Source organism: Microbacterium neimengense (genome assembly GCF_054782995.1).
In genome coordinates, this window is sequence record NZ_BAAGRK010000003.1 from 1,170,453 (window position 1) to 1,226,490 (window position 56,038).

At 69.5% G+C, this 56,038-nt stretch carries 53 protein-coding genes (2 of these 53 only partly in view); 26 read left to right on the forward strand and 27 right to left on the reverse strand.

What is annotated here, in order from left to right; all coding sequences use genetic code 11:
• Positions 1–405 carry the beginning of an MATE family efflux transporter gene (locus tag ACYVJS_RS08460; protein ID WP_460739510.1) on the reverse strand. It extends 912 nt beyond the left edge of the window, so only the first 405 of its 1,317 coding nucleotides appear in the window; it begins with the start codon at positions 403–405; the stop codon falls past the left edge of the window.
• Positions 406–614: 209 nt separating this feature from the next.
• Here ACYVJS_RS08460 and ACYVJS_RS08465 point away from each other — a divergent pair, with 209 nt between their 5' ends.
• Positions 615–2,579 carry a M13 family metallopeptidase gene (locus tag ACYVJS_RS08465; RefSeq protein ID WP_460739511.1) on the forward strand — a complete coding sequence of 655 codons (1,965 nt, stop codon included), beginning with the start codon at positions 615–617 and terminating at the stop codon, positions 2,577–2,579.
• Between the two features lie 71 nt (positions 2,580–2,650).
• Positions 2,651–3,571 carry a serine hydrolase gene (locus tag ACYVJS_RS08470; RefSeq protein ID WP_243226463.1) on the forward strand — a complete coding sequence of 307 codons (921 nt, stop codon included), beginning with the start codon at positions 2,651–2,653 and terminating at the stop codon, positions 3,569–3,571.
• Here the strand turns inward: ACYVJS_RS08470 and ACYVJS_RS08475 are convergent.
• Positions 3,552–4,652, reverse strand: a complete 1,101-nt coding sequence (locus ACYVJS_RS08475) for a leucine-rich repeat protein (RefSeq protein WP_460739512.1) — start codon at positions 4,650–4,652, stop codon at positions 3,552–3,554. The two genes, ACYVJS_RS08470 and ACYVJS_RS08475, sit on opposite strands and share 20 nt — an antisense overlap.
• Positions 4,653–4,781: 129 nt before the next feature.
• Between ACYVJS_RS08475 and ACYVJS_RS08480 the strand changes: the two genes are divergently transcribed.
• The 3 genes from ACYVJS_RS08480 (at position 4,782) to ACYVJS_RS08490 (ending at position 9,806) form a co-directional block, all read left to right on the forward strand.
• A complete protein-coding gene (locus ACYVJS_RS08480; protein WP_460739513.1) occupies positions 4,782–5,657 on the forward strand; it encodes a PaaX family transcriptional regulator in 876 nt (291 codons plus the stop codon).
• Positions 5,658–5,770: 113 nt separating this feature from the next.
• On the forward strand, positions 5,771–8,572 hold the full coding sequence (locus tag ACYVJS_RS08485) for a DUF6351 family protein (protein WP_460739514.1): 2,802 nt from the start codon (positions 5,771–5,773) through the stop codon (positions 8,570–8,572).
• Between the two features lie 121 nt (positions 8,573–8,693).
• Positions 8,694–9,806 carry a 5-methyltetrahydropteroyltriglutamate--homocysteine S-methyltransferase gene (locus ACYVJS_RS08490; protein ID WP_460739515.1) on the forward strand — a complete coding sequence of 371 codons (1,113 nt, stop codon included), beginning with the start codon at positions 8,694–8,696 and terminating at the stop codon, positions 9,804–9,806.
• A gap of 6 nt (positions 9,807–9,812) precedes the next feature.
• Here the strand turns inward: ACYVJS_RS08490 and ACYVJS_RS08495 are convergent, their stop codons facing one another.
• Genes ACYVJS_RS08495 through ACYVJS_RS08510 form a run of 4 tightly spaced genes read right to left on the reverse strand, consistent with a single transcriptional unit; the run spans position 9,813 to position 13,368 of the window.
• Positions 9,813–10,829, reverse strand: a complete 1,017-nt coding sequence (locus tag ACYVJS_RS08495; protein ID WP_460739516.1) for a VOC family protein — start codon at positions 10,827–10,829, stop codon at positions 9,813–9,815.
• Positions 10,830–10,848: 19 nt separating this feature from the next.
• Positions 10,849–11,922, reverse strand: a complete 1,074-nt coding sequence (locus ACYVJS_RS08500; RefSeq protein WP_460739517.1) for a PrpF domain-containing protein — start codon at positions 11,920–11,922, stop codon at positions 10,849–10,851.
• On the reverse strand, positions 11,909–12,616 hold the full coding sequence (locus ACYVJS_RS08505; protein ID WP_460739518.1) for a 4-carboxy-4-hydroxy-2-oxoadipate aldolase/oxaloacetate decarboxylase: 708 nt from the start codon (positions 12,614–12,616) through the stop codon (positions 11,909–11,911). Before ACYVJS_RS08505 ends, ACYVJS_RS08500 begins: the two co-directional genes overlap by 14 nt.
• Positions 12,613–13,368, reverse strand: coding sequence for a PIG-L deacetylase family protein (locus ACYVJS_RS08510; RefSeq protein ID WP_460739519.1), 756 nt, complete (start codon positions 13,366–13,368; stop codon positions 12,613–12,615). The genes ACYVJS_RS08505 and ACYVJS_RS08510 overlap by 4 nt, the downstream gene beginning before the upstream one ends.
• Positions 13,369–13,578: 210 nt before the next feature.
• Between ACYVJS_RS08510 and ligM (ACYVJS_RS08515) the strand changes: the two genes are divergently transcribed.
• Entirely contained in the window at positions 13,579–14,982 is a 1,404-nt protein-coding gene (ligM, locus tag ACYVJS_RS08515; protein WP_460739520.1) for a vanillate/3-O-methylgallate O-demethylase, read from the forward strand.
• A 110-nt stretch (positions 14,983–15,092) separates the two neighbouring features.
• On the opposite strand, the gene ACYVJS_RS08520 is transcribed toward ligM (ACYVJS_RS08515), so the two are convergent.
• On the reverse strand, positions 15,093–16,019 hold the full coding sequence (locus tag ACYVJS_RS08520; RefSeq protein WP_460739521.1) for a LysR family transcriptional regulator: 927 nt from the start codon (positions 16,017–16,019) through the stop codon (positions 15,093–15,095).
• 130 nt (positions 16,020–16,149) lie between these two features.
• Between ACYVJS_RS08520 and ACYVJS_RS08525 the strand changes: the two genes are divergently transcribed.
• Positions 16,150–17,508, forward strand: a complete 1,359-nt coding sequence (locus ACYVJS_RS08525; RefSeq protein ID WP_460739522.1) for an aminomethyl transferase family protein — start codon at positions 16,150–16,152, stop codon at positions 17,506–17,508.
• A 244-nt stretch (positions 17,509–17,752) separates the two neighbouring features.
• Here ACYVJS_RS08525 and ACYVJS_RS08530 read toward each other — a convergent pair whose 3' ends face one another.
• The 4 genes from ACYVJS_RS08530 to ACYVJS_RS08545 form a co-directional block, all read right to left on the reverse strand.
• A complete protein-coding gene (locus ACYVJS_RS08530; RefSeq protein ID WP_460739523.1) occupies positions 17,753–18,334 on the reverse strand; it encodes a hypothetical protein in 582 nt (193 codons plus the stop codon).
• A gap of 318 nt (positions 18,335–18,652) precedes the next feature.
• Positions 18,653–18,964, reverse strand: coding sequence for a metal-sensitive transcriptional regulator (locus ACYVJS_RS08535; RefSeq protein ID WP_460739524.1), 312 nt, complete (start codon positions 18,962–18,964; stop codon positions 18,653–18,655).
• Between the two features lie 23 nt (positions 18,965–18,987).
• Positions 18,988–20,619: an FAD-dependent oxidoreductase gene (locus ACYVJS_RS08540; protein WP_460739525.1), complete on the reverse strand. Its 1,632-nt coding sequence runs from the start codon at positions 20,617–20,619 to the stop codon at positions 18,988–18,990.
• Positions 20,620–20,874: 255 nt separating this feature from the next.
• The gene (locus tag ACYVJS_RS08545; RefSeq protein WP_460739526.1) at positions 20,875–21,318 is read right to left on the reverse strand and encodes a MarR family winged helix-turn-helix transcriptional regulator; all 444 of its coding nucleotides are present in this window, start codon (positions 21,316–21,318) and stop codon (positions 20,875–20,877) included.
• Between the two features lie 134 nt (positions 21,319–21,452).
• Here ACYVJS_RS08545 and ACYVJS_RS08550 point away from each other — a divergent pair, with 134 nt between their 5' ends.
• Positions 21,453–21,956: a hypothetical protein gene (locus ACYVJS_RS08550; protein WP_460739527.1), complete on the forward strand. Its 504-nt coding sequence runs from the start codon at positions 21,453–21,455 to the stop codon at positions 21,954–21,956.
• Between the two features lie 13 nt (positions 21,957–21,969).
• On the opposite strand, the gene ACYVJS_RS08555 is transcribed toward ACYVJS_RS08550, so the two are convergent.
• On the reverse strand, positions 21,970–22,602 hold the full coding sequence (locus ACYVJS_RS08555) for a Type 1 glutamine amidotransferase-like domain-containing protein (RefSeq protein ID WP_460739528.1): 633 nt from the start codon (positions 22,600–22,602) through the stop codon (positions 21,970–21,972).
• 120 nt (positions 22,603–22,722) lie between these two features.
• Between ACYVJS_RS08555 and ACYVJS_RS08560 the strand changes: the two genes are divergently transcribed.
• From ACYVJS_RS08560 to ACYVJS_RS08575, 4 genes are all read left to right on the forward strand, one after another.
• A complete protein-coding gene (locus ACYVJS_RS08560; protein ID WP_460739529.1) occupies positions 22,723–23,187 on the forward strand; it encodes a MaoC family dehydratase in 465 nt (154 codons plus the stop codon).
• Between the two features lie 74 nt (positions 23,188–23,261).
• On the forward strand, positions 23,262–24,893 hold the full coding sequence (locus tag ACYVJS_RS08565; RefSeq protein WP_460739530.1) for an AMP-binding protein: 1,632 nt from the start codon (positions 23,262–23,264) through the stop codon (positions 24,891–24,893).
• A 172-nt stretch (positions 24,894–25,065) separates the two neighbouring features.
• A complete protein-coding gene (locus ACYVJS_RS08570) occupies positions 25,066–25,590 on the forward strand; it encodes a VOC family protein (RefSeq protein ID WP_460739531.1) in 525 nt (174 codons plus the stop codon).
• Positions 25,583–26,377 carry a MerR family transcriptional regulator gene (locus ACYVJS_RS08575; protein WP_460739532.1) on the forward strand — a complete coding sequence of 265 codons (795 nt, stop codon included), beginning with the start codon at positions 25,583–25,585 and terminating at the stop codon, positions 26,375–26,377. The genes ACYVJS_RS08570 and ACYVJS_RS08575 overlap by 8 nt, the downstream gene beginning before the upstream one ends.
• Before the next feature lie 138 nt (positions 26,378–26,515).
• Here ACYVJS_RS08575 and ACYVJS_RS08580 read toward each other — a convergent pair whose 3' ends face one another.
• From ACYVJS_RS08580 to ACYVJS_RS08595, 4 genes are all read right to left on the reverse strand, one after another.
• On the reverse strand, positions 26,516–27,112 hold the full coding sequence (locus tag ACYVJS_RS08580) for a YdcF family protein (RefSeq protein ID WP_460739533.1): 597 nt from the start codon (positions 27,110–27,112) through the stop codon (positions 26,516–26,518).
• Between the two features lie 119 nt (positions 27,113–27,231).
• The gene (locus tag ACYVJS_RS08585) at positions 27,232–28,005 is read right to left on the reverse strand and encodes an NAD(P)-dependent oxidoreductase (RefSeq protein WP_460739534.1); all 774 of its coding nucleotides are present in this window, start codon (positions 28,003–28,005) and stop codon (positions 27,232–27,234) included.
• Positions 28,002–28,883 carry an IclR family transcriptional regulator gene (locus ACYVJS_RS08590; protein WP_460739535.1) on the reverse strand — a complete coding sequence of 294 codons (882 nt, stop codon included), beginning with the start codon at positions 28,881–28,883 and terminating at the stop codon, positions 28,002–28,004. The genes ACYVJS_RS08585 and ACYVJS_RS08590 overlap by 4 nt, the downstream gene beginning before the upstream one ends.
• Positions 28,884–29,010: 127 nt before the next feature.
• Positions 29,011–30,375 (reverse strand): aminomethyl transferase family protein, encoded by a 1,365-nt coding sequence (locus tag ACYVJS_RS08595; protein WP_460739536.1) that lies wholly within the window; start codon positions 30,373–30,375, stop codon positions 29,011–29,013.
• 234 nt (positions 30,376–30,609) lie between these two features.
• On the opposite strand from ACYVJS_RS08595, the gene ACYVJS_RS08600 reads away from it, so the two are divergent.
• The 5 genes from ACYVJS_RS08600 to ACYVJS_RS08620 are packed head-to-tail and all read left to right on the forward strand — an operon-like array spanning position 30,610 to position 35,278.
• Positions 30,610–31,392: an ABC transporter ATP-binding protein gene (locus ACYVJS_RS08600; RefSeq protein WP_460739537.1), complete on the forward strand. Its 783-nt coding sequence runs from the start codon at positions 30,610–30,612 to the stop codon at positions 31,390–31,392.
• Positions 31,379–32,089, forward strand: a complete 711-nt coding sequence (locus ACYVJS_RS08605; protein ID WP_460739538.1) for an ABC transporter ATP-binding protein — start codon at positions 31,379–31,381, stop codon at positions 32,087–32,089. The genes ACYVJS_RS08600 and ACYVJS_RS08605 overlap by 14 nt, the downstream gene beginning before the upstream one ends.
• A gap of 2 nt (positions 32,090–32,091) precedes the next feature.
• Positions 32,092–32,973: a branched-chain amino acid ABC transporter permease gene (locus tag ACYVJS_RS08610; protein ID WP_460739539.1), complete on the forward strand. Its 882-nt coding sequence runs from the start codon at positions 32,092–32,094 to the stop codon at positions 32,971–32,973.
• Positions 32,973–34,025: a branched-chain amino acid ABC transporter permease gene (locus ACYVJS_RS08615; RefSeq protein ID WP_460739540.1), complete on the forward strand. Its 1,053-nt coding sequence runs from the start codon at positions 32,973–32,975 to the stop codon at positions 34,023–34,025. Before ACYVJS_RS08610 ends, ACYVJS_RS08615 begins: the two co-directional genes overlap by 1 nt.
• The gene (locus ACYVJS_RS08620; protein ID WP_460739541.1) at positions 34,022–35,278 is read left to right on the forward strand and encodes an ABC transporter substrate-binding protein; all 1,257 of its coding nucleotides are present in this window, start codon (positions 34,022–34,024) and stop codon (positions 35,276–35,278) included. Before ACYVJS_RS08615 ends, ACYVJS_RS08620 begins: the two co-directional genes overlap by 4 nt.
• 129 nt (positions 35,279–35,407) lie before the next feature.
• Here the strand turns inward: ACYVJS_RS08620 and ACYVJS_RS08625 are convergent, their stop codons facing one another.
• From ACYVJS_RS08625 to ACYVJS_RS08660, 8 genes are all read right to left on the reverse strand, one after another.
• Positions 35,408–36,067 carry a GntR family transcriptional regulator gene (locus ACYVJS_RS08625; protein WP_460739542.1) on the reverse strand — a complete coding sequence of 220 codons (660 nt, stop codon included), beginning with the start codon at positions 36,065–36,067 and terminating at the stop codon, positions 35,408–35,410.
• A 68-nt stretch (positions 36,068–36,135) separates the two neighbouring features.
• Entirely contained in the window at positions 36,136–36,717 is a 582-nt protein-coding gene (gene folE / locus ACYVJS_RS08630; protein WP_137418712.1) for a GTP cyclohydrolase I, read from the reverse strand.
• Complete coding sequence (locus ACYVJS_RS08635; protein WP_460739543.1) at positions 36,714–37,310, reverse strand: PadR family transcriptional regulator; 597 nt, start codon at positions 37,308–37,310, stop codon at positions 36,714–36,716. Before ACYVJS_RS08635 ends, folE begins: the two co-directional genes overlap by 4 nt.
• Positions 37,311–37,402: 92 nt before the next feature.
• Positions 37,403–38,806, reverse strand: coding sequence for a vanillate/3-O-methylgallate O-demethylase (ligM, locus tag ACYVJS_RS08640; RefSeq protein WP_460739544.1), 1,404 nt, complete (start codon positions 38,804–38,806; stop codon positions 37,403–37,405).
• 48 nt (positions 38,807–38,854) lie between these two features.
• Complete coding sequence (purU, locus tag ACYVJS_RS08645) at positions 38,855–39,730, reverse strand: formyltetrahydrofolate deformylase (RefSeq protein ID WP_137418715.1); 876 nt, start codon at positions 39,728–39,730, stop codon at positions 38,855–38,857.
• Between the two features lie 12 nt (positions 39,731–39,742).
• The gene (locus tag ACYVJS_RS08650; RefSeq protein ID WP_460739879.1) at positions 39,743–40,549 is read right to left on the reverse strand and encodes a methylenetetrahydrofolate reductase; all 807 of its coding nucleotides are present in this window, start codon (positions 40,547–40,549) and stop codon (positions 39,743–39,745) included.
• Between the two features lie 250 nt (positions 40,550–40,799).
• On the reverse strand, positions 40,800–41,321 hold the full coding sequence (locus ACYVJS_RS08655; RefSeq protein ID WP_460739545.1) for a MarR family winged helix-turn-helix transcriptional regulator: 522 nt from the start codon (positions 41,319–41,321) through the stop codon (positions 40,800–40,802).
• Positions 41,322–41,437: 116 nt separating this feature from the next.
• On the reverse strand, positions 41,438–42,940 hold the full coding sequence (locus ACYVJS_RS08660) for an aldehyde dehydrogenase family protein (protein WP_460739546.1): 1,503 nt from the start codon (positions 42,938–42,940) through the stop codon (positions 41,438–41,440).
• 214 nt (positions 42,941–43,154) lie between these two features.
• Here ACYVJS_RS08660 and ACYVJS_RS08665 point away from each other — a divergent pair, with 214 nt between their 5' ends.
• The 9 genes from ACYVJS_RS08665 to ACYVJS_RS08705 all read left to right on the forward strand — a co-directional run bounded on the left by ACYVJS_RS08665 (position 43,155) and on the right by ACYVJS_RS08705 (position 52,982).
• Positions 43,155–44,030: a transketolase gene (locus tag ACYVJS_RS08665; RefSeq protein ID WP_460739547.1), complete on the forward strand. Its 876-nt coding sequence runs from the start codon at positions 43,155–43,157 to the stop codon at positions 44,028–44,030.
• Positions 44,030–44,995, forward strand: coding sequence for a transketolase family protein (locus ACYVJS_RS08670; RefSeq protein ID WP_460739548.1), 966 nt, complete (start codon positions 44,030–44,032; stop codon positions 44,993–44,995). Before ACYVJS_RS08665 ends, ACYVJS_RS08670 begins: the two co-directional genes overlap by 1 nt.
• Before the next feature lie 8 nt (positions 44,996–45,003).
• Positions 45,004–46,074 (forward strand): zinc-dependent alcohol dehydrogenase, encoded by a 1,071-nt coding sequence (locus tag ACYVJS_RS08675; protein WP_460739549.1) that lies wholly within the window; start codon positions 45,004–45,006, stop codon positions 46,072–46,074.
• On the forward strand, positions 46,071–47,600 hold the full coding sequence (locus ACYVJS_RS08680; protein ID WP_460739550.1) for a sugar ABC transporter ATP-binding protein: 1,530 nt from the start codon (positions 46,071–46,073) through the stop codon (positions 47,598–47,600). The genes ACYVJS_RS08675 and ACYVJS_RS08680 overlap by 4 nt, the downstream gene beginning before the upstream one ends.
• 1 nt (position 47,601) lies before the next feature.
• Positions 47,602–48,594 carry an ABC transporter permease gene (locus tag ACYVJS_RS08685; RefSeq protein ID WP_460739551.1) on the forward strand — a complete coding sequence of 331 codons (993 nt, stop codon included), beginning with the start codon at positions 47,602–47,604 and terminating at the stop codon, positions 48,592–48,594.
• 79 nt (positions 48,595–48,673) lie between these two features.
• Positions 48,674–49,654 (forward strand): sugar ABC transporter substrate-binding protein, encoded by a 981-nt coding sequence (locus ACYVJS_RS08690; RefSeq protein WP_460739552.1) that lies wholly within the window; start codon positions 48,674–48,676, stop codon positions 49,652–49,654.
• Positions 49,655–49,715: 61 nt separating this feature from the next.
• On the forward strand, positions 49,716–50,498 hold the full coding sequence (locus tag ACYVJS_RS08695) for an SDR family NAD(P)-dependent oxidoreductase (RefSeq protein WP_460739553.1): 783 nt from the start codon (positions 49,716–49,718) through the stop codon (positions 50,496–50,498).
• Between the two features lie 8 nt (positions 50,499–50,506).
• Entirely contained in the window at positions 50,507–51,403 is an 897-nt protein-coding gene (locus tag ACYVJS_RS08700) for a sugar phosphate isomerase/epimerase family protein (RefSeq protein ID WP_460739554.1), read from the forward strand.
• 91 nt (positions 51,404–51,494) lie between these two features.
• Positions 51,495–52,982 (forward strand): aldehyde dehydrogenase family protein, encoded by a 1,488-nt coding sequence (locus tag ACYVJS_RS08705; protein WP_460739555.1) that lies wholly within the window; start codon positions 51,495–51,497, stop codon positions 52,980–52,982.
• Positions 52,983–53,042: 60 nt separating this feature from the next.
• Here ACYVJS_RS08705 and ACYVJS_RS08710 read toward each other — a convergent pair whose 3' ends face one another.
• The 3 genes from ACYVJS_RS08710 to ACYVJS_RS08720 form a co-directional block, all read right to left on the reverse strand.
• On the reverse strand, positions 53,043–53,390 hold the full coding sequence (locus ACYVJS_RS08710; RefSeq protein WP_460739556.1) for a VOC family protein: 348 nt from the start codon (positions 53,388–53,390) through the stop codon (positions 53,043–53,045).
• Between the two features lie 206 nt (positions 53,391–53,596).
• Positions 53,597–54,694: an NAD(P)-dependent alcohol dehydrogenase gene (locus ACYVJS_RS08715; RefSeq protein WP_460739557.1), complete on the reverse strand. Its 1,098-nt coding sequence runs from the start codon at positions 54,692–54,694 to the stop codon at positions 53,597–53,599.
• A protein-coding gene (locus tag ACYVJS_RS08720; RefSeq protein ID WP_460739558.1) for an aldehyde dehydrogenase family protein crosses the window boundary here: on the reverse strand, positions 54,691–56,038 show its 3' portion. 152 nt of this gene lie beyond the right edge of the window; 1,348 of the gene's 1,500 nt are visible here — the last part of the coding sequence; its start codon lies off the right edge, out of view; its stop codon occupies positions 54,691–54,693. Before ACYVJS_RS08720 ends, ACYVJS_RS08715 begins: the two co-directional genes overlap by 4 nt.

Here is a 56,038-nt window from a genome sequence, read left to right on the forward strand (position 1 = left end):
GCCCCACATCGAGATGCCGAGATACGCCTCCGCCTCCGCCGCGACGTCCGCCGCGGGCGCGAACAGACCCACGAGCGTGGGGGTCGTGAGGTACCCGACCACGGCGAGGATGAAGCCCAGGCCGAGGGCCAGCCACATCCCGTCGATGCCGGCGGTCACCGCCGAGCCGTGCTGACCCGCGCCGAAGCGACGCGCCACCGCGGGCGTCGTCGAGTAGGCGAGGAACACCATCAGCCCGACGATCGTCTGCAGCACGGCGGATGCGATGCCGAGACCTGCGAGCGGCACGACGCCGAGGTGACCGATCATCGCGGCGTCGATGATGAGGAACAGCGGCTCCGCGATGAGCGCGCCGAGCGCAGGCGCCGCGAGGTTCAGGATCTGCCGATTGAGTGTCGCCGCCACCCCTCGACCCTATTGACCCTCACCGACGCCCCGCATCCGCTCTCCCCTCCACGCCCTCCGGCCGCGAGACTGCATCCCCATCACGAGATCACGGGTAAATGCAGTGATCTCGTGCTCGAGATGCAGTCTCGCGGAGTTTGCCGGAGGGAAGCGGCGGCACGTCGCAGCGGCTGGAGCCCCCACTCAGCCCGGCGGCATATCCTGTGCGCATGACCGACTCCCCCCGTTCCGGTCTCGCGCTCGACGAGCTGAGCAACGAGATCCGCCCGCAGGACGACCTGTTCCGCTACGTCAACGGCGAATGGATCGCCCGGACCGAGATTCCCGAGGACAAGGCGCGCTGGGGCTCCTTCCACCTCCTCGCCGAGCAGGCAGAGAAGGACGTCCGCGCCATCATCCTCGAGTCGCAGGATGCCGAGCCGGGCACCGAGTCGCGCAAGATCGGCGACCTGTACGCGAGCTTCATGGACACCGAGCGCATTGCCGAGCGCGGCACCGAGCCGCTCGCCGATCAGCTGGCGCGGGTGGATGCGGTGAGCGACATCACTTCCCTCCTCCGGCTCGTGGGTGAGCTGGAGCGCGACGGCATCGGCGGCATCGTCGAGCTCTACGTCGAGCCCGATCCCGGCAATCCGCAGCGCTACCTGCCCTTCTTCATCCAGGGCGGCCTGTCGATGCCGGACGAGAGCTACTACCGCCTCGACTCGTTCGAGGAGACCCGCCAGGCGCTGCGCCACCACATCGAGCGCATCCTGACGCTGGCCGAGGTGGCGGATGCGGCGGACGCCGCCGAGCGCGTGGTGGCGCTGGAGACGGAGCTGGCCTCGCACCACTGGGACAACGTCCGCAGCCGCGACGCCGTGGCCACCTACAACCTCAAGACGTGGGATGAGGTCGTGGCGATGGCGGGCGTGGACCTCGCGCCCTGGCTCGACGGAGTCGCCCCGCACCATCCGGACGCGTTCGCCGAGATCGTCGTGTCGCAGCCGAGCTTCGTCGAAGCGCTGGGCACGGTGCTCACCGAACAGCGTCTCGAGGACTGGAAGGCGTGGCTGCGCTTCAGGATCGTGCACGCCGCCGCGGCGTTCCTGCCCGACTCGTTCGTGGAAGAGAACTTCTCGTTCTACGGCACGCAGCTCACCGGTGTTCCTGCCAACCGCGAGCGCTGGAAGCGCGCTGTCAGCCTGGTCGAGGCGGCGCTGGGCGAGGCGGTCGGCAAGGTCTACGTCGAGCGGCACTTCCCGCCGACCGCCAAGGCCGCCATGGATGAACTCGTCGCGAACCTCATCGAGGCATACCGCCAGTCGATCTCGCAGCTGGAGTGGATGAGCCCCGAGACGCGCGAGCGGGCGCTCGCGAAGCTCGACGCCTTCACGCCGAAGATCGGCTACCCCGTGAAGTGGAAGGACTACTCGGGTCTTGAGCTGGACGCGGCCGATCTTGTCGGCAACGTCCGTCGCGCGCACGTGCACGAGCACGACCGTCAGCTCGGCAAGGTGGGGCAGCCCATCGACCGCGACGAGTGGTACATGACGCCGCAGACGGTCAACGCGTACTACAACCCCCTGATGAACGAGATCGTCTTCCCCGCCGCGATCCTGCAGTACCCGTTCTTCGACGAGACCCGGGATGCGGCCGCGAACTACGGCGGCATCGGCGCGGTCATCGGGCACGAGATCGGGCACGGGTTCGACGACCAGGGCAGCCGCTTCGACGGCGACGGGTCGCTGCGCGACTGGTGGACGGATGCGGACCGCGAGGCCTTCGAGCAGCGCACCAAGAATCTCATCGCCCAGTACGACGCCCTCGTGCCGCAGGGGCTGCCGGAGGAGAACCACGTCAACGGGGCCCTCACGATCGGCGAGAACATCGGCGACCTCGGCGGGCTCGGCATCGCGATCCGCGCGTATCGGCTGTCGCTGGGGGATGCGGAGGATCCGGTCATCGACGGGATGACCGGCATCCAGCGCCTCCTGCTCAGCTGGGCGCAGATCTGGCAGCAGAAGAGCCGTGACGCGGAGGCGATCCGTCTGCTGACGATCGATCCGCACTCGCCGAACGAGTTCCGCTGCAACCAGATCGTGCGCAACATCGATGCGTTCTACGAGGCGTTCGACGTGACCGAGGGTGACGCGCTGTGGCTGGACGCCGACCAGCGCGTCACCATCTGGTAACTGAGCCGTGACCCGTCGGGCGTAGTCTCGTCCGCATCCCCGAGCCCGAACCGGTAGGAAGGACCTGCGCCGTGCCCAGCTCTCCCGAGGCCTCTCGAGGAACGGAATCGGCGCCGCCCTCGCGGCGGGGGGCGAAGCGACTTCCGCGCCGCGCCGCCGCGGGTCGGCGATCGTTCACTTCCACCCTGAAAGCCCTCGACGCGCTCGCGGCGTCGGGGGCGCAGGTGTCGGTGCGGATCGATGACCTCGACCTCGGTTCGGCGGTGCTCGCCGGCGACGACTTCCGCAGCCTGCCGATCGCGGGGCTCGGGGTCGTGCCCCTCCTCGTGGAGACGGCCGCGCAGTTCGAGGCGGGCACCCTGGATCCGCTGGAGATCATCGACCGCGCCGGCATCGAACCCGTCGCGGTATCGGGTGTCTGGCAGCACCTGAAGGCGCCCGCGCTGCCGCTCATCGATGTGGCGCTCCTCGCCGCGTCGTCGGGCGACGCCCTCGCGGCCAACGCGCTCATGTCACGGGTGGGGCTTCCGGCGGTGCGCGCTCGCGTCGAGCAGCTCGGGCTCACCCGCTCCGCTCTGATGGACAGCTTCCGCGATACGCGCGGCCCCGACGACGCGCCGCACGTGGCGCTCGGTGCGGCCCGCGAATACGCCCACCTCTTCGCGGAACTCGTGAACAGCACCGCGGTCAGCGCCGGGGTCAGCGCGCAGGTCGCCGAGTGGCTGAGCCACGGCCACGATCTGTCGTTGGTGGCTGCGGCGACCGGGCTCGATCCCTTCGCGCACGACAACGACGAGCATGGGCTGCTGTTCGTCAACAAGACCGGGCGGGCATCCGGCATCCGTACCGAGGCCGGCGTGCTCGCCGGTCCACGCGCAGGCGTCGCCTATGCGCTGTTCGTGTGCTTCGACGACCTTTCGATCGCCCACCGGTTGCGGGTGCACGATGCCTTCCGGGTGCTCGGCGTGGAACTCATGGAATACGTGTACTGACCGCTCGCCCGTGCCTGCGCGCGCGTCGCGCGAGCAGGGCGGCGACCGCGCCTGCGCCCAGGAGTCCGGCTCCTGCGAACGCGAAGGGGAGCGGGTCGACGCCGCTGTGGGCGAGCTCCGTGACGCCGGGAGTGGACACCGCGGGGATCGGCGTGGGGCTGGGCGCGAGGTCCCACTCTGCGGTGAGGGTGAGGTCACCCGTGAGAGGTGTCGCGAAGTCGTAGGCGGCGTCCTCGGCGCGCCATCCGCTGAAGGTGAACCCCTCGCGGACGGGATCGGCGGGGCGCGTCGCAGTGGCGCCCGCATCCAGCACGACCGACTGCGCGCCGATGGTGCTCCCGCCGGCGCTGTCGAAGGCGACGGTGGTCACCGCGGTGGCGGGCAGGTCGTTCCACGTCGGCTCGGCGTAGCCCCCCGCGAAGCGGGCCTCGCCGAATCGCCACGGGTACAGCGCGGTGGCCGGCGGCGTGGTCGCGATCGTGCCGAACGTGGTGGGCGGCGGACCGAGCAGCTCGAGGACGGTGAGCGGGTTGTCGCCGAAGGGCGCGAAGCCGAGGCTCGTGACGGTGGAAGACAGCGTCACGCGTTCCAGCTGGTTCTGCGAGAACGCGAAGCTGCCGATACTCGTGAGCCCCTCGTCGAAGGTCACGGTGCTCAGCGCGTTGAGCGCGAACGCCTGATCGCCGATGGTGCGCACGGATGCGGGCAGCGCCAACGACGTGAGTGCGTTGCTCTGGAACGCCGCGAAACCGATGTCGGTGAGCGAATCCGGGAGGGTCAGCGAGGTGAGCGCGGTGCCGCCGGTGCGGTCGAAGGCGCTGTCGCCGACCGCGGTGACGACGTAGGTGTCGCCGTCGACGGTGATCTGGCGGGGGATGACGACGGCTGAGGTCGGCACGACCTGTCCGGTGACCGCGGCGGTGCCGGCGGCGAGGGAGTACGTCAGTCCGTTGACCTCGGTGTCGGCGGCGGATGCGGCGGGCGCCGCGGCGAGCAGCAGTGCGGCGGCAACGGCGCTCGCGGCCAGGGCCTGGAGGGCGCGCCGCAGGCGCCGGGCGGCGGGGCGTTGTGTGTCGGGCATGGCCGGACGCTATCGGCGTCGCAGCCCCGGAGCGGTCATTGCTGAGGCGCCGTCAGCTCCGGTGGCATCCACCGCGCGGCCGCCACGCGACGACGCGAATCCGCGGGTGCGCACTGCGAGAATGGGGCGGTGAGCGACACTCGACAGGCGCCGACCGTGAGCATCGGCCGCAAACGCTCGCCGGCGCACCAGATCCTCACCCTTTTCGGCGACTATTGGTGGGGCGTGGACGAGCCGTTGCCCACGGGGGCGTTGCTGGCCGCGATGTCGGATCTCGGGGTGAAGGAGCCCGCGACGCGGGCGAGTCTGACGCGGCTGACCGACCGCGGGCTGCTGATCATGAGCAAGTCGGGGCGGCGCACGAGCCACGCGCTGACGGAGCGCGGCGCGTCGGTGCTGGCCGACGAAGCCCAGTGGCTGCAGCACTTTGGCCGCGCGGATCCGGTATGGGACGGTCTGTGGAGCGCCGTGCTCTTCTCGATCCCCGAGAGAGAGCGACCCCTGCGCCACGCCGCCCGCACTCGGCTGCGCTGGCTGGGGTACGCCCCGCTGTACGACGGCGTGTGGATCTCACCCTTCGATTCCGTCGGGGCGGCCGTGGACGCCCTCGCCTCGCTCGGCGTCGGGCAGGTCTCGACGCTCCGCGGTGTGTTGGCCACGGCGGGCGACAGCCCGACGCGCGCGTGGGACCTGTCCGAGGCGGAGGGCGAGTACGCCGACTTCCTCACGCGTGTCGCCGCCGCCGATGGCGCGGAGGACACCTCGCCCGCCGCGGCACTGGTGCTGCGCACCTCAGTCATGCTCGCCTGGCAGTCCTTCCGTCACGCGGAGCCTGGCCATCCGATGCGTCTCATGCCTCCGGCGTGGCCGCGGGAACGCGCACGAGACGCCTTCGTCGCCGTATACGACGCGCTCGGACCCGCGGCGGAGGAGCGGATGCGGGAGCACGTCGCCGCCATCGATCCCGCGTTGGCGCGCCTGGTCCGGCCGCAGCGGCTTTCCTGAGTACACCTTATGTAAAGATTCATTGACGCTCGTAACAATTACTTCTACTCTCATCCCCGAGGGGGCGCAACGAGGCATCCCCATGACGATGACGTCACATCGGAGGATCTTGCATGCTCAGACATCGACGACCTCGCGCGAGGATGCTCGCGTCCGCCGCAGCCGCGATCGGAGTGGTGGTGGCGCTCGCCGCGCCGCTCGGATCTGCCGCCGCCGCGGACGATCTCTCGCTCACCGTGCTCTCCGGTCGCGCCGACACCGTCACGGGAGGTGATGCCCTGATCGCGGTGGACGGCGCGGATGCGGCGACGGTCGTGACCGCGGACGGGCGTGACATCACCTCCTCGTTCACCGCCGTGAACGGGCGCCTCGTCGGACTCGTCGAGGATCTGCCCCTCGGAACGAGTGAGGTCACAGCGCGATCGGCGTCAGGCTCCGAGACCCTCGAGATCCAGAACCATCCCGCGTCCGGTCCGGTCTTCTCCGGGCCCCAGCATCCGATGTACTGCACCGCATCCGGGGCGCCGTGGAACCTTGGGCCCACGGATGAGAACTGTCACGTCGCCGAGGCGCGCGTCAGCTTCCGCTACCGCACGACGGGCGGTGCCTGGGCGGACTATCCCACCGAAGGTTCCACGCCCGGCGACGTCGCCACTGCGACTGTCGAAGGTCGCACCGTGCCGTATGTCGTTCGACTCGAGCGCGGCACCATCAACCGCGCCGTCTACGAGACGGCGATGCTTGCCGGGCCGGCCGACCCCGCGCCCACGTACACAGCGCGCGCGGCGGGCTGGAACGGCAAGCTCGCCTACACCTTCGGCGGTGCGTGCGGCGTCGGGTACTGGCAGGGTTCGAGCACGGGGGGCGTCGAGAACGACATGCTCCTCTCGCGCGGCTACATCGTCGCCTCGGCCACCTTCAACGTGTTCGCGCAGAACTGCAACGACGTCACGAGCGCGGAGACCGCGATGATGGTCAAGGAGCACGTCGTCGAGCAGGTCGGCCCCGTCACGTACACGATCGGCTCGGGCGGATCGGCCGGCACGATGCAGCAGTTGCTGCTGGCCAACAACTACCCCGGCATCATCGACGGCGTGATGGGTGACATCGGCTACCCGGACGAGCGCACCACGACCGTCGCCGGACACGACTGCACGAACCTGCTCGGATTCTGGGGTTCGCCCGCAGGCTCCGGATGGACGGATGCGCAGAAGCTCGCCGTGACCGGGCATGCTCAGCTGTTCACCTGCACCGGCTTCACCTGGTTCACCGGTGTCGACAACCCCCGCGCCGGCTGCAACGCCGCCGTCCCGGTCGGCGACCGTTGGTCGGAGGCCAACCCCGACGGACTGCGGTGCACGATCGCCGACATGGTGCAGAACGTCTACGGCGTCGATGACCAGGGTCGCGGGCTGCGCGTCATCCCCGACAACGTGGGAGTGCAGTACGGTCTGGCCGCTCTGCAGTCGGGCGCGATCTCGGCCGAGCAGTTCGTCGCTCTCAACGAGAACGCCGGAGGGATGGACGTCGACGGAACACGCACCTCTGCGCGCTCCGAAGCGAGCATCGAGGCCATCGAGCAGGCGTACCGCACGGGCCGGATCAATCTCATGACCGGTGGGCTCGCCTACACCCCGGTGATCGAGATGCGTCGCTACACCGACCCGACCGGCGACTTCCACGAGCGGTACCGTTCGGCCATCATTCGCGAGCGGATGCTCGACGCGTACGGCAACGCCGACACCCACGTCAGCTGGACGAGCAAGGACGCGGGATACGCGAGCGCGATGTACACCGCGGGTCTCGACAAGCTGGAGGAGTGGCTCGACAACATCGTCGCGATGGGTGGTTTCGGCGACCGGGCGCGGACGGTCGCCGCACGCCCCGCGGGTCTCGGGGACGGCTGCTACACCGATGACGGATTCGTCTCGGAGCAGCTCGACTACGAGAACACGCAGAGCACCTGCAACCAGTTGTTCCCGTACCATTCCGAGCCCCGCTACGTCGCGGGAGAGTCGCTCTCTCGCGACGTCCTGAAGTGCCAGCTGACCCCGCCGGTGCGCGCGGACTACCCCGTCATGACCGACGGGCAGTGGGAGCGGCTGACCGCCGCCTTCCCCACGGGTGTCTGCGACTGGTCGAAGCCGAGCCAGGGCCGGGTTGACTACGCCGGCGTCTGGCAGAGCTTCGACACACAGCCGGATGCGGTTCTCGAGGCGCCCGTGATCACGGGGGAGGCGCGCGTGGGTGCCGAGCTCTCGGTGTCTGCGGCGAGCACGACGCCCGGCGCGACGCTGGGCTACCAATGGTTCGCCGACGGCGTCGCGATCGAGGGGGCGGTGTCGCCCTCGTTCACGCCCGAGGCGGCGCACGAGGGCGCGGCCCTCACGGTACGCGTGTCGGCTGTCGCCGAGGGTTACCGTCCGGCATCCCGCGTCTCCGCCGCGACCGCGCCGGTCGCTGCAGCGTCGTCACCCTCGAACCCGCCGTCGCCGTCGCCGTCGCCGTCGCCGAGCGCGTCGTCGTGGGCGACGGTCGACGTGGGTGACGGTCGATTCGAACAGGGTGGCACCTTCGTCGCACGGGTCGCGGGGCTCACCCCGGGGCAGCGCATCGCCGCCGAGATCCGGAGCGATCCGTATGTGCTGGCAGGGATTCCCGCCGCGGATGCGGAGGGTCGGATCACGATCCGTGCGACGATCCCGGCGAGCATTCCGGCGGGTGCGCACACGCTCGTGATCGCCTCCGGCGATCTCGAACCGTTGCGCGTGCCGATCACCATCGTGCCCGCGGGCACCTTGGCCTCGACCGGCGGAGCGGTCCCGTGGGAGCTGCTCGCTCTCGGCGCAGGTGTGCTGGTGCTCGGCGCCGGCGCCGTGGTGATCGCGCGGCGTCGCGGCCAGGCGCGCTCCTGATCGGATGCGGGGAGGTGCGCGACGCCTCCCCGCATCCGATGCACCACGAGGGACGGTCACGGGGGTTAACTCAGGCCGGGCCAGTCGCCCGAACGCCGTGCCGGGTCGGTAGCATCGCGACGTGAGCACTTCAGCGCCGTTCCGTGCCGACATCGTCGGAAGCTTCCTCCGCCCGCCGGGCCTCGCCGCCGCTCGTCGGCGCCACGCGTCGGGCGAGCTGACGGATGCCGAGCTGGGCGCCGTCGAGGACGCGGAGATCGTCGACCTCGTCGCCCGGCAGCGTGCGGCGGGACTGAAGGTCGCGAGCGACGGCGAGTTCCGTCGCTCGTGGTGGCACTTCGACTTCTTCGGGATGCTCGGCGGCGTCGACATCGTGGAGCTCGATCACGGCATCCAGTTCCAGGGCGTGCAGACCAAGCCGCGGGGCATCGAGATCACGGGGCCGATCCGTTTCGAGGACGCGCACCCTTTCCTCGCCCATTACCGCTCGCTGGCTGCGATCACCGAGGGCACGGGTCTGCTGCCGAAGTTCACGATCCCCGCGCCGACGGTGCTGGACTTCCGGCTGGAGCCCGGCCACATCGACGCGGCCTTCTACGACGGGCGCGAGGCGATCGTGGCCGACCTCGTCTCCGCCTACCGCGACGCGTTGGACGCGTTCTACGCGGCGGGCGCGCGCTACCTGCAGTTCGACGACACCGCGTGGGCGTACCTGTGCTCGGAGGCCGAGCTCGAGAAGGCCCGTGCCCGCGGGATCGACACCGACGGCATCGCCGAGCGCTACGCCGACCTGCTCAACCGCATCCTGGACGGCAAGCCCGCCGACCTCACGGTCACTACTCACGTCTGCCGCGGCAACTTCCGCTCGACGTGGATCTCGTCCGGCGGCTACGAGCCGGTTGCCGAGCAGCTGCTCGGTAACACCGCGTATGACGGGTACTTCCTCGAGTACGACTCCGAGCGCGCGGGCGGCTTCGAGCCGCTGCGGTTCCTGCCCGAGGGCGACAAGCGCGTCGTGCTGGGGCTGGTGACCACCAAGACCGGCGAGCTCGAGAGCGCCGACGACATCCGTCGCCGCATCGACGAGGCCGCATCCTTCGCGCCGCTGGATCAGCTCGCCCTGAGTCCGCAGTGCGGGTTCGCCTCCACGGAGGAGGGCAACGAGCTCACCGAGGATCAGCAGTGGGCGAAGGTGCGCGCCGTCGTCGACATCGCCGCATCCGTCTGGGGCTGAGCGGGCTCAGCGCTTCTGCGGCGCGGGGATCGGCTCGCCCTTCATCGCCGCCTCGTCGATCTCGGCCTGGTTCGCCAGGAACGGCGTGCCGTGCGTGTGGAAGGTCGGCACAGTCTTCGCACCCCACGCCTGGCCCTTGGCCCGCTCGGCCTGCGACCACTCCACGACCGGCCAGTCCGGGTCGAGGATGAGGCGCGCGCCGGCGTTGGCGAGCTCGATGCGGTTGCCGCCCGGCTCCCACACGTAGATGAAGAACGTCTGGTTGATGGCGTGCTTGTAGGGGCCGAACTCGATGTGCACGCCGTTCTCGAGGAAGATGTCGGCGGCCTTGAGGATGTCCTCGCGGGTGTCGGGGGCGAGCGCGAAGTGGTGAAAACGGCCGTGCTCGCCGGTCCAGTCCTCGCTGTAGACGACGTCGTACGACTTCTGCTGGAACCGGAACCACCAGGCCGCGTACCCGCCGCCGTCCAGCCGCACCCGCTCGGACTCGCGGGCGCCCATGACATCGCGCCAGAACTCACCCGCCTTCGTCACGTCGCTGGCGAGGTAGTTGATGTGGTCCATCCGGCGGGCATTGACGCCTCGCCCGGGGAACGCGGACGCCTGGTTCTTCAGCGCCGGGCGGTCCTCGTCGTCGGGCACGTAGTGCTCGGTGTCGTAGTAGACGCCCATGAGGTGGCCGTCGGGATCCTCGAACTCGTACGAGCGGCCGACGCCCACCTCGGGCTCGCGCCAGCCGTGGCCGAGGCCGGCCGCCTCGATGGCCGCGACGCGACGCTCCAGGGCCTCGGGGCTCGTGACGCGGAAGAGCGTGCGGCCCACGCCGTTGGTGTCGGATGCGGTGAGCTTGAGCGTGTAGAGCTGGTACTCGTCCCAGCAGCGCAGGTACGCGGAGTCGCCGATGCGGGCGACCTCCCGCATTGCGAGCAGGTCGCGGAAGAAGTGCAGGCTCTCCTCGAAGACCGGGGTGAACAGCTCGACGCCGCCCAGGTGTGCGAGGTCGAAGTTGTCGCGCGTTGCCATGGTGTGTCCTCTCTGACAGTCAGCGGCGGGGTCTCGGGAAGACGAGTCCGTCGAAGATCTTTCGTGCGGTGCGGACCGACGACGAGCTCGCGCGCCAGCCGGAAGCGGCGTCGCCGGTGACGGCGACGGTGGCGGCGAAGGTGCCGCCGGGGTGTTCGATGAGCGTCTGTTCCCCGTCGTCGAGCACGGCGAACGCGGAGCCGACGGCGCCCGGGATGCGAATGCCGGCGGCGACGGATGCGGCCATCAGCACCCCGATCGTCGGGTGCACCCGCGCGGGGATGAACGCACGCGTGCCGACCGCGCCGCCGTGGCGCGGCGGCGACAGCAGGAACATCTTCGGGACGGTCTGGGCCGACACATCGCCCAGGCCGAAGAGCGGGCCCGCCGTCCGGCGGATCGCCTCGATCCGCTCGCGGAGCGCGCCGCGGGACTCCAGCTCTTCCGGGCTCTCGTCTCCGGTGACGTCGAACTCGGCGGCATCCATCAGCACGACCGGCATCCCGTTGTCGACGAGGGTGACGCGGCGACCCGCGATCTCGTCCGTCGGCGCCCCGGTGGGAAGCAGCGGCTTCTGCCCGCGGGTGGTCAGCGCGATCCGGCCGGCCGTGCCCGGCACCCCCGCGATCGCCTCGTCGCCGTCGTAGTCGACTCGCCCGTCCGGAGTGGCGAAGCGAGACTCGGCGATGTCGCCCGTGTTGAGCAGGCGGATGCGCACGACGGTCTCGTCCGCATCCGCCGCGACGAGGCCGCGTTCGATCGCGAACGGGCCGACCGCGGCCAGTAGGTTGCCGCACGTCTGCGCATCGGCGACGACGGGCTCATCCACGCCCACCTGGAGGAAGAGATAGTCGATGTCGCAATCGGGATCGCTCGAGCGTTCGACGACGGCGACCTTCGATGTCAGCGGATGCGCGCCGCCCAGTCCGTCGATCTGTGCCGGGTCGGGACTGCCCATGATCCGCAGCAGCAGGTCGTCCCGCTCAGACGGGTCGGCGGGGAGGTCCTCAGGGAGGAAGAAGGCGCCCTTGGAGGTGCCGCCGCGCATGAGCAGGCAGCGGATGCCGTCCCGCACCGGATCAGGAGTCGGCATCGCGCCGCTCCGCCTGGGGCACGTAGGCGATGCCGAGCTCTGCGACGGCCGACCGCAGGCCATTGATGTCCATGGAGCTGGCCCCGGCTTCGTACTTCGCGCGGTTGGTCGCCTCGCGCGCCGCCCGGGAGCGCGCCGCATCGAGAACGGCTGCCGCCCGCATCCGCGGAACGACGGTCACGCCGTCGTCGTCGGCGACCACGATGTCGCCGGGCTCGACGATGACGCCGTCGAGGATCACCGGAACGTTGACCGAGCCCGGGCTGTCGCGCAGGCACCCCTGCGCCGAGACGTAGCGGCTCCATGCGGGGAAGCCCATCGCGCGCAGTTCGGCGGTGTCGCGCACCCCGGCGGAGGTGACGTAGCCGCGTACTCCCTTGACCTGCATCTGCGTCGCCATGAGCTCTCCGATGTGCCCGAACGGGGAGGGGCCGGTGGCGACGACGACGATCACGTCGCCGGCGCGGGCCTGCTCGATGGCGACATGCACCATGAGGTTGTCGCCGGGCGCGGTGAGGACGGTGACGGCGCTGCCGGCGATCGCCGATCCCTGCTGGATGGGGCGGATGGCGCTTCCGGCGTACCCGGTGCGGCCGAGCGCTTCGTGCACGGTCGCCGAACCCAGCGCGGCGAAGGCGTCGACCAGGTCGGCGTCTGCGCGCTCGATGTCGGTGACGACGGCGTGCGGGCTCATTCGAGCACTCCGGTGACCTGCGGGAAGTAGCGCATGTACGCCTCGCCCATCGTCTCGTGGGCGAGGCCGAGGTTCGGGCCCGCGTTGCGTTTGACCTGCACGCCGCGGCGCACCGCCAGATCGCTGTAGTACGACCACATGTGCTTCTGCGCGGGCAGGCACTCCATCGCGGCGCGCTTCTTGTCGAACGCTCCGGTGATGTCCAGCAGCACGTCGGGCACGAAGCCGCACTGCTCGGGCTGGTGCGGTTCGAAGAAGAACACCGGCGGGGCGCCGATGATCGTCTCCTTCGTCGGGAACGACCCGTCCGAGTTCGCGACACCGATCGCCTGGGCCAGTACTCGCGCCTCGAGCGCCATGCGCGCGGCGGCCGGGTGGTCTCCGTTGTACGGGTCGTGCAGCGGATGCGTGAGCACGACGGTGGGCTGCACGCGGCGGTAGACATCGACCAGCCGTGCGACCGCCTCGGGCGACTCCCGCAGCGGGTAGTCGCCCAGATCGAGGAACTCGATGTCGGCGCCGAGCGCGGATGCGGCCGCCTCCGCCTCGGCCCGACGGATCTCCTTGATCTCCTCCAGCGACTTTCCTGCCAGCCATTGACTCGCGGACTCGCCGCGCTCGCCGAAGCTCAGGCAGACCACCGTGGCGCGCTCGCCGCGCATGGTGGCGGCGGCGATCGCACCGCCGGCCCGCCAGACGAAGTCGCCCGCGTGGGCGCTGACCACGAGTAACGCCGGGGTGACTGCAGTCATATCCGCTCCTTGGTTCGGCGGCGTCGAGCCGACGCGTGACGGCAGGCGTCCGGAGTCGACGCCGGTGCCGATTCGTGGGCTCAGCGAATCACACCCGCTGCAAAATGGTCAAGATTTTGTTGACAATCTGAGATCGCGAAACCACTATGGGCAGAGGTAAAAGCCGCCTATCATCGCGGCAGGCCCACAGACGAGGAAGTCGAGGCAATCATGGCGCGGACGCTGCAGGAGCTGCTGGACGAGCGAGGAAACACCGTCGAGATGCTGCGCGATTCGCAGCTCGGCACCTATATCTATCCGGTCGTGCCGGCCGAGTTCTCCAACTGGCGCCGGGAGCAGAAGGCGTGGCGCGAGACGGCCGTGCTCTACGACCAGACGCACCACATGGTCAACTTCTTCGTCTCGGGACCGGATGCGCTCAAGCTGCTGAGCGACACCGGAATCAACTCGTTCGCGAACTTCCCGCTGAACACCGCCAAGCAGTTCGTGCCGACCGCATCCAACGGCGGCGTCATCGGCGACGGCATCCTGTTCCACGAGGCCGAGAACGAGTACGTCTACGTGGGCCGTGCGCCGGGCGCCAACTGGCTGCAGTTCCACGCGGAGACCGGCGGCTACGATGTCGAGTTCCGCTACGACGACCGCTCGCCCTCGCGTCCCTACGGCGCCGCCGTGCACCGCGACTACTACCGCTTCCAGATCCAGGGCCCGAATGCCTGGGACATCATCGAGAAGCTCAACGGCGGCCCGCTCGAGAAGGTGCGCTTCTTCCACATGGGAGAGATGACGATCGCCGGTGAGAAGGTGCGCACCCTCCGCCACGGGATGGCGGGCGCTCCCGGTCTCGAGATCTGGGGACCGTACGCGCAGCACCAGAAGATCCGCGATGCCGTGCTCGAGGCGGGACGCGAGTTCGGCATCGAGCCCTGCGGCTCGCGCGCCTACTCCTCGAACACGCTCGAGTCGGGGTGGATCCCGTCGCCGCTGCCGGCGATCTACACGGGCGAGGGCGAGCGCGCGTACCGCGAGTGGCTGCCCGCCAACAGCTACGAGGCGATCAACGCGCTCGCGGGATCGTTCGTCTCGCAGAACATCGAGGACTACTACCTGAACCCGTGGGAGCTCGGCTACGGCTCGTTCGTGAAGTTCGACCACGACTTCATCGGCCGTGACGCGCTCGAGAAGATCGACCCGGAGACCCAGCGCAAGAAGGTCACGCTCGCCTGGAACGACGAGGACCTGGCCAAGATCCTCACGAGCGTCATCGACCGCGAGGGCGTGGGCTACCAGTTCTTCGACCTCCCGAACGCGAACTACGGCTCGTCGAACTACGACGCGGTCATCGACGCCGACGGCAACAACGTCGGTCTCTCGCTGTTCACCGGTGTCACGGCGAACGAGAAGCGCGGACTGTCGCTCGCGACCGTAGACCGCGACGTGCCGGTCGGCGCCGAGGTGCGCGTCGTCTGGGGCGAGCCCGACGGCGGGTCGAAGAAGACCACGGTCGAGCCGCACGACCAGATCGCGGTGCGCGCTGTCGTCAGCCCGGTGCCGTACGCGGTCACCGCGCGCGCCGAGTACCAGGGCGGGTGGCGCACCACCGGAAGCCTCTGAGCGAGCGTCCCGCGCGACGAAGGGGTCGTGCGGGCCGCTCCGGAAACCCGGGCGCCTCGGCGCCGGCGTGACGCCCCCACATCTCTCGAGAGTTGGGGGCGTCACGCATGTCAGGCCGTCCGCTCGCCGTGGATGGCCTCGAACCGACCGGACGAGCCGCGGATGGCGCGGGCCACGGTGTCGAAGAGCCAGTCGAGCGCGGCGGGATGCTGGGAGCTCGACCGTCGATAGAGCGCGATCTCCACGGGCGGCATCTCGAACGGGAGCGGCCGCACCACGAGGGGCCACGTCTGCGTCCACCCGAGCGCGATCGTGTCCGGCAGCGTCGCGACGAGATCTCGGTCGCGCGCGAGAAGCGGCGGCAGCGACGCGAGGTGGTTCACGGCGATGCGAGCATCGATCTCGATCCCGTGCGCGCGGCGTGCGCGCTCGAGGGCGGGTGCGCCGGAGTCGCTGGCGACGGCGACGTGGGAGGCGGCGGCGTACGCATCGAGCGTCAGCGGCTCGTCGGCGAGTGGATGCGCGGCCGACATCGCGACGCCGTAGCCCTGCGACTTCAGGACCGTCCGCCCGAACGGGCCCGGCACGTGCGAGGGCGTCACCGCGAGATCGACGACGCCGCGGCCCAGCCAATCGGGCAGGGCGGCCACATCCATCGGCACGACCTCGATCCGCATCCGGGGGGCCTCGGCGCGCACAGCCCGGACGATGGCGGGGAGCCACCCGATCTCGCCGAGCTCCGACAGCGCGATGCGGAACGTGCGGTCGGAGTCGGCGGGAGCGAATCGGTGCACGCCGTCGAGAGTGCGGTCGACGGCGGCGAGGGCATCGCGGAACCCCGGGTAGACGCTGTCCGCCAACGGGGTGGGCTCCATTACGCGACCGACGCGCCGGAACAGCGGGTCATCCAGCTCGCGTCGCAGGCGCCCGAGCGCCTGGCTCACTGCGGGCTGGGTGACGTAGAGACGACGCGCGGCGCTCGTGAGACTCCGCGTCTCCGCGATCGCCACGAACACGCGAATGAGATTCAGATCCACCGGCTGCTCCCGACTGAAGCATCGTTGCCTCCGCATAAGTATCGGTAATCGAGATACCCCCTGTCGATGCCGTCGAGTTTCTTAACCTGTGGATGCGGGCACGGTCGCCCGTCCGAACGAGGGAGTTCACATGTCCGCATCCGCTTTCGACGCCATCGCCCAGGTGGGCAACCCTGTCGACCTGCTGCGCAACGCGCAGAGCAAGCCGACGATCTTCCCGGTGACGCCGGAGTTCAGCAACTGGCGCAGCGAGCAGCGGTCGTGGCGGGAGAGCGTGGCGCTGCTGGATCAGTCGCACCACATGACCGACCTGTTCATCTCCGGTCCCGATGCGCTGCGGCTGCTGAGCGACACCGGCGTGAACTCGTTCGCCCGGTTCCCGGTGGATGCGGCGAAGCAGTTCATCGCGGTCAACCACGAGGGCTACCTCATCGGCGACGCCATCCTGTTCCACCTCGAGGAGCAGGTGTTCGATCTCGTGGGCTGGTACATGGTGCTGGACTGGGTGCAGTTCATCGGCGAGACCGGCGACTACGACGTCACCTTCGAGCGCGACGCCAACACACTCATGCGCGAGCCCGGCGTCGACCCCGTGTTCTACCGCTATGAGCTGCAGGGCCCGCACGCTCTCGCTCTCATGGAGAAGCTCACCGGCGCGCCCGTGCCGCCCACGAAGTTCTTCGGTATGGCCACGTTCGACATCGCCGGTGTCACCGTTCGCTCGCTGCGGCACGGCATGGCCGGTCAGCCCGGATTCGAGCTGTTCGGGCCGTGGGCGGACGGCGCCCGCATCCGCGAGGCGATCATCGCGGCGGGGGAGGAGTTCGACCTCGTGCTCGTGGGGGCGAAGGCGTACTCATCCGCGAACCTCGAGTCGGCGTGGGTCCCCTCGCCGCTGCCGGCCATCTTCTCGGGCGAGCAGATGGAGGACTACCTCGCGTGGCTGCCCGCCGCACGCCTCGGCTCTCTCGCCGGCAGCTTCGTGTCCGACCGCATCGAGGACTACTACTTCACGCCGTACGACCTCGGGTACGGCCGCAGCGTCGCGTTCGATCACGACTTCATCGGCCGCGCGGCGCTCGAGGCGCACGCCGCCGCCGAGCAGCGGGTGAAGGTGACGCTCGTCTGGAACCCCGACGACCTCGCGGCCGCGCAGCGCTCCCTCGTCGAGGAGGGGTTGCCGGCGAAGTACATCGACTTCCCGAAGGCGCGATACGGCCTGTATCAAGTTGATCGCGTGCGAGCCGACGGCGTGGATGTGGGCATCTCCCACGACTGCGGTTACATCACGAACGAGCAGGCCTTCGTGTCGCTCGCGAGCATCGCCGCCTCGCACGCGGAGCCCGGAACCCAGGTGGTGTTGACGTGGGGCGAGGATCCCAACTCCGCCAAGCCCGCCGTCGAGCGTCACCGGCAGGTCGAGATCCGCGCGACGGTCGCCCCCGCGCCCTACTCCCGCTTCGCCCGGGAGAACTACCGCGCCGGGTGAGGGGGCGGGCGGGGTGGGTCGCACCCTCGCGCGGCCCGTTCCGCATCCGTGTCTCACTTGTGCACGAATAGCGCCCGACACGTGTGAACACATGAGACACGCAGGACCCGGCACCCCATCCGTGTCTCAGTTGTGTACGCGGAGAGCCCCGTTGACCTGGACAAGTGAGACATGGTGGCTACTGCCAAGTGAGACAGGGGGGGGCTACTGTGCTGGGCGACCCTGCGAGCGACGGCCCGGTGTCTCACCCCTGTCCGGGTGCGCCGTACATGCTGCCGTCGGGCAGGGGCGGGCAGGTGGCGGTGTCGGTCTGGGCGGCGACCACAGCCCGGATGGCCACGTCGGCATCCATCTTCTTGACGGTGTAGACGACGCCCTCTTGTGCACCGACTTTAGGGATGTAGCCAACTGTGGCTGAATCGACCGGCCCCCACTCGTCCGACACCGGTGCGGGCAGGGTCGTGATGAGATCGGCGGTCGGGTTCTGGGCCAGCCAGTTGGCCGCATCGACGACCGTCATGCCGGGGACCATCCAGAACCCGACCACATCCTTGTAGGGGCCGCAAGGCCATGCGGTTCCTGCGCCGAATCGGATCGGCGACTTCTCCAAACGAACGGCCCGCGGAGGTAGCTTCGCTGCATCCAGCCACGCCTGGGCTTGCGCAAGAGCGGCGGCCTCGCCCGCTGAGGGTGTCGGGGACTCGCTCGTGGCGATGGGGGCCGGGTCTGCGTCCGTACCCGCGGGATCCGCGTCGGTGGCGCACCCCGTCAACGCGACGAAGGCCAGGAGAAGCGCACCGGGAACGGCGAGGAGGCGAGGCCGCATAGGCCAAACATAGTGTGCGGCCTGCGTCGCATGTGGCGCGGATGCAGCGGGCGGCCGGTACGCGGCCCCGGCCGTCCTCGGAGCGCCCCCGCATTCCCCTCGCATCCGCATCCGTGTCTCACTTGTGCACGTGGTTCGCCCGATATGCGTGAACATCTGAGACACGCAACGCATCTCACCGCATCCGTGTCTCACTTGTGCACGTGGTTCGCCCGATATGCGTGAACCGGTGAGACACGGAGAGTCGGGCCTGCGAGAGCGGGAGTGCGTGCGAGCGGGAGTCCGCGAGCGTGCAGCAGCCTGAGGCGGCGGAGGCGCCTAGGCGAGGGTGAGGAACAGCTTCTCGAGCTCCTCAACCGTGAGCCGGCCGTCGGCGGCATCCTCGCCCGCGACGTCCTGGTCGGCAGGGGCGTCGGTGAGGCACTCGCGCATGGCGGTCGAGATGATCGCGAACCCGGCGCGGTCGATCGCGCTGCTAACGGCGGCGAGCTGCGTGATGACGTCGCGGCAGTCGCCGCCGTTCTCGACGGCCGCGATCACCGCGGCCAGTTGGCCCTGCGCGCGCTTGAGTCGGTTGGCGGCCTTCCTCACGGCCTGGGCGTCGTGCAGGGAGCGGTTGGAGGTGTCCATGGTGTCTCCTCGATAGCGGATAGTCAGACAGTGGTACCGGCGGCCCAGGTCCGGTAGCCGCCGTCGAGGTTGCGGACGTCGTAGCCGAGCTGGGTGAGCAGCCGTGCGGCGGTATGGCCGCGCTGGCCGACCTGGCAATGCACGACGATCGGCTGCTCGCCGAGCTCGCGGTGCCGGGCGCGGATCGCGTCGAGGGGCAGGTTCACCGCCCCGGGGATCGCGCCCGCCGCGTGCTCCGCCGGGGTGCGCACATCGACCAGGAGCGCTCCGCTCTCGCGCGCCGCGTCCAGCTCGTGCCACTGCAGCGTGCGCGTGGCGCCCGAGGCGGTGTTCTCCGCGACGTAGCCGAGCATGTTGATCGGATCCTTCGCGGACCCGTACTGCGGCGCGTAGGCCAGCTCCAGCTGGGAGAGCGCGGTCGCGGTGAGCCCCGCCGACATCGCGACGGCGATGATGTCGATGCGCTTGTCGACCCCCTCGCCGCCGACGATCTGTGCTCCGAGGATGTGGTCGGTCGCCGGGTCGACCAGCAGCTTCATCGCCATCGGCTGCGCGCCCGGGTAGTACGTCGCGTGCGAGGCGGGATGCGTGTGGACGACGCGGTGCGGGCGCCCCGCATCCCGAAGCCGCCGTTCGCTCCAGCCGACGAGGGCGACTGTGGTGCCCAGTAGTCCGAGGATCGCGGTGCCGAGAGCCGGCGTCGCGTCGTCCGGTTCGATCCCGGCGATGTCGTCGGCTGCGGCCCGGCCGTGTCGGTTGGCGAGTCCGGCCATCGTCACGAGTGTCGGTGCGCCGTCGAGGTGGTCGCGCTTCTCGACCCCGTCGCCCACGGCCCATACCCTCGGCGCAGAGGTGCGGTGGCGAGGGTCGACGGCGATACCGCCGGTCGGCCCGAGGCGGATGCCGGCCGCATCCGCGAGGCGTCGGTCGGGACGCACGCCGCTCGCCTCGATCACCAAGGACGCCTCGACCGCTCTGCCATCGCTCAGGTGAACGCTCCCCGGCTCCGCCCCCGTGACGGTCACTCCGAGCCGCACATCGACACCCGCGTCCCGAAGGAGAGTCAGGATGGGGGCGGCCATCTCGACGTCGAGCGGAGAGAGCACCTGCGCGCCGCGGCTCACGAGCGTCACGTGTGCGCCGCGGGCGAGGAGATTCTCGACCGCTTCGAGCCCGATGAACCCGGCGCCCACGACCACGACGCGAGGCGACGGTCCGGCGGTGTCGAGCACCTTGAGAACCCGGTCCACGTCTTCGACGCTGCGCAGCGTGTGCGTCGGCACGTGCTCGGCGGACAGCCCCGGGTTCGCGGTGGCGCCGGTGGCGATGACGAGCTCGTCGTAGTGCTCGATCCGCTCCGCATCCGATTCGAGGTCACGCACGGTCACCGTCTGTGACGCCGCATCGATGGCGACGACGTCGTGGCGTACGTGCACGTCGAGGGCGAACCTGCTCGCGAGTGACTGCGGCGTCTGCAGCAGGAGAGACGAACGATCCGCGATCACGCCGCCGACGTGGTAGGGCAGCCCGCAGTTCGCGAACGATACGTGCGCGCCCCGTTCGTAGACGGTGACCTGCCGCGTCTCGTCGAGGCGGCGGAGTCTCGTCGCCGTGCTCATGCCGGCCGCAACGCCTCCGATGATGATGGTCCTCATGTGTGGAAATATACCCCCGGGGGTATTGTACAAGCAAGCGACCGTGAGCGGCGCTTCTGAGAAGAAACGGAGCAGGACAGATGTGTCGACAGGTGACGTGCCGCACGTGCGGCAAGACGACGTGGGCTGGATGCGGGCAGCACGTCGATGAGGTGATGCGCGGCGTGCCGAAGCGTGACCGCTGCGAGGGCCACGAGCAGCAGCCCTCTGAGGGTGGAATCTTCGGACGCCTCTTCCGCCGTTAGTGCGCGGGGCTCACGCGGGGCGGTGGCCTTGCTCGTCGAGTGATCGGTGTGCGCGCCGCAGGAGTTCGGCCAGCGTCTCGCGCTCGGCATCGTCGAAGTCCGCGAGCATGAGATCTTCGACCACCGCGATCTGCGGGTCGAGAGAAGCGAGCGCGGCGGCGCCCGCATCCGTCAGGTGCAGCAGGATCCGCCTGCCGTGCGCCGGGTCGCTCTCTCGGCGCACGAAACCTTCGGAGACGAGCGGGTCGATGATCCCGGCCATCGTCTGCGCGCGCACGAAGGAGCGGCGGGCGAGCTCAGAGCTGCTGATGCCGGGGCGTCGACGGAGCACGGTGAGCGCCGTGTACTGCGCGCCCGTCATCCCTGCCGCCGCGCACGCGGCGAGGAACCGGGGACGCAGGGCGAGCTCGAGCTGCTTGACCGTGTAGACGAGACTGCCTCGCTGTGCCGACATCCGGGCCTCCTCCGCGGCGATCACGCTAGCGCACCGCACGGCGGGAATCTCGCAGCGCACGCATAGCCGTCGCCGGGTGTGCGCCTCGGTGGGCGCTCCTGGCATCGGCCGTGGTCTGATCGAAGGGGAGGCGTATGTCACTCGCGCGCAATCTCGGCATCGTGGCCGCGGCGTCTCTGGGCGTCGCGGCTCTCCGCACGAGCGGGGCCGCCTCGGACGGTCCGCCGCCGCGATCGGCGGGCACGATCTCTGTTCCCATCGGAGACCCGGTGCAGGTGCTCGACCTGTTCTACACGCGGATGAATCCGGACAAGCCCTTCCCGGATGCGGTGCTGATGCTGCTGGACAACGGCTCGTATCGCATCGTCTCCGACGGAGAGGACCACTGGGGGTCCTACCTCACCGACCGGACCAGCGCGCCGCGGACGGTGCTGTTCGTCTCCTGGCCGTCGGCGGACTGGGGCGGCGACGTCGCGCAGCACGTGCTCGACTTCGCTGCCGACGGCTCCTTCGCGCAGCACCTGACCCGGCCCGGCGGGCGTACGAGCGCACAGGCCGGCGCGTGGAGCGAGCGCTCCGATCCCCAGGCGTACGGTGCGCACACTCCGTGGAGCCTCTTGCGGCGGACGGAGCGCTGAGCGCACGTCCCGCTCACCCGCCGGACGCGACGACCCGAGCGCCGCGGGCATCGACGAGGAGTGCCTGGTCGTCGCGGAGCGGTTGCAGGCGGTAGTCGCCGCCATAGGTGTCGAGGATGCGGTCGATCAGTTCCGGCGGGTACGGCGGGAGCAGCCCGTCGGCGTGGGGAACGATGGTCGTGTCGATGAGCGCGAGGCCCCGCGTGTCGCGCAGCAGCGGGCCGTCGGCCGGGTCGTCCATGAGTGACGCGGGAGCGATATCGGGGCCCGCGATGATCGAACCGGCACTCGTCCCGATGTACGGGAGACCGGCCCGCACGTGGTCGACGATCACGGCGTCGTTGCCCGTCGTCTTCAGAGCCTCGAGCAGAGCGAAGGTGCTCCCGCCGGCGACGTAGAGCGCATCGAGAGCGCCGAGTGCCGCATCCAGCTGATCCGGTTCCGTATCTCGCACGGTGATCTCCCGCACCTCATGGCCCAGGGCCGAGACTCGCGCGCGCTCCGCCGCCACGAAGGGTGCGCCCGCCACGCGTGCTTGCGCATCCGTCACGTAGCCGATCGCGAGTGGCCGACCCGGATCTCCGCTCGCGTCGGCCAGGAAGGGCGCGAGAGCCCCGGATTGCCAGGACAGCAGCAGAAGCCTCATCCCTCGACGTTATCCGGCGCCCCCGACGCCACGCGGTGCGCGGGTGTTGACGGATATCCGCGCACGCTCTAAAGTTTCAGGCATCCTGAAATATGCGCGATGACGCGCAAGGAGGACACCGTGGCCCAATCCACCCGACTCATGCTCACCATGGCCGATCTCGCCGGTTCCGCCGGCCGCACGTTCGGACCGTCGTCGTGGCGGCGGATCACGCAGGACGAGGTCGACCTCTTCGCGCGCGTGACCGGCGACGACAACCCGATCCATCTCGACGCCGAGGTCGCTGCGGCGACACCGTTCGGCACGCGCATCGCACACGGCCTGCTCACGCTGAGCCTTGTCGTGCCGCTCATGGCGGAGGTCTTCGAGGTCGAGGATGCGGGCATGGGCATCAACTACGGCCTCAACCGCGTGCGCTTCCCCGCCCCGGTCCCTGTCGGCAGCCGCATCCGGGTGTCAGGAGAGGTGCGAACCGCGAGCGAGGTCGCCGGGGGTGTGCAGATCGAGGTGCCGGTGACCTTCGAGGTCGAGGATGCGGCCAAGCCCGCATGTGTGGCGGAGCTGGTGCTGCGCTACTACCACTGACGCGCCGCGCGGACGCCGCCGTCCGCGCTCGGCTGCCCGCCGTCTGGCGGGCGACATCGGACGAAGGGGTTCGGATGAGGGGCCACTACAGCGACGTGTGGCAGGAGGTCGCGCGTGCATTCGGCGACCGACCCGCGATCGTCACGCCCGACGCGACCATGACCTACGTGCAGTTCGCGCGCGACGCCGGCGCGCTCTCGGGCCACCTCGCGCAGGCCGGGCTCCGGCCGGGGGAGTCGGTCGCGATCCTGCTCTACAACCGCCCCGAGTACCTCGTGACCCTCTTCGCCTGCTTCGCCAGCGCGATCGCGCCCGTCCCGCTGAACTACCGGTACCGCGCGGTCGAGGTGCGCGCGCTGCTCGAAGACTCCAGTGCGAGGGTGCTCCTGTACCCCACCTCGCTCGCGGATGTGGTGCGCGATGCGCTCGCGGGCTGGGATCATGCGCCCGAGCTCATCGTCATCGACGACGGTCCGAGTCCCGTGCCCGCGGCCGGGACGACGTGGACGGATGCGGTCGCCACCCCGTGCGAGCTGCCCCCGACGCCGCCGGAGGGGGCCGAGCTGCGCCTGTACACCGGGGGCACGACGGGCAAGCCCAAAGCCGTGGTCTGGGCAGCCGAGGACATCCTCTCGGTGCAGCTCTACTCCATCTACGTCACGGCGGGACTCGAGCTGCCGACGACGATGGCCGAGGTTCTCGCCGTCGCCGCGGACCCGCCGCCCACCCGCACACTTCCGCTCGCGCCGTTCCTGCACGGCACGGCTCTGTTCACCTCGATGAACACTCTCGTGCTCGGCGGGACCGTGCTGATCCTGCCGTCGGCGCGGTTCGACGCCGACGCCGCGGTGCGCTTCGCTCTCGACGAGCGGGCCACGCGCCTCATCATCGCCGGCGATGCCATCGGGCTGCCGCTCGTCGACGCGCTCGAACGTTCGGGCGTCTCGGGCTTCGGCGACGTCCACTCGATCATCAGCTCCGGAATGCGCTTCAGCACCCAGGTGAAACGCCGGTTCCACGAGAGCGGCGACATCGTCATCACCGACCTGCTCGCCTCGACGGAGGGCGGTCCCTACGCCGTCAACGTCACCTCATCCGCCGACGATCTCCCGGGCGAGCTGCGTCTGCTGCCGGGTGCGGTCGTGCTCGACGAGGACCTCCAGCAGGTGCAGCACCTCGACGGTGGACGCGGCATCCTGGCGTTCCGCGGCACGCTGCCGAAGGGATACTTCCGCGACGAGGAGAAGACACGAGCGACCTTCCCGGTCATCGACGGTGTGCGCCACGTCATGCCCGGAGACTGGGCTCTCTCCCACGGTGACGGAACGGTCGAGCTGCTCGGTCGGGGAAGCTCCGTCGTGAACACCGGCGGTGAGAAGGTCTACCCCGCGGAGGTGGAGGAGGCGCTGCTCGCCTTCCCCGCCATCGGCGACGCCGTCGTGTTCGGGATGCCGGACCAGCGCTACGGCGAGGTGGTGACTGCCGTCGTCGTTCCCGCCGACGGGGCGGTGATCGACGCCGAGGCCCTGCGCTCGCATCTGGACGCCCGCCTGGCCGGGTACAAGAAGCCGCGGCACCTCGTGATCCGCGACACCCTCGCGCGCAGCCCCCACGGCAAGGTCGACCTGCCGCGACTGAAGGCCGGGCTGCAGGCGCTGGTCGGGGGCGTCGATGCTCCGACCGGCACCATGCGCATCGTGCACTGACGTCCCCGTCTCGCCGCGCACCCCGATGACCGCGAGACTGCACTTTCGCGACGAGATCACTGTGTTTACCTGTGATCTCGTGATGGAAATGCAGTCTCGCGGGACCAGGCGGGGTGCGGGTCGGGGTATCCGCGCTTGACCCTCACGCGGCGTGAGGGCGCACGGTGGTCCCATGACCGACTTCTGCAACGCCTTCGACATCAGCCCCGTTCCTGCTCCAGGGCCCGATGCCGTCGCCCCCGAGCTGTTCCGCGGGATCTACGGCATGCCCATGTTCGTCACGATCCCGACGGCCGACATCCCCGCATCCGTCGACTTCTGGACCCGCGGGCTGGGCTTCTTCGAGCTCTTCGCGATCCCGGGGCAGCTCGTGCACCTGCGCCGGTGGGCGTTCCAGGACGTGCTGCTGGTGCCGGCCGCATCCGCGCAGCAGACTCCCGAGATGACGGTGAGCTTCGCCTGCGTGCTGGGGCAGATCGAGGACATCGCGGACGCGGTTCGCGCCGTGGATGCGGGTGCGACGAACGGCCCGCGCGACACCGCGTGGAACACGCGCGACCTCGAGGTGCTGACGCCCGAGAACGTTCGCGTCGTGTTCACGGCGGCGAAGCCGTTCGATCCGACGAGCGATGACACCGCCGCGCTGCGCGCCGTGGGCATCGGGGTCGAGGGCGGCGACAATGGTGAGCATGTCTGACGGCAGCGACCTCAGCGTCGGGCAGGCGGCCCGCCGGCTCGGTGTCACGGTGCGCACCCTGCATCACTGGGACGAGATCGGGCTCGCCAGGCCGTCCGTGCGCGAGGACAGCGGGTACCGCCGCTATGCGGCCGAGGAAATGGAGCGGTTGCAGCGCATCGTCGTGTACCGCGAGCTCGGGATCGGGCTCGAGGGCATCCGCCTCATCCTGGACGGGTCCGCGCTCGAGGCGGCCGACGTGCTGCGCACGCAACGCGCGCGCCTGGGGGAGCGCATCGAGGAGCTGCGGCGGCGCGGCGACGACGTCGAGCGGATGATCGACGCGTACGAGAACGGCCTCACGCTTACCGTGCGCGAGCAGGCGGAGACGTTCGGGCCCGAGTGGGATCCGCGCTGGCCGCTGCAGGCGCGCGAGCGATACGGCGACACCGCCCAGTGGCAGCAGTATGCGGAACGCTCGGCGAAGCGGGATGCGGCGGACTGGACGCGCGTCGCGCAGACCGTCACTGCGCTGGAGGGGGAGCTGGCGGCTGCGGTGGATGCGGGCGCCGAGCCGGGGAGCGAGCGTGCGAACGCGCTCGTCGACCGGCACCGTGAGGTGTTCTCGCAGTACTTCCCCCTCACGCGCAGCATGCAGGTCTGCCTTGGCCGCATGTACGAAGCGGATCCCGCCTTCACCGCACACTACGACGCCGTGCGCCCAGGGCTCGCCGCGTGGCTGCGCCGGGCGATCGACGCCCGTGCCCGCGGCGAGGGCCTCGACCCCGACGGGGCCACCTGGGAGTGACCCGCGCTGCGGTTGTCTGCGTTTCGTCTCGCCTCCGGCTCGCTCCACGACCGCCGCGCTTCTCGTGTCGCTTCCGGCTCGCTCGACGACCGCCGCGCTTGCCGGTCGTTGGGCGAGCGAAGCGAGACGAAACGGGGCTCAGTCGAGGGAACGGAGTCGGCGGAGCTTCTTGCGGCCGAGAACGGCGGCGACCGGCTTCACGAACACGATCTCGCCGAAGCGATAGTCCGCTCCGCGGGCGAGCCGTGCGGCGAGGTCGGGGCGCAGCAGCCACAGGTATCCGCGGGCAAGCTCGGCGTGTACCGAGTTCGACACGATCTTGATGACGTCGGCGGACTCGATCAGGGGGATCGCGTTCTCGACGTTCTGCCACGTCGACCTGCTGGTCGGCTCCAGCACGGAGGGGCCGCGGTAGCCGAGCTCGTCGCGGGCGTAGGCATCCATGATGTCCGCCTCGGGAGTCGGGCCCTCCACGGTGCCGCCGCAGAAGACCACAATGCTGCGCTTCGCCGCAGGGTGGATCGAGCGGAGCCCTGCCCGCACGCGATAGCGGTTCTCGCGGTTGGCCCGCGGCCCGCGGTTGCCATAGCCGAGAACGACGATGGCCTCCGTCCCCGGCGCGGATGGTGACCCGAGGCGTCGCCGGCTCGCGCGCCAATGGGTCGCCTCACCGAAGGCGAGCACCGTCAGCACCGCGACCGTCGCGGCGGCCAGGGCGAAACGGAGCGGACGCACGTGTTCAGGATAGGAGCCGCGTCACGCCGCGAGACTGCACTTCTGCGACGAGATCACGGGTGAATACCGTGATCTCGTGCAGGAGATGCAGTCTCGGCGGAAAGTTCGGGGGTCGCAGCTCAGGCGGACTCGCGACCGAGGCGCTCGAACCAGGCGAGCGTGCCGCGGGTCATGTGGTTCGGGGTGCCGAGCTCGCTCAGCAGCTCCAGCGCATCGCGCACCTCCTGCTCGCGGCGCGTTCGATGTGTGTGGGTGCCCGTGATCAGACGCTCGACGAGAGCCGGCGCGTCCGGTCCCAACTCCGCGGTGAGCTGCCCGCGCATCCAGTCCGCCGCATCCGCCGCCTCCGCGGCCGTGAGCGTCTCGATGAGAAGGGTCGCGAGACCCTTCATGAAGACACTGCGTACGATCTTCAGCCGTGCGGCGGCGCCCACGGGGGCGTCGATCGCATCGATCGGAACCCCGAACGGGCGCAGCAGCGCGGCGACGGCATCCGCACCCGGACCGCTCGCGAGCAACGGCGTGCGGATACCCGCGCGCGTGACCGGCGCGAGCACGGCGACATCCGCGACGAGAAGTCCCGCCCGCTCGGCGATCTTCTCGACCGCGCCTTTCACCTCGGATGCGGCGGTGTTGAAGTCGGCGTACAGCGCGCCCGACTCCAGCAGCGGCGCGACCTGCTCGGCCACCGACTCTGCGGCGTGCGTGCCCACGAGGCTGATGGTCACCTCGGCGGTGGCCACCGCATCGGCGAGGCTGTCCACGCGTGGTACCGCAGGGTCGGTCGCGCGAGGATCCGGGTCGTAACCGCGCACCTCCGCGCCCGCGTGCGAGAGGCCCACGGCGTAGCGGCGCCCCGCCTCGCCTAGTCCGATGACGGCGATGCGCGTCACGCGCGCACCTTCGCTGCCGCATCCGCACGCTGGGCGAGGTCGGCGATGTACGCCCACGACTTGGCGGAGACTCCCGCGTCCGGGCGCGGCCCGTGCACGACGGCCGCGTCGTCGAGGCCGGAGCCGTACAGGGCGCGTAGGGCGCGGGTGATTCCGGCCGACGCCACGCGCAGGGTCTCGAGAACGGCTGCGGCGGGCGCGCCGTCGTTGGGGACGACGGCGCCGAGCGCGGCGTACACCTCGCCTTCGGGCCCGCGCACCGGGACGGCCATGCCCCGCGACTCGAGGTGGATGTGTCCGGACGCCACGGCGAACCCGTCGGAGCGGATGCGGGCGAGCTCGGCTCCGAGAGCCCGCGGATCCGTGATCGTCAACGGCGTGTACGAGCGCATCGGACTGCGCAGCACCTCGTCCACGACGCCCGCGGGCGCGTGCGCGAGCAGCACGAGGCCGTTCGAGGAGGCGTGGAGCGGGATGCGGCCGCCGATGAGCGTCGCGTTCACGACCGCATCCGGCGCCGACATCCGCTCGATGAACAGCACGTCGAGCTCGGCGCGCACCCCGAGCTGTACGTGCTGACGGATGCGGGCGTGCGCCGCGGCGAGCCAGGGGCGCGCGACCTCGCGCAGCCCCAGCGCGCCGGGGGTGCGTGAGGCGTACTCCCACAGCCGCACGCCGAGGCGGTAGGTGCGATCCGGCAGCCGCTCGAGCAGGCCCTCCTGGGTCAGCTCCGCAACGAGCCGGTGCGCCGTGGACACCGGGATGCGGGCGGTGCCGGCGATCTCGCCCAGCGTGAGGAACGGATGCAGGGCGTCGAAGGCGTCGAGCACCCGCAGGTGCCGATGCAGTGCCGATTCGCCGGCCGATCCCCGCGCCATCGCGACTCCTCCCGCTACCGGGACCCTACCCCGCGCCGGGCGCACAACTCAGCCAGAACTTGATGTCGCGGAACTCTGTCGGGTCCGCAGCGTGGTTCTGGCTGAGTTGTGCCGGCGCCGCCGGGGCTCAGGCGCGATAGACCGTGCGCGCCCACTCGTGGTACGGAGCGGGGGCGACCGTCGCGCGCACCGTCACCTGGCGGTGGTTCTGATCGACCGAGTCCTTCGAGGAGATCGGGTCCTCTCCCCACACGACCTCGACCTCGTCGCCGTCGGGGATGTCGGCGTCGAGGGTCGCGAGCGACATGTACAGCTGGTCGTAGGCGATGTAGCCCGCATCCGTCGAGATGCCGACGCGCTCGCCGCCGCGGCGCACCTCGTCCATCTGGTAGAGCCCGTAGCGCGCCTTAGGGAAGTCGAGGAACTTCGCGGGGGTGCCGGGCTCGAGCTGTGAGCGGACGACGGCGGCGACGTCGTCCGCGTTCCAGAGCAGGGTGACCTTGCGTCGGCGGGGGCTCTCCGCGTGCCGCTCGAGCGCCTCGCGGCCGTGGAAGTCGTGGTCGAAGCGCACCGAGCGCCCGAGCCCGATGTCGTACGGCGTCAGGTAGAAGTCGCGCACGTCGTCGGAGGTCAGGGAGCCCGCGACCGATCCGATCCGCTCTGCCGGCAGCCACGACCGATACTCGGCCATGTCGTCGTCGAAGACGGCGGGGAAGGGGGTCGGCACCCAGCCCGACTCCAGCGGCGTCGCCGAGTAGGCCTTCGCGCCGACGCGCCGGATGCCGAACTCCTCGCCGGCATCCAGGATCGTCTGCAGGACGTGCTCGTTGTCGGCCCAGGGTCCGAAGAACTCGAAGCCCGGCTGTCCGGCCATGCCGTGACGTAGCGCCTTCACCGCGCGGCCGCCGATGGTGACGTCGCCGATGTGGAAGAACTTGATGTCGGGCGCCGGGCCGCCGAACAGCTTCTCCATGACGCGGTCGGCCTCGGGGCCCTGCAACTCGTAGCGGTAGAACGTGGGCGGACCCTGGCGCATGTGCGAGTTCGGCTCCAGGCGCTGATGCACGTCCTTGCCCTCGGCTTCGGCCTTCTCGAGGGTGAAGCGCACCCAGTCGATGAGGATGTGGTGGCCGATGAGCACGAGGCCCTCGGGTGCGTCTTCGTTGTAGAACAGGATGCCGTCGCCCACGAGGTAGCCGGCCGCGTTCACGCTGATGAGCTGCTTTGCCACGCCCGGTCGGAACGTGGCGAAGGTGTTGGGCGAGATCGAGGAAAGCACCTCGATGAGGTCACTGCCGCCCAGGAACAGCTGAGTCATGTGGTGGGACTGGTCCATCAGCGCCACCGTCGTGTTCCAGGCGCGCTGCTCATCGCGCCAGTTCGTGAACTCGGGGGCGACCGGGAACGTGAATGCCGGCCAGTTCTGGTTGCGCAGCAGTTCGAGCGGGCTTCCGGTGCGTTCGATCGCCGCGGCGAGGGATTCGGATGTCATCGTCGACCTTCCTTTCGTCGAGCCGAGCATGCGCCGGGCGCGATCGGCGGTGGGGCTGATTTCCGTTCATGCGAAATCTCGACGGCATCGAGCGCCGTCCGCGAGAAAGTGTGATGAGAACGTGCTCCGGAATCGACGCCAAAATCGTTGACAATTTTGGGGCAACTCCGTACCGTCCCAGGAACGGGGCGAACCCCCGGTCTCGCAATGACGCGGCGACACGGAAAGGCGGCCATGGCGGCTCGACTCACCCTCACGGACGTGAACCTGCGGTTCGGCGGGATCACAGTGCTCCATGATGTCGGCTTCGAGGTGGAGCCCGGGCAGATCTTCGGTCTCGTCGGCCCCAACGGTGCAGGCAAGACCTCGCTGTTCAACTGCATCAGCGGGCACTACCGGCCGAGCTCCGGTTCGATCACGATCGACGGCGACGAGGCATCGGGCCAGACCCCGGCGCACCTCGCGCGGCGCGGACTCGCCCGCACCTTTCAGCACCCGGCCCTGCAGCTGCACGCATCCGTACTCGAGAACGTGATGCTCGGTGCGCACACGCGCCTGCCCGGTGGACCCGGCGAGTGGGCGATCCGCACTCCGCGCACGTGGCGCTCGGAGCGGGAGATGCGCACCGAGGCGCTGCGGCTGCTGGAGCGCTCCGGCCTCGGCTGGGCGGCGAACCGCCACGCCGACGAGCTCTCGCACGGACTCCACAAGGCGATCGAGCTGTGCCGGGCGCTCATGTCGCACCCGAAGCTGCTCCTGCTGGACGAGCCGGCGGCCGGGCTCCCGCACTCCGAGGTCGAACAGCTCATCGCGACCGTCCGTGCCATCCGCGACGAGGACGACATCACCGTCGTGATCGTCGAGCACCACATGGGGCTCATCGCGGCACTGACCGACCGTGTGGTCGTGCTCGATCACGGCCGCACGCTCATGGAGGGCTCGGCCGCCGAAGCGCAGAGCGATCCTCGTGTGATCGAGGCCTACATCGGCAAGGAGGCCGCCGATGACGCTGCTTGAACTCGTCGACGTCACCGCGTCGTACGGTCCCGTGCAGGTGCTCGACGGTGTGTCGCTGAGCGTGCCCGAGGAGGGAGCCGTCGGCATCCTCGGGGCGAACGGTGCGGGCAAGACGACCACGCTCCGTGCCATCAGCGGAATGGTGCGCACGACCGGCACCATCCGGTTCGACGGCCGCGACATCCGCGGGATGCGGCCTGAGAAGGTCGCATCGATCGGCATCGCGCATGTGCCCGAGGGACGCGGCACCCTCGGCGCCCTGACGGTGCGCGAGAACCTGCGGGTCGGCGCGTATCAGCGCCGCGACCACAAGGCGATCCAGGGCGACATCGACTATTGCCTTGATCTGTTCCCCAACCTCAAGGAGCGCTACCGCTCGCACGCCTCCGCGCTCTCCGGCGGGGAGCAGCAGATGCTCGCCGTCGCCCGCGCCTTCATGGCGCGCCCGCGGCTGCTTCTGCTCGACGAGGCGTCTCTGGGCCTCGCCCCGAGCACGGCCCGCACGGTCTACGACGCCATCGCCAGACTCCGCCGAGAGTCCGGCATCGCGATGCTCGTGGTCGAGCAGAACGCGACGCTCGCCTTCCGTCTCGTCGACACCGCGACCGTGCTCGAGACGGGGCGGAACGTGCTGACCGGCACATCGGCCGAACTCAAGGGCATGGACGAGATCCGCCGCGCCTACCTGGGAGGTTGAGAGTGGGAACCTTCATCCAACTGGTCATCGACGGACTGTCCGTCGGCTCGGTCTACGCCGCACTCGCACTGGCGATCGTGCTCGTCAACCAGGCGACCGGCCTGATCAACTTCGCCCAGGGCGGGATGGCGGTGCTCTCCGCCTACCTCGCCTGGTGGTTCACCGCGCTCGGGGTTCCGCTGATTCTCGCGATCCTGCTCTCGGTGGGTATCTCGTTCCTGTTCGGCGCCGTCGTCGAGCGCTACCTCATGCGTCGCTTCGAGGGCGGCGACCCCGACACGGCCGTCGTGGTGACGATCGGTCTGCTGACGCTCATCACGGGCGTCTGCGGCTGGCTCTTCACCTACAACAACCAGCAGTTCCCCTCTCTCTTCCCGCTCGACACGATCTCGGTGCTGGGCGCGTCGGTGAGTGTGCGATCGATCGGGACGACCGTGGTCATCCTCGCGATCATGATCCTGCTGCAGGCGCTGTTCGCCGGCACGAAGCTGGGCCTGGCGCTGCGGGCCGTCGCGGTGAATCCGCAGTCCGCGGCCTTCTCCGGCCTGCCGGTGAGCCGCCTGCTGATGGTCGGATGGGGGCTCGCGGCGGGTCTGGGTGCGGTCGCCGGCGCGCTCGTCGCCCCGCAGCTCACGCTCACCCCCGGGATGATGGACAACGCCCTCGTCTACGCGCTGGCCGCCGTCATCCTCGGCGGACTCTCGAGCCCTGTCGGAGTGGTCGCGGCGGCGTGGATCATCGGCGTGCTGGAGAACCTCGCCGCCGTCTATGTGCCCTTCATCGGATACGACCTCAAGGTCGCGGTTCCCTTCGTGCTCATCTTCGTCGTGCTGCTGGTGCGACCACAGGGCCTGTTCGGCCGCAGAACGGTGGTGCGTGTCTGATGGCTTCCACCGCATCCGTCTTCTCGCGTCGCTGGGTACGCGTCGTCGTCGTCCTCGCGGTCGTCGCGCTGCTCGTGCTCCTGCCGCTCATGCTGCCCGAGTTCGCCAACCAGACCATCGCCCGCATCGGCGTCTTCGCCGTCGCGGTCCTGGGGCTCAACGTCGTCATGGGCTACACCGGGCAGGTCTCGCTCGGGCAGATCTTCTTCGTCGGGCTCGGTGCGTACGTCACCGCGTACGGCGTGCAGAACGACTGGAACATCGCCCTCGTCTTCGTGCTCAGCATCGTCATCCCCGGCGTCGTCGGGCTGGTCATCGCCCTCGCCGCCGCGCGGCTGGGTGGGCTCGCCATCGCAATGGTGACGATCGCGCTGCCGATCGTCGGCGTCCCGCTGGCCAAGCGGCTGTCGGATCTGACCGGCGGCTCGCAGGGCGTGTCGGCGCGCTTCACGGATGCGCCAGAGTGGACCGGGTTGTACGACGACCAGTGGCAGCTGTACCTCGTGATCATCATCGGAGGCATCGCCTTCCTGCTCACCCGCAATCTCGTACGAGGCAAGTACGGCCGCGCGTTCGCCATTGTGAAGGACAACGAGGCGGTCGCCGCGGCGATGGGCGTCTCGCCCTACCGGTACAAGGTGCTCGCGTTCACCGTCGCCTCCCTCATCGGCGGCGTGAGTGGCTTCCTCTACATGGTCGTCGTGCAGTACACCTCGCCCGAGACGATGAGCTTCGGGCACTCCATCCAGCTGCTCGCGGCCATGGTCATCGGCGGCGCGGGCAGCATCATCGGGTCGCTCCTGGGCGGCGCGTACTACGTGCTCGCACCCCAGCTCACGAACCTCGTCGACCCCAACCTCACGGCCGTGCTCCAGGGTGCGCTGCTGCTTCTCGTGCTCTTCGTCCTGCCCGGAGGACTCGCATCCCTCCCCGCCCGACTGAGACGGATGCGGCGTCGCCCCGATCGAGGACCGAGCAACCCAGCGTCCGGCGACATTCCCGCGTCGCCGAGCACCGAGGGAATCACCACAGAGAGGCAGAATCACCCATGAATCTGAGGAAGAGGAGCGTGCTGGGCATCGTCGCCCTGACGTCCGCTCTCGCACTGACCGTCGTCGGATGTTCGCGCGGCGGGGGAGGCTCGGATGCCACCGGCGGCGCCGCGGCCGCGAGCCCCGGCATCACCGACACATCCATCAGCCTGGGCATCACCACGCCGCTCAGCGGCGGGACGGCCGGCCCCGGAACCTGCACGGTCGCCGGCATCACGGCGTACTTCGGTGCCAAGAACGCCGAGGGCGGCGTGAAATTCGGCGACGGCAAGACCCGCAAGGTCGACATCAAGGCGCTCGACGACGCCTATGACCCCCAGAAGGCCAAGGCCAACTACGACCAGCTGAAGGACAGCGTCTTCGCGATGACGGCCGGTCTCGGTACGCCGACCAACCGCGCCTACCGCGAGGCGTCCATCGCCGACGAGGTGCCGCAGGTGCTCGTCATGACGGGTGACCCGATCTTCAGCGAGACGAACGAGAGCCCCTGGCAGCTCGGCTTCGTGCCGATCTACCAGAACGAGGGCGAGGCCTTCGGCAAGCTCCTGGCCGCATCCGGCGAGAACCACAAGGTCGCCGTGCTGTACCAGAACGACGACTACGGCGAGGGCTACCTCGAGGGCTTCAAGAACGCCGTCGAGGGTGCGAGCAACATCGAGATCGTGAAGGAGCTCACCTACGAGGCGACCGACACGGCCGTCGACGCCCAGCTGACGGAGCTTGCGAGCTCGGGTGCTGACGTGTTCTTCAATGCGATGTCGATCACTCCGCTCGTGATCTCGTCGCTGCAGAAGGCACAGCAACTGGGATGGAGCCCCAGCTGGTTCCTGCCGTCGAACACGTCGAGCCCGACCGCCATCCTGCAGCCCGGCGGCGCCGACGCCTTCCCCGGCGTGTACTCGGTGTCGTTCTCCAAGGCGCCCGCGAGCCCCGCGTTCGCCGACGACGAGGATGTGCAGACCTTCCTGACCGACCTGAAGCAGTACGCGGACTACCAGGACATGCCCGCCTTCCCGCACTGCATGTGGAGCTTCATGGTCGGAGCCACCCTCGAGCAGGCGTTCGAGAAGATGACCGCGCCGACGCGCGAGAACTTCATGGAGGCGCTGCGCTCGATCAGCGACTTCCAGGCGCCGCTCATGCTCGACGGCACCGCCGTCGACACCACCGTGGACGGTCAGCCGGCCGTGTCGTCGGTGGTCGTGCAGAAGTACAACGGACAGGGGTACACCACGGTCGAGTCCTTCGGCTGACCCGCATCCCCCGGCTTCCCTTCTAGATCCCGCGAGACTGCATCTTTCGCACGAGATCACGGTAAATACCCGTGATCTCGTCGCGAAAGTGCAGTCTCGCGGGCTTTGGGGTGGTGGCGACGGATGCGGTCAGTCGAGCGAGCGGAGGATGTCGACGATGCCGGCGAGATGCTGCCGGGTGGCGGCCTCCGCGGCATCCGGATCACGGGCCACGACCGCGTCGATGATCGCGATGTGCTCGGGCGCGGACTGTGCGGCGCGACCGGGGTGGAAGGCGAGCCGGAACTGGTGCCGTGCGGACTGCGCGCGCAGACGCTCCAGGAGCTGGGATGCGGTCGCGTGCCCGCTGAGCTCGCGCAGGCGGCGGTCGAGCTCCTGGTTCAGACGGGAGTACCGCACCAGGTCGCCCGCGGCGATCGCCTGCTCGATGTCGGATCGCAGCGTCCGCAGCCCCGCGATGTCGTCGTCGTCGACCCGCTCGGCGGCCTTGCGGGCACACAGCGACTCGAGCCCCATGCGCACCTCGACGATCTCGACCGCCTCGTCCACCGTGATGGCTCGTACCCGCGCGCCGCGGTTGGGTAGGCGCTCGACCAGACCCTCGCCCGCGAGCGTCAGCAGCGCGGTGCGCACGGCTGCCCGCGGCGCCTCGAAGCGCTCACTGAGATCGGCCTCGATGAGTCGCTGATGGGGGGCGAACTCGCCGCCGAGGATCGCGTCGCGGATCTGTGCGGCCAGCTCAGGACGCGCCGCCTGCTCGGCCTCGTCCGTCACGGAGGGAAACGTCATCGTCATCCCCTTCTCGGGCGGAAGCGCCGCACCGGATCGTCAACACTATTGTGTCCGATCCGCGAGCGTCAGGGGGTGGATGGTGCGGCGAGGCGCCAGGTCGCGTCGGGGATCTCGCCGAGGGTCGCGACCGTGACCACGCGAGCGGATGCGGCGCTCGGCTCCAGATGGGCCACGCAGCCGTGCCGGGCCTCCACCCGCACGGCCACCCCGTGCGGGCGCAGCACGGTCATGAGCGCTTCGGCGATCTGGTGCCCGAGGCGCTCTTGCAGCTGGGGGCGACGGGAGGCGAGCTCGACGAGCGTCGCGATGCGGCTGAGGCCCGCGATGTGACGCACCGGCGCGTAGAAGACATCGACCGTGCCCTCGAAGGGCAGTAGATGGTGCTCGCACACCGAGCGGAACGGGATCGCGGTCATCCCGACGAGCTCACCGGGATGCTCGTTGTCGGTGAGGGCGACGGGCGCTCCGAGGGCGGATGCCGGATCGACGCCGAGCCCGGAGAACAGGTCGAGGAAGAGGTCTGCCACCCGCTCCGGGGTGCGGGTGAGCCCGAGGCGATCGGCATCCTCGCCGACCGCCTCGAGGAGCTCGCGGACGGCCGCGACCGCGCGGGCGCGGTCGGTGCGCGCTGCCGTGTCGATGGTCATGATGCTCCTTCTGCGCCTTCGAGGCGCTCGACAAGGGCGAGACCGCGCTGCGCCCACGAGATCTCGCCCCGCGCGCGCTCCACGAGACCCTCGTAGGCGAAGCGCTTGTAGGCGATCGTGCGTTCTCTGTCCGCCTCGGCGGTGACGGCGAGACGGCGCAGCAGCATGGGGTTGTCTACCGCGTCGATGCGCGCCAGCTCGCCCTCCCATTGCTCCAGCTCGCTCTCCCACTGCGCGATGTGCGCGCGCAGGAATGCGCGGGAGTCGGCGGGCGTGCCGGCTTCGAGGTAGGCCGCCCGGAGGTGAGCGGGGTCGCGCACCCGCTGGTAGTCCAGCGGGGCTGCCATCCACGCGAGGAAGGCCGCATCCCCTTCGGCGGTGATGTGGTACATCCGTCGGGTGCCGCGCTCGCCGCGTGCCTGCTCCTCGCCGCGCACGAGGCCCTCGGACTCCATCTTGCGAAGCTCGGGGTAGATCTGGGAGTCCGGGGCGTGCCAGACGTGCCCGACCGAAACCGCGAACTGCTTCTGCAGGTCGTAGCCGGACTGCGGTCCCACCCGCACGAGGGCGAGGAGCGCGTAGCGCAGGCTCATCCGCCGTTCTCCTTCCGAGGTGTGGCTCTGAGGCTATCCATAAACGCCGACGCGGGGCCCGGGCGGACCGGACCCCGCGTCGCGTCGAAGGCTCAGCCGTTGTAGCCGGTGCGCCAGCCGCCCTGGTAGGTCTGGCGGGCGACCGTCGAGTACGGCACGGGGCTGACGACCACGCGCACCTCGGTCTGCTCGTGCGGCTCGACGGAGGCCTTGGAGGTGCCGCCGTTCGGCTCGCCCCAGACGACCTTCAGCTCGGTGCCCTCGGGCACGTCGGGGTCGACCGTGCCGAGCGAGAGTCCGCGACGCTCGTTGGCGCTGTAGCCGGTGAACATCGAGAAGCCGACGACCGTGCCGTCCGCATCCACCACCGAGTCGTAGTTCGCGGAGCCGTAGTTGGCCAGCGGCAGGTCGAAGAACTTGTAGTTGGGGCCGTCGACGTTCAGCAGCGAGCCCCAGACCTTGGCGAGGTCCTCGGCGTTCCAGGCGAGGGTGACCTTCTTGCGCTGGGTCGAGGGGTCGATCTTCTCGAGCGCGTCCCGGCCGATGAAGTCGTGGTCGAACTTCACGAACGAGCCGTAGCCGAGTTCCCAGGGGGTGAGGTAGTAGTCCTCGATGTTGTCGGAGACGAAGGAGCCTGCGAGGGTTCCGGTGGCCTCGTAGCTGTCGACGCCGAGCCACTCGCGATAGCCGCGCTCGGCCTCACCCGAGTAGATCGCGGGAAGCGGGGAGGGGATCCAGCCGGACTCCAGCGTGTTCGACGGGTAGGCGCGCGATCCGACGGGCACGAGACCGAACTCGACGCCCGCCTCCACGATCGCGTCGCGGATGGCGTCGTGGTCCTCGTAGGGACCCCAGATCTCGAGACCGGGAGCCCCGGCCATGCCGTGACGGAGGGTGCGCACGGTCTTTCCGGCGATCGTCATGGTCGACATGTTGAAGAAGCCGAGCTTCTCCAGCGGGCCGCCGTTGAGCTTCTCGATGACGTCCCAGGCCTTCGGGCCCTGGATCTGGAAGCGGTAGTAGCGGCGCGTGACCGCGTGGCCGTACGGGCGCGAGGGCGAACGACGGTCGACCTGCACGTCGAGGTTCTGGTAGCCGCCGGTCTCGCCGTGGTACATCAGCCAGTTGGATGCGGGAGCGCGTCCGACGTAGACGTACTCGTCCTCGGCCTCGCGGAAGAGGATGCCGTCGCCGATCACATGGCCGCTCGCGGTGGTGGGCACGTACTGCTTGGCCTTGTTGACCGCGAAGTTCGCGACCGAGTTGATCGCGGTGTCGCTGATGAGCTTGATCGCGTCGGAGCCCTTCAGGAACACGTTGTCCATGTGGTGGGACTGGTCGTAGAGCACGGCGGTGTTGCGCCAGGCCTGCTGCTCCTTGATCCAGTTCTGGAAGTCGGCGGGCACGACCGGGTAGATGTAGGAGCCGATCTGCGAGTTGCGCAGCATCTCGACCGGGTTGGTCTGGTCGATGAGTTCCTGCAGGTTGCTGGCCACGATGAACCTCTCTGTTCGGGGGCCGGCGCCTCGGGTGAGGCGTCGGAGTCAGGTGAAGACGATGGTGTGGTTGCCGTGTCGGATGACACGGTCTTCGGCGTGCCACTGCACGGCGCGCGAGAGTACGGCCCGCTCGACGTAGGCGCCGCGGGCCTGGAGGTCGGCGGCCGTCATCGAGTGGTCGACGCGGGCGACGTCCTGCTCGATGATCGGTCCCTCGTCGAGGTCTTTGGTGACGTAGTGGCTGGTGGCGCCGATGAGTTTGACGCCGCGTTCCTTGGCCTTCTTGTAGGGGCCGGCGCCGATGAAGGCGGGAAGGAAGGAGTGGTGAATGTTGATGACCGGCACGCCGACACCCTCGAGGAAGTCGTCGGTGAGGATCTGCATGTAGCGCGCCAGTACGACGAAGTCGACGTTGCCCGCGAGGAGCTTGACGATCTCGCGCTCGGCCTCCGACTTGTCCGGGCCCTGCGAGGGCACGTGGAAGAAGGGGATGCCGAACGAGCGCACATCCTCGGCGGTGTTCGTGTGGTTGGAGATCACCATGGGGATCGTGACGTTGAGCTCGCCCCGGCGGTGGCGCCACAGCAGCTCGAGCAGGCAGTGATCGCTCGTGGAGGCGAGGATCGCCATCCGCTTCGGCACCGACTGGTCGGTCAGGCGCCACTGCATCCCGTAGGGCTCCAGCGTCTGGGCGAGGTCGGCTTCGATGTCGCCGATCGCCGCCGCGAGGTCGGGCCGGTGGAAGACGACGCGCTGGAAGAACGCGCCGCCCTCGGGGTTGTCCGAGTACTGGTCTAGCGTGACGATGTTCGCCTTGTTGCGCGTGATGAGTGCGGTGACGGCGGCGACGAGCCCGGGCTGGTCGGGGCCGTGCACGATCAGGCAGGCGTGGTCACGCAGGGCGTCTTTGTGCAGGGACATGCGGGGATCTCCTCAGGACTGCGCGGCGATGTAGTCGCGGGCCCAGTCGGATGTCGCCCGCAGACCGCCGAACGTGTAGAAGTGAATTTTGACAGGTCCGCGCGAGTCCTTCTGCGCGACGAGCGCACCGAGGTCGCCGATGAACCGGTCGGGGCCCGCCGTTCCCATCAGGTTGGTGAGCGAGAACCCGTACTTCTTCACGATCATCGCGTTCGCGCCGACACCGAAGCGGCGGGCGAAGGTGATCAGGCGCTTGATGCCCGCGGGGCCCGGCGTACCGATGCGGATCTCCGCGGTGACACCGCGCTCGCGTACGCCGTCGATCCAGTCGATGACCGGGTCGGTGTCGAACGCGAACTGCGTGAGGATGACCTGGCCGAGGCCCGCATCGGCGAGGGCCGCCGACTTGTCCTCGAGGTGGCGCCACAGGACTTCGGTGGGGATGTCGGGGTGACCCTCGGGGTAGCCCGCGATCGAGACCTCGCGCACGCCGTACTTCTGCAGGATGCCGGAACGGATGACACTCAGCGAGTCGGGGTACGGGCCCTCGGGCTCGGCCGGGTCGCCCCCGACGGCGAAGACATGCTCGGTGGCGCCCACCTGCTGCAGACGGTCGAGGAACTCCTCGAGCTGCGCCGCGGAGGCGAGTCGGCGGGCGGAGACGTGCGGGACGGGGACGAATCCCGCATCCTTCACGGCCTTGGCGGCGGCGACGCGCATGTCGAGGTCCTCGTTGCCGAGGAAGGTGACGTTGATCTTGGTGCCGGCGGGGATGACGTCGCGGGCTTCTTCGAGTCCGGGGATGTCCTTGCCGGTCATCTCGAGCGAGAAGCCGTCGAGCAGTGCGAGCGATGCGGCTGGGTCGGGTGCGGGGATATTACGTGCCACGAGTCGTGGTCCTTCCGCTGTCGGGAGGGCTTCGTTGCGCCTCGTCAGCGAGAGTACCTATGTCGATAGGTAATGACAAGAGGTATTTCACGGCCCGTCGTCCACCCTGAACTCGACGGACGCCGAGGCGGATGCGCGCGCCTGGCTGGGCGAGCAGGGCTTGACGGGCCGCCGCGGCGGCTCAGCCCTTGCGGGCGCTTCCCGCATCCGCGAGCCAGGACTCGTTGTCGATGCTCTGGAGCACCCGCATCTCGTCGAGCATCTTGCGCAGCAGCGCATTCAGCCGGGTGACCTCGACCGGCGTCATGTGGGCCAGGATGATCTCCTGCCCGCGAAGGGAGATCGGCAGCATGTCGTCGTGCATGGCCGCGCCGGCTGCGGTCAGATACATCGGCCGCGATCCGCGTGCGCCCTCCGCGAGCACCACGAGCCCCCGCTCGACCAGGGTCGTCACGCTCTTGGAGACGATCGCCTTGTTGACCACCAGGAACTCCGAGACCTCGGAGGCGGAGAAGCCTGGGTTCATGGCCAGCGCGGAGATGACCCGCCACTCGTTCGTGCCCAGATCGAACTGGCGCCTGAGCTCGTGAGATTCGCGCCAGACCAGCGCGTTGGAGAGCAGGGCGAGTAGGCGCGGGGTGAACGCGTCCGGATCGATATGGTCCACCAACGGCTCGACGACCGCCTCGGCGGGGGGCTTCACGCCGTGTGCGTGTCGAGTGCGATCTGTGGGCATGGGTTTCCTCTCGGGGAGTCGGATGCGGCGTCCGCCGCTGCACGAGGCGGGCCGGGAGGAGGTCCCGGCCCGCCTCGTGGCCGTCAGTGCGCCATCGCGGCCAGGGCCTCGGGGTCGATCGTGGCGATCGACCGGGTGTCCTGGAAGGCGCGCACGCCCTCGATGCCCTGCTCGCGCCCGAAGCCGGACTGCTTCATGCCGCCGAACGGCGCGCGCAGGTCGAGGCGGGTGGCGCCGTGGTCGTTGACCCAGACGTAGCCGCAGACCAGCTGGGATCCCACGCGCTGCGCCGACTCGGGCGATGCGGTCCAGACCGAACCGCACAGGCCGCCCCAGGTGTCGTTCGCGAGGGCCACCGCCTCCTCCTCGGAGTCGAACGGGAGGATCGGGATGACGGGGCCGAACTGCTCCTGGGTCACCACCCGCAGCGACGGGTCGGGGTCGACGACGATCGCCGGACGCAGGAAGTTGCCGCCCGCGAGCTCGCCCCCGGGCAGGGTGCCGTACTCGCGCACGTCGGCGCCGGCATCCTTCGCCTCCTGGATGATCTCCTCGACGAACGCCTTCTGCGCCGGCTGGTGCAGCGGTCCCATGGTCGTGCCCTCGTCGAGCCCGTAGCCGATGACGGCCTTCTCGAGGCGTGCCTCCAGTCCCGCCACCAGCTCATCCAGACGCGAGCGGTGCACGAACACGCGCTTGGCGTTCATGCAGATCTGCCCCGTGGTGTCGTAGATCGCGGCGTAGAGGCGGTCGAGGTGCGTGTCGTCGAGGATCGCGTCCTCCAGGAACACCGCTGCGTCGTTGCCGCCGAGCTCGAGCGTGACGCGCGTGAGCGTCTGCGAGGCCATCTGCATGATGCGCTTTCCGCCGTTGACGCTGCCGGTGAAGCAGACCTTCGCGACGTCGGGGCTCTGGATGAGCTCCGACATGTTCTCGTCGCGGCCCGTGACGACGTTGAGCACGCCGGGCGGCAGCTTCTCGGCGATGCGCTGCACCACGCGGGTCGTCGCCAGCGGCGCCGAGGGCGGCGGCTTCACGATCGCGGTGTTTCCCGCGAGCAGTGCGTGCGGCAGGGCTGCGCCGAGGATGGCGATCGGCCAGTTGAAGGGCACGATGACAGTGACGACGCCGAGCGGCTGGTACGCCACCTCGGTCGTGACGGGGATCGCGCCGGGAATCACGGGGAGGGTGTGACCCTTCTCGACCTCGTCCTTGAGCATGAGGGCGAGGTTCCAGCGGATCTCGAAGACGAGGGCGTCCACCCAAGCCTCGAAGCGGATCTTGCCGTTCTCCTGCGACAGGACGGCGGCGTCCGTGTCGCGGTCGTCGGCGATCCCGGCGATGGCGGCGGCCATCGCCTCCGCACGCTGGGCCGCCGACAGCGCGCTCCACGACCCGAAAGCGGCGGATGCGGCGGCGACCGCATCCGCGACATCCGCGGGCGAGGCTGCGGCCGCCTCGCCGACGACGACGCCGGGCTTGCCCGGATCGGCGATCTGTAGAACGTCATCGGTGAAGCGCTCCGCGCCTCCGATGTAGAGCCCTGTCCGCACTCCGGCGGACGTCTGGGCGATCGAACTCGACATCCCTGCACCTCTCTGTGTCTCGGATATGTGCGGGATCGCGACCGTCGCCACCCCCGCGGCACGAGTTTACGTCCATTCCTGTTTACATGTAAATGAGATCGTGCTACGTTCACCGGGTCGCCCTCCAGAGTCGGATGGCGACACCCGAACGACGTCGATGAAGACGCGATTCCACGCACATTCGACGTCTCCCTGCCATCGACGAGGAGGCATGATGAGCAGTTCCCCCCTGCAGACGGACCGGCGTCCGAACGTGGCCGAACTGGAGGATCTGGCGTTCGAGCTGCGACGCAAGCTCCTGCAGCTGTGCGGCACCTACGAGGGCGCCGTCCACATCGGCGGCGACCTGTCCTCCGCGGACATCTTCACCGCTCTCTTCCACTACGGCTTGAACGTCGACCCGACCGACATCGCCAACCCCGAGCGCGACCGCTTCGTGCTCAGCAAGGGTCACGCGGCCGTGTGCATGTACATCGCGATGGCGATGCGCGGCTTCTTCTCCTACGAGGGCATCGTCGACACCTACGGTCAGCTCGACAGCGCCTACGGCATGCACCCGTGCAAGGTGCAGCTGCCCGGTGTCGAGGCGTCGACGGGCTCGCTCGGCCACGGTCTCCCTCTCGCGGTGGGCATGGCGCTCAGTGCCCGCCACCGTGGCGACGACCACCGTGTCTTCACCCTCCTCGGCGACGGCGAGACCGGCGAAGGGTCGGTCTGGGAGGCGGTCATGGCCGCCCGCAGCAACCGCCTCGGCAACCTCGTCGCCTTCGTCGACCGCAACCGCCAGCTCATGACGAGCTTCGCGGAGGAGCGTGTCGCGTTCGAGCCCTACCCGGACAAGTGGCGCGCCTTCGGGTGGAACGTGGTGCACATCGACGGCCACGACATGGGGCAGCTGGTCGAGGCGCTCGACGCGCTGCCCGAGCCCGACAGCGAGACGCCCACCGTCATCATCGCCGAGACCATCAAGGGCAAGGGCGTCGACTTCATGGAGCGCAACCTCGCCTGGCACGCCGGATCGCTCGGCGCCGCCGACCTCGAACGCGCCCTCGCGGCGCTCACCGCCTCGCGTGAGAAGGAGTCCGTCTGATGCCTGTGACCTTCACTTTCGGAGAGTTCCTCGGAGCTCGGTCTGTGATCGGCTCGACGCTCGCAGAGCTGGGCGCCGAGTACGAGAACCTGTGGGTGCTGACCCCGGACATCGGTGCGACGCTCGTCGAATTCCGCGACACCTTCCCCGACCGGTTCATCGATGTCGGACTCGCGGAGCAGGCGTGCGTCGGCATCGCCGCCGGCCTCGCCTACGACGGCAACATCCCCGTCGTCTCCGGCATGCTCCCCTTTCTCAGCATGCGCGCCCTCGAGCAGGTGCGTACCGACGTCTGCTATCCCAACCTCCCGGTGAAGATCATCGGCACGCACGGCGGACTCGTCGGCAACGGCGGATCGACGCACTACGCGGTCGAGGACCTCGCGCTCATGTGCGCGCTGACGAACATGACCGTCACCTCGATCGGCGACCCGCTCATGGTCGGCGAGATCATCCGGCAGTCGATGACGATGCAGGGGCCCATCTACATCCGCCTCGCCGTCGGCAAGAAGGACAAGGTCCTCTACGAGCCCGGTCAGCACGAGGTGCGCATCGGCAAGGGGATCGTGGCACGCGAGGGAACGGACGCGACGATCTTCACGCACGGCACGACCGTCGCCCAGGCGTTGGATGCCGCGGACGAGCTCGCCAAGGACGGCCGCTCCGTTCGCGTGGTCGACATGTTCACGCTGAAGCCGATCGACGAGGAGCTCATCGTGCGCTCCGCAGCCGAGACGGGCGGCCGCTTCGTCGTGCTCGAGGATCACCTCGCCTACGGTGGCCTCGCCACCCGCGTCGCCGATGTCGTGGCCGATCGCGGGATCCGTCTGACGGCGTTCGAGCGGCTCGGGATCCCGCAGGTGTACGCGGGCTTCGGCGAGGACGAGCAACTGCGCGACAAGTACGGCTACGGGCTGTCGGCGACGACCGCGGCACTGCGTCGCGTGATCGCGGCCGAGGGGTGAGCCGGACCATGCGCACCGTCGCCGTCACGCGCATCGGCAATCTCCGCGACCCCGATGAGGCGGCCCGCGGCCGCATCGGCGTCGTCGATATGCCGCAGCCCGAACTGGGCCCGGAGGACGTCCGTATCCGCGTCGCCTACGCCGCCATCTGCGGATCCGACCCGCACTTGGCCGAGGGTTTCTTCGGCACGGACGTGCCGATCGGACTCGGGCACGAGGTCTCCGGCGTCATCGAGGCGCTGGGCGAGCGCGCCGGGCGGGGTGGTCTCCGTGTCGGCGACCGTGTCGCCGGCAACTTCCTCCGCTTCTGTGGCTCGTGCCGTCCGTGCCAGGACGGACGCCAGCAGTTCTGCGAGCACATCCAGGACTACAACCGTCCGGGCATGGCCGAGACGGTCACCTGGCACATGTCGCAGGTCTACCGCCTGCCCGACAGCGTGAGCCTGCTCGAAGGATGCCTGCTGGAGCCCACGTCCGTCGCCGTGCGCATCGCCGACAAGACCCGCATCCGCGTCGGCGATCGTGTCGTCGTCTGCGGCGGCGGGCCGATCGGGCAGCTCACGGTGCAGGTCATGGCCCGCTACGGTGCGACCGCGCTCACGATGATCGAGCCCATCGCGGACCGGCGGGGGATGGCCAGGCGTCACGGCGCGCAGTACACGATCGACCCCACGAGCGAGAATCAGGCCGCGATCGCCGACGAGCTCACCGAGGGGCGCGGCTACGACGTCGTGATCGACGCCTCGGGATCGACCCGCGCCACTCGAGGACTGCTCGATCTGGCGGCCAAGGGCGGCACGGTCGTCTACGGCGCGATGTATCCGAGCGACTACGAGCTGCCGCTGAACATCTCGGACTACCTCTATCTGAAGGAGCTCACGCTGACGGGCGTCTTCGTCTCGCCGTACGCGTTCCCACGTGCGTTGAACCTGCTTCCGCAGCTCGACCTGGCCGAGTTCACCCAGGCCGTCTTCCCTCTCGAGCAGGCTGCGGAGGCCTTCGAGGCGCACCTCACCGGGCGCCATCCCAAGGTCATCATCGCCTGCAACGACGAGGCCAGGCTCGGAGGGTTGTCATGACAACCGCACTCGAACGGGAGGCAGCGCCGGTGGAGACCGCCCCCGCGCTCGAGGCTCGCGACATCGTCAAGCGCTTCGACGGGGTCCACGCCCTGAAGGGTGCGCGGCTGTCCGTGCTCCCCGGCGAGATCCACGCGCTGCTCGGCGAGAACGGCGCGGGCAAGTCCACGCTGATCAAGGTCGTGACGGGGCTGTACGCCCCGGACGGCGGCACCATTCTGCGCTCGGGCCAGGAGGTCGAGTTCCAGAGCGTGCGCACCGCGCGCGGCGAGGGGATCGTGGCGCTCTACCAGGAGCTGTCCATCATCCCGTCGCTGACGGTGGCGGAGAACATCCTGCTGGGCGAGCAGACGCCGCGCCGCGGGGGTGTCGTCAACTGGCGCGAGCTGCGCCGACGCGCGAAGGAGCAGCTGGACAGCATCAATCAGCGCATCCCGCTGGGCAAGCTGGCGGGCGATCTGTCGCCCGTGCAGCAGACCATGGTGGCGTTCGCCCGCGCCCTCGCCACCGATGCGCGGGTGCTCATCCTGGACGAGCCGACCGCGTCGCTCACCGACACCGAGATCACCGACCTGTTCGCCGTGCTGCGCTCGCTGCGCGAGCGTGGCGTCGCCATCGTGTACGTCTCGCACCGCCTCGAGGAGGTCTTCGAGCTGTGCGACCGGCTGACGATCATGCGCAACGGCGAGACCATCATCACGAAGGATGTGGCCGACTCGCACATCGACGAGGTCATCTCGCTCATGGTCGGCCGTGAGGCGGGGCAGCTCTATCCCGAGCGGGGCTCGGGCGGCGGAGACGTCGTGCTGCGCGTCGAGGGCCTGACCGGTCGTCGCGTGCAGGACGTGTCGTTCGAGGTGCGTGCGGGCGAAGTCCTCGGCATCGGCGGGCTGGCCGGCGCAGGACGCAGTGAGCTGTTGCGCATCCTCGCCGGGGCGCAGAAGCACCAGGCCGGCACGATCACGGTGGGGGACAAGACCCTGCCGCGCTCGCCGGGAGTGGGGCGTGCGCTCGCCGCGGGCATCGCGCTCGTCCCGGAGGAGCGCCGCAGCCAGGGCGTGATCCTGGGCGCGTCGATCCAGGACAACATCACGATCGCAAACCTCTCCTCGGTGAGCTCGGTCGGCGTCGTCTCCCAGGCGCGCATCGCCGACATCGCCCGCCGCGGGATGTCGGACCTGCAGATCAAGGCGCGCAGCCCCCGTCAGAGCGTGGGCGAGCTCTCGGGCGGCAACCAGCAGAAGGTCGTGCTGGCCAAGATGCTCGAGCGACAGCCCGCCGTCCTGCTCATGGACGAGCCCACGCGCGGAATCGACGTCGGCACCAAGGCCGAGATCTACCGCCTCATCCGTCGCCTGGCGGCGACCGGCACCGCCGTGATCGCCGTCAGCTCCGAACTCCCCGAGCTCATCGGCATGAGCGACCGCGTCGTCATCATGCACGAGGGCCGCATCTCCGGACAGGTCGCCGCGGCGGAGGCCGACGACGAACTGCTCCTCTCCTACTGCTACGGAAAGTCAGAGTGACATGGCCACCACCACGGACCCCACGCTCACCACGCGCAGCATCGTGACCGCGCGCGCCGAGTCGTTCGGGCGCATCTTCCTCCACGGCGGCACGGTCGTCGCCCTCATCGTGCTCATCGTCTTCTTCTTCGCGATGCGCCCCGATGTGTTCCTGACCTTCACAAACGTGAAGAACATCCTGTACCAGGTCTCGATCCTCGCCATCATCGCCGGGGCACAGACCATCGTCATGGTCGTCGGCGACTTCGACCTGTCGGTGGGCGCCACCTCGGCGCTCGCGGGCGCGGTCGCCGCATCCATGATGATCAACGGCGTTCCCGTGACCGTCGCGGTCGCCGTCGCGATCCTCGTGGGTCTGCTCGTCGGGCTCGTCAACGGGTTGCTGATCGCCTACGTGAATCTCTCCGCGTTCGTCGCGACGCTCGCCACGATGACCTCCGTGGTGGGGCTTGCCTACCTCGTGACAGCGGGGACGACGCTGTTCAACCTGCCGCCGGAGTTCAACTCCATGGGGCAGGGGAAGCTGTTCGAGATCCCGATCCCGGTCTACATCGCGATCGTCATCTCGTTGCTGCTGTGGTTCGTGCTGCGCTTCACGACGATGGGTCGTCGCTGGTACGCGACCGGCGGCAACGTCGAGGTCTCGCGCCTGTCCGGCATCAACGTGCGGCGGGCTCGGCTCATCGCGTTCACCGCGGCCGGGGCGATCTCGGCGCTCGGCGGCGTGCTGCTGGCGGCGCGCCTCGGAAGTGCGAGCGCCGTGCAGGGCAGCGACAACATGATGTTCTCCGTCGCCGCCGTCTTCCTCGGCATGACCGTCGTCCGCTCGGGAGCCGCGAACCTCGGCGGCACCATGGTCGGCGTCGCGATCATCGGCGTCATGAGCAACGGCCTGAACATCCTGGGCGTCAACGCCTACGTCCAGCAGGTCGTCACGGGCCTGATCATCATCGCCGCGGTGACGCTGTCGTCGCTGCGGCACCGAGAGCGCTGACGCTCCGCATCCACTTTCCCGAAGCGGCCGCCCCGCGGCCGTGCACCATCACAACGGCACGAACACAAAGGAGTAAGACGTGCGCACATCAATCAAGGCTCTCGCGGCCGTGGCCGCCGCAGCGGCCCTCGTCCTGACCGGATGCTCGTCGGGCGGCTCGGGTGGCGGCGGCGACGACAAGTTCAAGGTCATCGCCTTCACCTCCGGAAACCAGACGCCGGTCGGCGCCTGGTGGGTCAAGGCCGTGCAGGACAAGGCCGACGAGCTCGGCTGGGATCTGACGGTCATCCAGGGCGACTTCGACTTCCAGAAGATGAACCCGGCCGTCGAGAGCGCGATCGGCCAGGGTGCCGACGCCATCTTCGACGGCTACACGGACGTCGCCTCGATCGGCTCCATCGTCACCGCGGCCAAGGACGCGAACATCCCGATCTTCGCGATCGACTCCGCGACCGAGGAGAACGATGCGTTCGCGGTCAACGTCACCGCCGATCAGCAGGGCATCGTCGACCAGACCGTCGGGGCGTTGGATGACGCCCTCGGGGGGCTCAAGGGCAAGAACATCATGGTCATCGGCCACGACCCGCACCCCGGCATCCGGCTGCGCGCGAGCCTCGCCGAGAAGGCGCTGACCGCCGCGGGCGCGAACATCGCCGGCGGCGACATCCAGAAGGTCGCCTCTCCCGCGACCGGACGCACCGAGGCGCTGTCTCTCGTCGCGGACTACCTGTCGGCGAACCCCGGCGGCCTCGACGGCGTCTGGGTCGGCTGGGACGACGCGGCGCTCGGCGCCGCGCAGGCCGTCAGCGAGGCGGGCTCGAAGGCGAAGGTCACCGGCGTCGACGCCACGAGCGAGGCGATCGCCGCCATCAAGGCGGGCGGTCCGTTCCTGGCGACCATCGAGCAGCCCTGGCCGAGCATCCTCGACACGGTCGTGGGGGACATCGAGGCCTACCGCAAGGACGGCACGCTGCCCTCTTCCCGCTTCGATGCCGTCGCGACCACTCTCGTGACCGTCGACAACGCGGACAGCATCACCCCCTCCGACAAGCTCGGTTGACCCGATGGGGCGGGGTGCGGAGAGCGCCCCGCCCCATCCCAGACATGGATGGAGGTCGCACATGCGACTGGAATCGAAGACCGCCCTCATCACGGGTGGCAGCAGCGGCATCGGCCGCGCGACCGTCGAGAAGTTCCTCCGCGAGGGCGCGAAGGTCATGATCGCCGACGTCGACCTGGCTCGCTCCGATCAGGTCGTGACGGAGCTCGAGGGCCTCGGCTTCACGGGTTCGGTCGCGGCCGTGCGTACCGATGTCTCCCGCTTTGAGGATGTCGAGGCCGCCGTCGCGAGGACGGTGGAGGTGTTCGGCTCGCTCGACGTGATCTTCAACAACGCGGGGATCGCGGGCGGCAAGCCGCTGCTCGAGCACGACCCCGAGGTCGACTACGCCCCGATGATCCGCATCGACCAGGACGGCGTCTACTACGGCATCCTCGCCGCCGGCCGGCAGTTCCGGAAACAGGGAACGGGTGGCGTGATCATCAGCACGTCGTCGATCTACGGGCAGCAGGCGGCGGAGCTCTCGTTCTCGTACAGCGCGGCCAAGGCCGCCGTCATCTCGTTCACCCGATCCGCGGCCTACGAGTTGGCCGAGTACGGCGTCCGCGCCGTCGCGATCACCCCGGGCCGCGTCGGAACCCCGATCATCAACCAGTTCAGCGAAGAGCTGCGGGCGACGTTCGCCGCCGAACAGATGCGCAACGCCCTGACCGCTCCCGAGGAGATCGCGGACGTCGTGGCATTCCTGGCCTCCGACGAGGCGAACGCCATCAATGGCACCGTCGTGAGTGTCGACGACGGCTACTCGGTGTTCAAGCAGCGGCTCGATCTGCCGGTGTTCTGAGGCGCGTCATGGACCTAGATCTCGCATGCCACCTCTCGGCGATCACTCCCGAGTTGGCCCCGTCGCAGCTCGTGCCGGTTCTGCACGACCTGCGGGAGATGGGTTACCGTCGCGCCGTGCTCCCGCCGTTGGATGCCGCCACCGTCGATGCGGAGGCTCTGGCCGACGCGTTCGTGCGCACCGGGATGCTGCCGATCGCCATGTGCGGACAGGTGCCGGACGCCGATGTCTCCTCGCCCGACGCCGACGTGCGTCGGGCGGGGGTCGAGCTCCTGCGCGAGAGCGTGCGGCTGGCCGAACGGCTCGGTGCCGATCAGCTGAACGGGGTGCCCTACGGGCTCTTCGGTCGTCCGTCGGAGCCGGTGGGCCTCACGCGTCTGGCCGAGAGTGCGCGAGCGGTGGGAGCCGTCGCGGACGAGGCGGCCGAGCGCGGCATCCAGATGACCTTCGAGGTGCTGAACCGCTACGAGGAGGCCGCGGTCAATACGGCCGCCCAGGCTATGGACTACGTCGCCGCGAGCGGATCTGACCACCTCGGCATCCACCTCGATAGCTTCCACATGGCGATCGAGGAGGCGGATGCCGTGCAGGCGGTCCGCACCGCGATGCCGCGACTGCGCTATCTCGAGCTCGGCCAGTCCGGTCGGGGTGCGCTGGAGCACGGCGCCGTCGATGTGCCCGCCCTCGTGCGGGAAGCACTGGATGCGGGTTATCGCGGCCGGTGGGGCGTGGAGGCGTTCTCGCGGCCGCTGGCCGGGGGCGCCGCCGACGTGCTCTCGATCTGGCGCACGCCGTACACCGACGGCCTCGCGCTGGCACGGGACGCGATCGGGGTGATCCGGCGCGGCTGGTCGGAGAGCGTCCCCGGTCGCCGATCCCACCGCCTTGCCCGCGCGGCGGGCTGAGTCGGGAGCACCCGCCCATTGCGCGCGGAAGCCGCGTCGCTCAGGATGTATTCACACGTATAGGGCAGCGAAGCCCGGAAAGGTGACACCGATGTCGACCGCAACGCAGGACACCGCCACACTGATCGATCCCGACGTCTTCGCCGGGCGGATCTACATCGACGGCGAGTGGGTCGAAGGCGGGGGAGGCGCCATCGCCTCCATCGAGCCCGCCACCGGTGAGACGCTCGTGCAGGTGGGCATGGCGGATGCGGCGGATGTCGCGCGCGCCGCCGCATCCGCCGCTCGTGCGCAGCGAGAGTGGGCGGCCACGCCGCATCCGGCCCGCGCGGCCGTGCTGCGCAAGGCGGCTCAGCTGTGGGAGCAGCACGCGGAAGAGATCATGGGGTGGAACATCCGCGAGGTCGGCGCCATCCCGCCGCTCGCAGGCTTCGCCCTGCATGTGACCGCGGCCGAGTGTTACGAGGCGTCGTCCCTGCCGTCGGCGCCGTTGGGCACCATCCTCTCCAGCGAGGAGCCGCGACTGTCGCTCGCGCAGCAGGTCCCTGTCGGTGTCGTGGGCGTCATCTCGCCCTTCAACGTCCCGCTCATCCTCGGCATCCGTGCGGTCGCGCCGGCCCTGGCGCTCGGCAATGCCGTGCTGCTCAAGCCCGACCCCCGTACGGTCGTGACAGGCGGTGTCTCGATGGTGCGCATCTTCGAGGAGGCCGGGCTGCCGAAGGGCATCCTGCAGCTCGTGTCGGGCGGTGCCGAGGTCGGCGAGGCGATGGTGGCAGACCCGCACGTGCGCGTGGTCGCCTTCACGGGGTCGACGCGCGCCGGTCGCGCGGTCGGCGAGCTCGCCGGCCGCCACCTCACTCGCGCCCACCTCGAGCTCGGCGGCAACTCCGCCTTCCTCGTGCGCGAGGACGCCGACGTCGACCAGGCGGTCAACCTGGCCACGTGGGGCGCGTTCCTGCACCAGGGTCAGATCTGCATGACCGTGGGTCGGCACATCGTGCACGAGTCGCTGTTCGACGAGTACGTCGCGAAGCTCGCTGCGAAAGCCGACTCGATGGTCGTCGGCGACCCGGCCGCAGGCCAGGTGCACCTCGGGCCCCTCATCGACGAGACGCAGCGGGACCGCGTGCATACGCTCGTGCAGGACGCCGTCGCCCAAGGCGCCCGCCTCGCGGCCGGTGGCACGTATGAGCAGCTGTTCTACCGCCCGACGGTGCTGGCGAATCCCCCGAAGGATGCGGCCGCGTACTGCGACGAGGTCTTCGGCCCCGTCGCCTCGGTGGTTTCGTTCGCGACCGACGACGAGGCCGTCGAGCTCGCCGCCGCGACAGAGTACGGCCTGTCGCTGGGCATCGTGAGCCGCGATGCGATGAAGGCGTACGACCTGGCGAAGCGCATCCCGACCGGCATCGTGCATATCAACGACCAGACGGTCAACGACGAGGCCAACTCTCCCTTCGGCGGCGTCGGCGCCTCCGGCACCGGCTCTCGCCACGGCGGCGCACAGGCGAACATCGACGCGTTCACCGAGACCCGCTGGATCACGATGCGCCGCGAGCCGGGCCAGTACCCGCTCTGATACAGACGGATGCGGGCGGCCCCTCCATCGGGACCGTCCGCATCCGGTCGTGGAGAGGGATTACGGGCGGGCAAGATCCGGGCGAGCCGTGTAGTCGGTGAAGCCGATCCGGTTGCCCCACGGATCGACGACCTCTGCCGTCAGTCCGGTCGGGATCGGTAACGTCGGCACGCCGAGTTCCGAGGCCGCATCGCGAGCATCCGCCACCTCGAACCAGACCTTCGTCGGCGAGACGGAGTCGGATCTGCTGAGGACGATCCCCGCCACGTCTCCTCCGACGTCGAGCACCGCCATACCCGGCGCACGCACCTTGAGCGTCAGCCCGACGATCCGCTCGTACCAGGCCACCGCTTCGTCGAGGTCGCCGACCTGGATGAACACGTTGTCGATCCCGCGCGGGTCAGGCATGCTTCAGCGCCTCGTGGTGCGTGGTCGAGAGGACGGGGCGGGTGCGCCGTTCGGCGACGGTCGTCGTGTCGGATCGGCCCTGGAGCGGCCCCGCGGTACGCATAGCGCAACCGTAGCCGGAGCGCTCGTTGTGGCGACGGGCGGCGACCGTGACAAGTTCGACGGATGCGGGCGGGCCCCCGTCACCGGGTCCGCCCGCATCCGGCTCAGTAGACGATGACCGGCTTGACCGTGACCCCGTGGTGCATGTCGGCGACCGCCTGGTCGATCTCGTCGAGCGTGTACGTCTTCTCCAGCAGTTCCAACGGCAACCGGCCCTCGGCGTGCAGGCGAGCCAGCTCCGGGATGAGCTGCTGCGGCAGCGTGTCGCCCATCGTGACGCCGCGGAGGACCTTTCCGGTCAGGATGCCCTGGATGTCCACCGGGATCTCCGTTCCGGGCGGGGGCGCGCCGCACACGAGGACCGTGCCGCGGATGGCGGCCGCATCCAGGGCACCGCGGGCCACGCGCGGATTGGCGGTCGTGTCGAAGCTCAGGTCGATGCCGTGCCCGCCGGTGATCTCGGCGAGGCGGGCCGCGACGTCGTCCGTGCTGGCGTTGATCGTGTGGGTCGCGCCGAGGCGGCGCGCGAGCGTCAGCCGGTCGTCGACGAGATCGATCGCGACGAGCGCGGCGGGGCCGCGGTGCGCTGCCGCCATGATCGCCGCCAGTCCGACCGCGCCGGAGCCGTAGACGGCGACGGTGTCGGACGGGCTCGGATCCAGGACGTTCCACATCGAGCCGAAGCCGGTCAGGATGCCGCAGCCGAGCGGTGCGAGGACGGTGAGATCGGCATCCGCATCCACCGCGACGAGGGAGCGTTCGTCGGCGATCGCATAGGTGCCGAACGAGGACTGTCCGAAGAAGTGGCCCGCCACCGGAGCGCCGTCGCGCATGATGGCGCCCGAATCGTCGGGGCGCATCATGCCGAACAGGTTTCGCACCTGCCACGTCTCGCAGTAGGCGGGATGCCCGCCCGCGCATCCGCGGCACGCACCGCACGAGGTGAAGCTCAGCAGCACCTTGTCGCCGGGTGCCACGGAGTCGACACCTGCCCCGACCTGTTCGACGATGCCTGCGCCCTCGTGCCCGATGATGCCGGGCGTTGGAAACGGGATGCCGCCGGCGATGACGCCGAGATCCGTGTGACACAGCCCTGTCGCGACGAGCCGTACCAGCACCTCGCCGTGGCCTGGTGCCCCGTACTCCACGTCCTCGACGCGCAGTGCGCCGTCCTCGAGGATTGCGGCGCGACCCGCGGTCACGCCGAGGCTCCGGTCTCGAGGTTGAAGACGATCGAGTGGGTGCGCTGGTACGAGGCCATCGCCTCGGGGCCGTTCTCCCGTCCCCATCCGGATGCTTTGACGCCGCCGAACGGAACGGAGGGGTCCAGCAGCGCCCAGCCGTTGACCCAGGTGATGCCCGCATCCAGGCGCGCGGCGACGCGGTGCGCCTTGGCGAGATCGGCGGTCTGGATGCCGGAGGCCAGGCCGTACGGTGTCGAGTTCGCGAGGGCGATCGCCTCGTCCTCGGTGTCGAAGGGCTGCACCGTCAGGACGGGACCGAAGACCTCCTCGGCCACGACCTCGGCGTCGTTCGGCACGTCGGCGATCACGGTCGGCCGGTAGAAGAAGCCGCCGCCGAGATCGGCGCGCTCGCCGCCCGTGACGATGCGCGCTCCCGCCGCGCGGGCGCGGTCCACCATCGCCGCGACCTTCTCGAGCTGGTTCGCGCTGGCCAGGGGCCCGATGACCGTCCCCTCATCCGTCGGGTCGCCGAACGGCACATGCGGGAGGGCGTCGGAGAGGATGGCGAGCACCGTGTCGTACAGAGGACGCTCGACCAGCAGGCGGGGGCCCGCCATGCAGAACTGACCGGAGTTGAACACGAACGCCGAGATCACCGTGTTGATCGCCGCGTTCAGATCCGCGTCGGCGAACAGGATGTTCGCGGCGTTGCCGCCGAGCTCCGCCGTGAACGGCTTCAGCGTGCGCCCGGCGATGGCGGCGGCGTGCGCGCCGATCTCGGTGGACCCGGTGAAAGCGACCTTGTCGACATCCGGGTGGCCGACGAGGTGATCGCCGAGTGCGGCGCCCGGGCCTGTCACGACGTTGAAGACACCGTCGGGCACTCCCGCCTGCTGCAGGATGTCGGCGATGATGAGCGCCGACAGCGGAGTGTCGCTCGCCGGCTTGTGCACGACGCTGTTGCCCGCGATGAGGGCGGGCGCGATCTTGGAGCTGGAGAGGATGAGGGGGAAGTTGAAGGGCGTGATGGCCGCGACGACACCGATCGGCTCGCGCTTCACGTAGGCGTGGGTGTTGCCCGTCGTCTCGCGCACGTCGCCGTCGAGGTGGTGTCCGAGGCTCGCGTAGAACTCGTACAGCTCGGCCGCGTTGTTGACGTCGATGATGCGCGCGAAGGTGATGGGCTTTCCGACGTCGAGGCTCTCCGCCTGCGCGAGCTCCTCGGTCCTCTCACGCATGAGCGTGTACGCACGCTGCAGGATGCGGGCGCGTTCTCGGCTGGAGAGGCGCGACCAGACGCCGGAGTCGAATGCGGCGCGGGCGGCGGCGACCGCCGCGTCGACGTCGGAGGTGGTCGCCCGT

What these genes read in the sequence shown, in the direction of transcription:
- ACYVJS_RS08465 (WP_460739511.1), top strand. Translation starts at nt 615, where the DNA reads ATGACCGACTCCCCCCGTTCCGGTCTCGCGCTCGACGAGCTGAGCAAC.
- ACYVJS_RS08475 (WP_460739512.1), bottom strand. Translation starts at nt 4,652, where the DNA reads ATGCCCGACACACAACGCCCCGCCGCCCGGCGCCTGCGGCGCGCCCTC.
- ACYVJS_RS08485 (WP_460739514.1), top strand. Translation starts at nt 5,771, where the DNA reads ATGCTCAGACATCGACGACCTCGCGCGAGGATGCTCGCGTCCGCCGCA.
- ACYVJS_RS08495 (WP_460739516.1), bottom strand. Translation starts at nt 10,829, where the DNA reads ATGGCAACGCGCGACAACTTCGACCTCGCACACCTGGGCGGCGTCGAG.
- ACYVJS_RS08500 (WP_460739517.1), bottom strand. Translation starts at nt 11,922, where the DNA reads ATGCCGACTCCTGATCCGGTGCGGGACGGCATCCGCTGCCTGCTCATG.
- ACYVJS_RS08505 (WP_460739518.1), bottom strand. Translation starts at nt 12,616, where the DNA reads ATGAGCCCGCACGCCGTCGTCACCGACATCGAGCGCGCAGACGCCGAC.
- ACYVJS_RS08510 (WP_460739519.1), bottom strand. Translation starts at nt 13,368, where the DNA reads ATGACTGCAGTCACCCCGGCGTTACTCGTGGTCAGCGCCCACGCGGGC.
- ligM (WP_460739520.1), top strand. Translation starts at nt 13,579, where the DNA reads ATGGCGCGGACGCTGCAGGAGCTGCTGGACGAGCGAGGAAACACCGTC.
- ACYVJS_RS08525 (WP_460739522.1), top strand. Translation starts at nt 16,150, where the DNA reads ATGTCCGCATCCGCTTTCGACGCCATCGCCCAGGTGGGCAACCCTGTC.
- ACYVJS_RS08530 (WP_460739523.1), bottom strand. Translation starts at nt 18,334, where the DNA reads ATGCGGCCTCGCCTCCTCGCCGTTCCCGGTGCGCTTCTCCTGGCCTTC.
- ACYVJS_RS08535 (WP_460739524.1), bottom strand. Translation starts at nt 18,964, where the DNA reads ATGGACACCTCCAACCGCTCCCTGCACGACGCCCAGGCCGTGAGGAAG.
- ACYVJS_RS08540 (WP_460739525.1), bottom strand. Translation starts at nt 20,619, where the DNA reads ATGAGGACCATCATCATCGGAGGCGTTGCGGCCGGCATGAGCACGGCG.
- ACYVJS_RS08545 (WP_460739526.1), bottom strand. Translation starts at nt 21,318, where the DNA reads ATGTCGGCACAGCGAGGCAGTCTCGTCTACACGGTCAAGCAGCTCGAG.
- ACYVJS_RS08550 (WP_460739527.1), top strand. Translation starts at nt 21,453, where the DNA reads ATGTCACTCGCGCGCAATCTCGGCATCGTGGCCGCGGCGTCTCTGGGC.
- ACYVJS_RS08555 (WP_460739528.1), bottom strand. Translation starts at nt 22,602, where the DNA reads ATGAGGCTTCTGCTGCTGTCCTGGCAATCCGGGGCTCTCGCGCCCTTC.
- ACYVJS_RS08565 (WP_460739530.1), top strand. Translation starts at nt 23,262, where the DNA reads ATGAGGGGCCACTACAGCGACGTGTGGCAGGAGGTCGCGCGTGCATTC.
- ACYVJS_RS08570 (WP_460739531.1), top strand. Translation starts at nt 25,066, where the DNA reads ATGACCGACTTCTGCAACGCCTTCGACATCAGCCCCGTTCCTGCTCCA.
- ACYVJS_RS08575 (WP_460739532.1), top strand. Translation starts at nt 25,583, where the DNA reads ATGTCTGACGGCAGCGACCTCAGCGTCGGGCAGGCGGCCCGCCGGCTC.
- ACYVJS_RS08590 (WP_460739535.1), bottom strand. Translation starts at nt 28,883, where the DNA reads ATGGCGCGGGGATCGGCCGGCGAATCGGCACTGCATCGGCACCTGCGG.
- ACYVJS_RS08595 (WP_460739536.1), bottom strand. Translation starts at nt 30,375, where the DNA reads ATGACATCCGAATCCCTCGCCGCGGCGATCGAACGCACCGGAAGCCCG.
- ACYVJS_RS08600 (WP_460739537.1), top strand. Translation starts at nt 30,610, where the DNA reads ATGGCGGCTCGACTCACCCTCACGGACGTGAACCTGCGGTTCGGCGGG.
- ACYVJS_RS08605 (WP_460739538.1), top strand. Translation starts at nt 31,379, where the DNA reads ATGACGCTGCTTGAACTCGTCGACGTCACCGCGTCGTACGGTCCCGTG.
- ACYVJS_RS08615 (WP_460739540.1), top strand. Translation starts at nt 32,973, where the DNA reads ATGGCTTCCACCGCATCCGTCTTCTCGCGTCGCTGGGTACGCGTCGTC.
- ACYVJS_RS08620 (WP_460739541.1), top strand. Translation starts at nt 34,022, where the DNA reads ATGAATCTGAGGAAGAGGAGCGTGCTGGGCATCGTCGCCCTGACGTCC.
- ACYVJS_RS08625 (WP_460739542.1), bottom strand. Translation starts at nt 36,067, where the DNA reads ATGACGTTTCCCTCCGTGACGGACGAGGCCGAGCAGGCGGCGCGTCCT.
- folE (WP_137418712.1), bottom strand. Translation starts at nt 36,717, where the DNA reads ATGACCATCGACACGGCAGCGCGCACCGACCGCGCCCGCGCGGTCGCG.
- ACYVJS_RS08635 (WP_460739543.1), bottom strand. Translation starts at nt 37,310, where the DNA reads ATGAGCCTGCGCTACGCGCTCCTCGCCCTCGTGCGGGTGGGACCGCAG.
- purU (WP_137418715.1), bottom strand. Translation starts at nt 39,730, where the DNA reads ATGTCCCTGCACAAAGACGCCCTGCGTGACCACGCCTGCCTGATCGTG.
- ACYVJS_RS08650 (WP_460739879.1), bottom strand. Translation starts at nt 40,549, where the DNA reads ATGACCGGCAAGGACATCCCCGGACTCGAAGAAGCCCGCGACGTCATC.
- ACYVJS_RS08660 (WP_460739546.1), bottom strand. Translation starts at nt 42,940, where the DNA reads ATGTCGAGTTCGATCGCCCAGACGTCCGCCGGAGTGCGGACAGGGCTC.
- ACYVJS_RS08665 (WP_460739547.1), top strand. Translation starts at nt 43,155, where the DNA reads ATGAGCAGTTCCCCCCTGCAGACGGACCGGCGTCCGAACGTGGCCGAA.
- ACYVJS_RS08670 (WP_460739548.1), top strand. Translation starts at nt 44,030, where the DNA reads ATGCCTGTGACCTTCACTTTCGGAGAGTTCCTCGGAGCTCGGTCTGTG.
- ACYVJS_RS08675 (WP_460739549.1), top strand. Translation starts at nt 45,004, where the DNA reads ATGCGCACCGTCGCCGTCACGCGCATCGGCAATCTCCGCGACCCCGAT.
- ACYVJS_RS08680 (WP_460739550.1), top strand. Translation starts at nt 46,071, where the DNA reads ATGACAACCGCACTCGAACGGGAGGCAGCGCCGGTGGAGACCGCCCCC.
- ACYVJS_RS08685 (WP_460739551.1), top strand. Translation starts at nt 47,602, where the DNA reads ATGGCCACCACCACGGACCCCACGCTCACCACGCGCAGCATCGTGACC.
- ACYVJS_RS08695 (WP_460739553.1), top strand. Translation starts at nt 49,716, where the DNA reads ATGCGACTGGAATCGAAGACCGCCCTCATCACGGGTGGCAGCAGCGGC.
- ACYVJS_RS08700 (WP_460739554.1), top strand. Translation starts at nt 50,507, where the DNA reads ATGGACCTAGATCTCGCATGCCACCTCTCGGCGATCACTCCCGAGTTG.
- ACYVJS_RS08705 (WP_460739555.1), top strand. Translation starts at nt 51,495, where the DNA reads ATGTCGACCGCAACGCAGGACACCGCCACACTGATCGATCCCGACGTC.
- ACYVJS_RS08710 (WP_460739556.1), bottom strand. Translation starts at nt 53,390, where the DNA reads ATGCCTGACCCGCGCGGGATCGACAACGTGTTCATCCAGGTCGGCGAC.